Origin of the sequence: Streptomyces sp. NPDC050528 (assembly GCF_044457795.1) — a bacterium.
In the GTDB taxonomy this organism is placed as follows: Bacteria; Actinomycetota; Actinomycetes; order Streptomycetales; family Streptomycetaceae; genus Streptomyces.
This window is the reverse complement of sequence record NZ_JBITHH010000025.1, coordinates 1-56,956: the sequence shown is the minus strand read 5'-3', so window position 1 is coordinate 56,956 and position 56,956 is coordinate 1. Positions and strand designations below refer to the sequence as shown.

The 56,956-nt window shown below is 69.7% G+C and carries 48 protein-coding genes and 1 pseudogene (1 of these 49 cut by a window edge); 29 read left to right on the top strand and 20 right to left on the bottom strand.

Translation table 11 applies throughout. The features are described 5' to 3' along the window. The 3 genes in view from ACIBK4_RS49770 to ACIBK4_RS49760 are tightly spaced (at most 27 nt apart) and all read left to right on the top strand, a layout consistent with a single transcriptional unit that may run on beyond the window. A protein-coding gene (locus tag ACIBK4_RS49770; protein ID WP_399006702.1) for a carbohydrate ABC transporter permease crosses the window boundary here: on the top strand, positions 1–492 show its 3' portion. The gene continues 375 nt to the left of window position 1, outside the view; the window shows 492 of its 867 coding nt (coding positions 376–867); the start codon falls outside the window, past its left edge; the stop codon is at positions 490–492. 27 nt (positions 493–519) lie between these two features. After that, complete coding sequence (locus tag ACIBK4_RS49765) at positions 520–3,387, top strand: glycoside hydrolase family 2 TIM barrel-domain containing protein (protein ID WP_399006700.1); 2,868 nt, start codon at positions 520–522, stop codon at positions 3,385–3,387. Beyond that, positions 3,384–4,547 (top strand): MFS transporter, encoded by a 1,164-nt coding sequence (locus ACIBK4_RS49760; protein ID WP_399006698.1) that lies wholly within the window; start codon positions 3,384–3,386, stop codon positions 4,545–4,547. Before ACIBK4_RS49765 ends, ACIBK4_RS49760 begins: the two co-directional genes overlap by 4 nt. Here the strand turns inward: ACIBK4_RS49760 and ACIBK4_RS49755 are convergent, their stop codons facing one another. Beyond that, positions 4,548–5,255 (bottom strand): MBL fold metallo-hydrolase, encoded by a 708-nt coding sequence (locus tag ACIBK4_RS49755; protein ID WP_399006696.1) that lies wholly within the window; start codon positions 5,253–5,255, stop codon positions 4,548–4,550. A gap of 160 nt (positions 5,256–5,415) precedes the next feature. Between ACIBK4_RS49755 and ACIBK4_RS49750 the strand changes: the two genes are divergently transcribed. From ACIBK4_RS49750 to ACIBK4_RS49740, 3 genes are all read left to right on the top strand, one after another. Beyond that, positions 5,416–6,081, top strand: a complete 666-nt coding sequence (locus ACIBK4_RS49750; protein WP_399006694.1) for a TetR/AcrR family transcriptional regulator — start codon at positions 5,416–5,418, stop codon at positions 6,079–6,081. Between the two features lie 76 nt (positions 6,082–6,157). After that, positions 6,158–6,727 (top strand): SigE family RNA polymerase sigma factor, encoded by a 570-nt coding sequence (locus ACIBK4_RS49745; RefSeq protein WP_399006692.1) that lies wholly within the window; start codon positions 6,158–6,160, stop codon positions 6,725–6,727. Then, on the top strand, positions 6,724–7,248 hold the full coding sequence (locus tag ACIBK4_RS49740) for a PASTA domain-containing protein (protein ID WP_399006690.1): 525 nt from the start codon (positions 6,724–6,726) through the stop codon (positions 7,246–7,248). The genes ACIBK4_RS49745 and ACIBK4_RS49740 overlap by 4 nt, the downstream gene beginning before the upstream one ends. An 81-nt stretch (positions 7,249–7,329) precedes the next feature. Here the strand turns inward: ACIBK4_RS49740 and ACIBK4_RS49735 are convergent, their stop codons facing one another. The 3 genes from ACIBK4_RS49735 to ACIBK4_RS49725 all read right to left on the bottom strand — a co-directional run bounded on the left by ACIBK4_RS49735 (position 7,330) and on the right by ACIBK4_RS49725 (position 10,414). Continuing rightward, positions 7,330–8,643: an MFS transporter gene (locus tag ACIBK4_RS49735; RefSeq protein ID WP_399006688.1), complete on the bottom strand. Its 1,314-nt coding sequence runs from the start codon at positions 8,641–8,643 to the stop codon at positions 7,330–7,332. Beyond that, complete coding sequence (locus ACIBK4_RS49730) at positions 8,640–8,945, bottom strand: hypothetical protein (RefSeq protein ID WP_399006686.1); 306 nt, start codon at positions 8,943–8,945, stop codon at positions 8,640–8,642. The genes ACIBK4_RS49735 and ACIBK4_RS49730 overlap by 4 nt, the downstream gene beginning before the upstream one ends. Before the next feature lie 191 nt (positions 8,946–9,136). Beyond that, the gene (locus ACIBK4_RS49725; RefSeq protein ID WP_399006684.1) at positions 9,137–10,414 is read right to left on the bottom strand and encodes a YhgE/Pip domain-containing protein; all 1,278 of its coding nucleotides are present in this window, start codon (positions 10,412–10,414) and stop codon (positions 9,137–9,139) included. A gap of 123 nt (positions 10,415–10,537) precedes the next feature. Between ACIBK4_RS49725 and ACIBK4_RS49720 the strand changes: the two genes are divergently transcribed. The 3 genes from ACIBK4_RS49720 (at position 10,538) to ACIBK4_RS49710 (ending at position 13,396) form a co-directional block, all read left to right on the top strand. Beyond that, the gene (locus ACIBK4_RS49720; RefSeq protein WP_399006682.1) at positions 10,538–11,119 is read left to right on the top strand and encodes a TetR-like C-terminal domain-containing protein; all 582 of its coding nucleotides are present in this window, start codon (positions 10,538–10,540) and stop codon (positions 11,117–11,119) included. Positions 11,120–11,220: 101 nt separating this feature from the next. Further along, positions 11,221–12,648 carry a hypothetical protein gene (locus ACIBK4_RS49715; RefSeq protein ID WP_399006680.1) on the top strand — a complete coding sequence of 476 codons (1,428 nt, stop codon included), beginning with the start codon at positions 11,221–11,223 and terminating at the stop codon, positions 12,646–12,648. A gap of 22 nt (positions 12,649–12,670) precedes the next feature. Then, positions 12,671–13,396 (top strand): hypothetical protein, encoded by a 726-nt coding sequence (locus tag ACIBK4_RS49710; protein WP_399006678.1) that lies wholly within the window; start codon positions 12,671–12,673, stop codon positions 13,394–13,396. On the opposite strand, the gene ACIBK4_RS49705 is transcribed toward ACIBK4_RS49710, so the two are convergent. Next, positions 13,383–13,805 carry an NUDIX hydrolase gene (locus ACIBK4_RS49705; protein ID WP_399006726.1) on the bottom strand — a complete coding sequence of 141 codons (423 nt, stop codon included), beginning with the start codon at positions 13,803–13,805 and terminating at the stop codon, positions 13,383–13,385. The genes ACIBK4_RS49710 and ACIBK4_RS49705 overlap by 14 nt on opposite strands. Positions 13,806–14,002: 197 nt before the next feature. Here ACIBK4_RS49705 and ACIBK4_RS49700 point away from each other — a divergent pair, with 197 nt between their 5' ends. Continuing rightward, the gene (locus tag ACIBK4_RS49700; RefSeq protein WP_399006676.1) at positions 14,003–15,577 is read left to right on the top strand and encodes a hypothetical protein; all 1,575 of its coding nucleotides are present in this window, start codon (positions 14,003–14,005) and stop codon (positions 15,575–15,577) included. Here the strand turns inward: ACIBK4_RS49700 and ACIBK4_RS49695 are convergent. After that, the gene (locus tag ACIBK4_RS49695) at positions 15,522–17,228 is read right to left on the bottom strand and encodes a DUF2264 domain-containing protein (RefSeq protein ID WP_399006674.1); all 1,707 of its coding nucleotides are present in this window, start codon (positions 17,226–17,228) and stop codon (positions 15,522–15,524) included. The genes ACIBK4_RS49700 and ACIBK4_RS49695 overlap by 56 nt on opposite strands. An 84-nt stretch (positions 17,229–17,312) precedes the next feature. Then, positions 17,313–18,356 carry a rhamnogalacturonan acetylesterase gene (locus ACIBK4_RS49690; RefSeq protein ID WP_399006672.1) on the bottom strand — a complete coding sequence of 348 codons (1,044 nt, stop codon included), beginning with the start codon at positions 18,354–18,356 and terminating at the stop codon, positions 17,313–17,315. A gap of 186 nt (positions 18,357–18,542) precedes the next feature. On the opposite strand from ACIBK4_RS49690, the gene ACIBK4_RS49685 reads away from it, so the two are divergent. Then, the gene (locus tag ACIBK4_RS49685) at positions 18,543–20,222 is read left to right on the top strand and encodes a rhamnogalacturonan lyase B N-terminal domain-containing protein (protein ID WP_399006670.1); all 1,680 of its coding nucleotides are present in this window, start codon (positions 18,543–18,545) and stop codon (positions 20,220–20,222) included. A gap of 39 nt (positions 20,223–20,261) precedes the next feature. Continuing rightward, positions 20,262–21,335, top strand: coding sequence for a pectinesterase family protein (locus ACIBK4_RS49680; protein ID WP_399006668.1), 1,074 nt, complete (start codon positions 20,262–20,264; stop codon positions 21,333–21,335). A gap of 8 nt (positions 21,336–21,343) precedes the next feature. Here ACIBK4_RS49680 and ACIBK4_RS49675 read toward each other — a convergent pair whose 3' ends face one another. Beyond that, positions 21,344–22,756, bottom strand: a complete 1,413-nt coding sequence (locus tag ACIBK4_RS49675) for an RICIN domain-containing protein (protein WP_399006666.1) — start codon at positions 22,754–22,756, stop codon at positions 21,344–21,346. Between the two features lie 208 nt (positions 22,757–22,964). Between ACIBK4_RS49675 and ACIBK4_RS49670 the strand changes: the two genes are divergently transcribed. Next, on the top strand, positions 22,965–25,067 hold the full coding sequence (locus ACIBK4_RS49670; RefSeq protein ID WP_399006664.1) for an autotransporter: 2,103 nt from the start codon (positions 22,965–22,967) through the stop codon (positions 25,065–25,067). A gap of 102 nt (positions 25,068–25,169) precedes the next feature. On the opposite strand, the gene ACIBK4_RS49665 is transcribed toward ACIBK4_RS49670, so the two are convergent. Continuing rightward, the gene (locus ACIBK4_RS49665; protein ID WP_399006662.1) at positions 25,170–26,282 is read right to left on the bottom strand and encodes an aminoglycoside phosphotransferase; all 1,113 of its coding nucleotides are present in this window, start codon (positions 26,280–26,282) and stop codon (positions 25,170–25,172) included. Positions 26,283–26,394: 112 nt separating this feature from the next. Between ACIBK4_RS49665 and mmuM the strand changes: the two genes are divergently transcribed. Beyond that, on the top strand, positions 26,395–27,318 hold the full coding sequence (gene mmuM / locus ACIBK4_RS49660; protein ID WP_399006660.1) for a homocysteine S-methyltransferase: 924 nt from the start codon (positions 26,395–26,397) through the stop codon (positions 27,316–27,318). Here the strand turns inward: mmuM and ACIBK4_RS49655 are convergent. Continuing rightward, the gene (locus ACIBK4_RS49655) at positions 27,308–28,363 is read right to left on the bottom strand and encodes a LacI family DNA-binding transcriptional regulator (RefSeq protein ID WP_399006658.1); all 1,056 of its coding nucleotides are present in this window, start codon (positions 28,361–28,363) and stop codon (positions 27,308–27,310) included. The genes mmuM and ACIBK4_RS49655 overlap by 11 nt on opposite strands. A gap of 209 nt (positions 28,364–28,572) precedes the next feature. Then, complete coding sequence (locus ACIBK4_RS49650; RefSeq protein ID WP_399006656.1) at positions 28,573–30,171, bottom strand: carboxylesterase/lipase family protein; 1,599 nt, start codon at positions 30,169–30,171, stop codon at positions 28,573–28,575. 247 nt (positions 30,172–30,418) lie between these two features. Here ACIBK4_RS49650 and ACIBK4_RS49645 point away from each other — a divergent pair, with 247 nt between their 5' ends. The 7 genes from ACIBK4_RS49645 (at position 30,419) to ACIBK4_RS49615 (ending at position 38,804) form a co-directional block, all read left to right on the top strand. Then, complete coding sequence (locus tag ACIBK4_RS49645) at positions 30,419–31,432, top strand: hydroxyacid dehydrogenase (RefSeq protein ID WP_399006654.1); 1,014 nt, start codon at positions 30,419–30,421, stop codon at positions 31,430–31,432. A 120-nt stretch (positions 31,433–31,552) separates the two neighbouring features. Further along, positions 31,553–32,644, top strand: coding sequence for a LacI family DNA-binding transcriptional regulator (locus ACIBK4_RS49640; RefSeq protein WP_399006652.1), 1,092 nt, complete (start codon positions 31,553–31,555; stop codon positions 32,642–32,644). A 188-nt stretch (positions 32,645–32,832) separates the two neighbouring features. Next, a complete protein-coding gene (locus ACIBK4_RS49635; protein WP_399006650.1) occupies positions 32,833–34,164 on the top strand; it encodes an ABC transporter substrate-binding protein in 1,332 nt (443 codons plus the stop codon). A 10-nt stretch (positions 34,165–34,174) separates the two neighbouring features. Then, positions 34,175–35,059: a carbohydrate ABC transporter permease gene (locus tag ACIBK4_RS49630; RefSeq protein ID WP_399006648.1), complete on the top strand. Its 885-nt coding sequence runs from the start codon at positions 34,175–34,177 to the stop codon at positions 35,057–35,059. Next, positions 35,059–35,964: a carbohydrate ABC transporter permease gene (locus tag ACIBK4_RS49625; RefSeq protein ID WP_399006646.1), complete on the top strand. Its 906-nt coding sequence runs from the start codon at positions 35,059–35,061 to the stop codon at positions 35,962–35,964. The genes ACIBK4_RS49630 and ACIBK4_RS49625 overlap by 1 nt, the downstream gene beginning before the upstream one ends. Beyond that, positions 35,961–37,559, top strand: a complete 1,599-nt coding sequence (locus tag ACIBK4_RS49620; RefSeq protein WP_399006644.1) for a family 43 glycosylhydrolase — start codon at positions 35,961–35,963, stop codon at positions 37,557–37,559. Before ACIBK4_RS49625 ends, ACIBK4_RS49620 begins: the two co-directional genes overlap by 4 nt. Positions 37,560–37,739: 180 nt before the next feature. Then, a complete protein-coding gene (locus ACIBK4_RS49615; RefSeq protein WP_399006642.1) occupies positions 37,740–38,804 on the top strand; it encodes a LacI family DNA-binding transcriptional regulator in 1,065 nt (354 codons plus the stop codon). 76 nt (positions 38,805–38,880) lie between these two features. On the opposite strand, the gene ACIBK4_RS49610 is transcribed toward ACIBK4_RS49615, so the two are convergent. From ACIBK4_RS49610 to ACIBK4_RS49590, 5 genes are all read right to left on the bottom strand, one after another. Beyond that, positions 38,881–40,377, bottom strand: coding sequence for a class I adenylate-forming enzyme family protein (locus tag ACIBK4_RS49610; protein WP_399006640.1), 1,497 nt, complete (start codon positions 40,375–40,377; stop codon positions 38,881–38,883). 2 nt (positions 40,378–40,379) lie between these two features. Continuing rightward, the gene (locus ACIBK4_RS49605) at positions 40,380–41,195 is read right to left on the bottom strand and encodes an arylamine N-acetyltransferase (RefSeq protein WP_399006638.1); all 816 of its coding nucleotides are present in this window, start codon (positions 41,193–41,195) and stop codon (positions 40,380–40,382) included. A 7-nt stretch (positions 41,196–41,202) separates the two neighbouring features. Continuing rightward, positions 41,203–42,312, bottom strand: coding sequence for a 3-dehydroquinate synthase II family protein (locus ACIBK4_RS49600; protein ID WP_399006636.1), 1,110 nt, complete (start codon positions 42,310–42,312; stop codon positions 41,203–41,205). Beyond that, positions 42,293–43,150: a 2-amino-3,7-dideoxy-D-threo-hept-6-ulosonate synthase gene (locus tag ACIBK4_RS49595; RefSeq protein ID WP_399006634.1), complete on the bottom strand. Its 858-nt coding sequence runs from the start codon at positions 43,148–43,150 to the stop codon at positions 42,293–42,295. The genes ACIBK4_RS49600 and ACIBK4_RS49595 overlap by 20 nt, the downstream gene beginning before the upstream one ends. A 203-nt stretch (positions 43,151–43,353) precedes the next feature. Beyond that, on the bottom strand, positions 43,354–44,007 hold the full coding sequence (locus ACIBK4_RS49590) for a ThuA domain-containing protein (RefSeq protein WP_399006632.1): 654 nt from the start codon (positions 44,005–44,007) through the stop codon (positions 43,354–43,356). 45 nt (positions 44,008–44,052) lie between these two features. Between ACIBK4_RS49590 and ACIBK4_RS49585 the strand changes: the two genes are divergently transcribed. Both ACIBK4_RS49585 and ACIBK4_RS49580 read left to right on the top strand, forming a co-directional pair. Next, the gene (locus ACIBK4_RS49585) at positions 44,053–44,685 is read left to right on the top strand and encodes a VOC family protein (RefSeq protein ID WP_399006630.1); all 633 of its coding nucleotides are present in this window, start codon (positions 44,053–44,055) and stop codon (positions 44,683–44,685) included. 119 nt (positions 44,686–44,804) lie between these two features. Next, positions 44,805–45,206: a VOC family protein gene (locus ACIBK4_RS49580; RefSeq protein ID WP_399006628.1), complete on the top strand. Its 402-nt coding sequence runs from the start codon at positions 44,805–44,807 to the stop codon at positions 45,204–45,206. A gap of 40 nt (positions 45,207–45,246) precedes the next feature. Here ACIBK4_RS49580 and ACIBK4_RS49575 read toward each other — a convergent pair whose 3' ends face one another. The 4 genes from ACIBK4_RS49575 to ACIBK4_RS49560 all read right to left on the bottom strand — a co-directional run bounded on the left by ACIBK4_RS49575 (position 45,247) and on the right by ACIBK4_RS49560 (position 48,342). Next, positions 45,247–45,603 carry a hypothetical protein gene (locus ACIBK4_RS49575; RefSeq protein WP_399006626.1) on the bottom strand — a complete coding sequence of 119 codons (357 nt, stop codon included), beginning with the start codon at positions 45,601–45,603 and terminating at the stop codon, positions 45,247–45,249. Continuing rightward, on the bottom strand, positions 45,600–46,205 hold the full coding sequence (locus ACIBK4_RS49570) for a DUF6232 family protein (protein ID WP_399006624.1): 606 nt from the start codon (positions 46,203–46,205) through the stop codon (positions 45,600–45,602). Before ACIBK4_RS49570 ends, ACIBK4_RS49575 begins: the two co-directional genes overlap by 4 nt. Before the next feature lie 144 nt (positions 46,206–46,349). Beyond that, positions 46,350–47,048 (bottom strand): helix-turn-helix domain-containing protein, encoded by a 699-nt coding sequence (locus ACIBK4_RS49565; RefSeq protein ID WP_399006622.1) that lies wholly within the window; start codon positions 47,046–47,048, stop codon positions 46,350–46,352. Between the two features lie 121 nt (positions 47,049–47,169). Further along, positions 47,170–48,342, bottom strand: a complete 1,173-nt coding sequence (locus tag ACIBK4_RS49560) for a YihY/virulence factor BrkB family protein (RefSeq protein ID WP_399006620.1) — start codon at positions 48,340–48,342, stop codon at positions 47,170–47,172. Between the two features lie 526 nt (positions 48,343–48,868). On the opposite strand from ACIBK4_RS49560, the gene ACIBK4_RS49555 reads away from it, so the two are divergent. The 6 genes and pseudogenes from ACIBK4_RS49555 to ACIBK4_RS49530 form a co-directional block, all read left to right on the top strand. After that, positions 48,869–51,322 (top strand): Pls/PosA family non-ribosomal peptide synthetase, encoded by a 2,454-nt coding sequence (locus tag ACIBK4_RS49555; RefSeq protein ID WP_399006618.1) that lies wholly within the window; start codon positions 48,869–48,871, stop codon positions 51,320–51,322. 42 nt (positions 51,323–51,364) lie between these two features. Continuing rightward, on the top strand, positions 51,365–53,452 hold the full coding sequence (locus tag ACIBK4_RS49550; protein WP_399006616.1) for an amino acid adenylation domain-containing protein: 2,088 nt from the start codon (positions 51,365–51,367) through the stop codon (positions 53,450–53,452). Between the two features lie 55 nt (positions 53,453–53,507). Continuing rightward, positions 53,508–54,512 carry a TauD/TfdA family dioxygenase gene (locus tag ACIBK4_RS49545; protein ID WP_399006614.1) on the top strand — a complete coding sequence of 335 codons (1,005 nt, stop codon included), beginning with the start codon at positions 53,508–53,510 and terminating at the stop codon, positions 54,510–54,512. Then, positions 54,509–55,537 (top strand): 2,3-diaminopropionate biosynthesis protein SbnB, encoded by a 1,029-nt coding sequence (gene sbnB / locus ACIBK4_RS49540; protein WP_399006612.1) that lies wholly within the window; start codon positions 54,509–54,511, stop codon positions 55,535–55,537. Before ACIBK4_RS49545 ends, sbnB begins: the two co-directional genes overlap by 4 nt. A gap of 33 nt (positions 55,538–55,570) precedes the next feature. Continuing rightward, entirely contained in the window at positions 55,571–56,545 is a 975-nt protein-coding gene (gene sbnA / locus ACIBK4_RS49535) for a 2,3-diaminopropionate biosynthesis protein SbnA (RefSeq protein WP_366429512.1), read from the top strand. Between the two features lie 92 nt (positions 56,546–56,637). After that, positions 56,638–56,956: pseudogene (locus tag ACIBK4_RS49530) on the top strand (DNA alkylation response protein); the annotation flags it as partial.

Sequence of the window (56,956 nt, the reverse complement as noted above, 5' to 3'; positions counted from 1 at the left end):
GCGACCCTGATGGTCCCCACAGCCGTGACCTTCGTGCCGAGTTTCGTGCTCGTCTCGTCGCTCGGCTGGGTCGACACCTACCGGGGCCTCATCATCCCGGGCCTCTTCAGTGGTTTCACCTGCTTCCTCTTCCGGCAGTACTTCCTGGGGTTCCCCAAGGAGTTGGAGGAGGCGGCGCGCGTGGACGGGCTCGGTTACTGGGGCGCGTACTGGCGGATCGTCGTGCCCAACTCGCTGAACTTCTTCGCGGCGATCGCCACGATCACCTTCATCAGCGGCTGGAACGCGTTCCTCTGGCCGCTGGTCATCGGCCAGGACCCGGACTCCTGGACGGTCCAGATCGCGCTGTCGTCGTTCATGACGAACCAGACCGTCAACTTCCACCTCATCTTCATGGCCACCGCGATTTCCATCCTGCCCCTGATCTTCGTGTTCCTCTTCCTCCAGCGCTGGCTGGTCCAGGGGATCGCCCAGACCGGCATCAAGGGCTGACACCCGCATCTCACGACCTGGAGACCGATGACTTCCAGCACCGCCGCCGACTACCTCGAAGACGTCTCCCCGGGCAGCGGAGCCCTCCCACCCCGCGCCCGTTACGCGTCCTCGGACGCCAAGTCACTGTCACTGAAAGGCAGTTGGCGTCTCCGTGTGTCGGCGACGGCCGACGCCGAGGACGACTCGTTCGCCGAGGAGGGCTACGACGCCGGGGACTGGGCCGAGGTCACGGTCCCCGGCCACTGGGTCCTGCAAGGGCACGGCTCCCCCATCTACACCAACCACCTCTACCCCTTCCCGGTCGACCCGCCCCGCGTCCCGACCGAGAACCCGACCGGCGACCACCTCCGCACGTTCGACCTGCCGTCCGAGTGGCCCTCGGACGGCGGGGCCGTGCTGCGCTTCGACGGGGTCGAGTCCTGCGCCCGCGTCTGGCTGAACGGCACGGACATCGGCGAGTTCAAGGGGTCGAGGCTGCCGCACGAGTTCGCGGTCGGGCATCTGCTCAAGTCCACCGGCAACGTCCTCGCCGTCCGCGTCCACCAGTGGTCGGCGGGCTCCTACCTGGAGGACCAGGACCAGTGGTGGCTGCCCGGCATCTTCCGTGACGTCACCCTGCTGCACCGCCCGCCGGGCAGCGCCCTCGACTTCTTCGTGCACGCCTCCTACGACCACCTCGGCGGCGCGGGCACCCTCCGCGTCGACTCCGACGTCGACGGCCGCGTCACCGTGCCCGCCCTGGACATCGATGTCGCGACGGGCGAATCGGTCACCGTGCCGGTGCAGCCGTGGACGGCCGAACTCCCTTCCCTGTACGAGGGGTTGCTCACCACCGAAGGCGAACGCGTCCCCCTCCGCATCGGCTTCCGGACCGTCGAACTCTCCGACGGCCTGATCAAGGTCAACGGCAAGGCGATCCTCTTCAAGGGCGTCAACCGCCACGAATGGCACCCGGAGAAGGGCCGAGCCCTCGACCTGGACACCATGCGCGAGGACGTGCTGCTAATGAAGCGGCACAACATCAACGCCGTCCGCACCTCGCACTACCCGCCGCACCCCGACTTCCTGGACCTGTGCGACGAGTACGGCCTCTGGGTCATCGACGAATGCGACCTGGAGACCCACGGTTTCACCGAACAGGCCTGGCGCGACAACCCCGTTGACGACGACCGCTGGACCCCGGCCCTCCTGGACCGCGCGGCCCGCATGGTGGAGCGCGACAAGAACCACCCGTCGATCGTCATCTGGTCCCTGGGCAACGAGGCCGGCACCGGGCGCGGCCTGACAGCCATGTCCGAGTGGATCCACGCCCGCGACGACTCCCGCCTCGTGCACTACGAGGGCGACATCAACTGCCGTGACACGGACGTCTATTCACGGATGTACGCCGACCACGCCGAGGTCGAGCACATCGGCCGGGGCCTGGACGGCGGCACCCACAAGCGCCGCCAACTCCCCTTCATCCTCTGCGAGTACGCCCACGCCATGGGCAACGGCCCGGGCGGACTGGCCGACTACCAGCGTCTCTTCGAGTCGTACGACCGGCTCCAGGGCGGTTTCGTCTGGGAGTGGATCGACCACGGCATCAAGGACGAACGCTTCGGCTTCGCGTACGGCGGTGACTTCGGCGAGGAGCTGCACGACGGGAACTTCGTCTGCGACGGCCTGATCTTCCCGGACCGCACGCCCTCCCCCGGCCTGATCGAGTACAAGAAGGTCATCGAGCCGGTCCGGATCACGGGCGACGGCGCGGACGGCACCGTACGCGTCACCAACACGTACGACTTCGCCGACCTCTCCGCCCTGTCCTTCACCTGGTCCTACCAAGTGGACGGCGAGACAGTCGAGTCGGGCACCCTCGCCGTACCGTCACTCGCCCCCGGCGAGTCCGCCGACGTGAAGCTCCCCGCACCGCCCACGGGGTCCGACGGCGCCGAATCCCAGTGGACCGTACGGGCGTTGCTCGCGGCCGACACCGCATGGGGTCCCGCCGGGCATGTCGTCGGCTGGGGCCAATTCCCGGTCACGGCACGTCCGTTGCCGTCCGTTTCGGCGGTCTCCGGACCCGTGCTCGGGGAGCGGCTGATCACCCTCGGCCCGGCTACCTTCGACGCCCGCACCGGCGCATTGAAGTCCATCGGCGCGGTCGACGTCACCGGACTCCGTCTCGACGTATGGCGGGCGCCCACCGACAACGACGACGGCGCGTCCTGGCAGACGGACACCCGATTCGGCCTGCTCTGGCGCAAGTTCGGCCTGCACCGCATGCGACACCGCCTGGACGGCGTGGAGTTGGGCGAGGACGCGCTGACCGTCCGCACCCGGGTGGCCCCCGCCGCCTGGGAGATCGGGCTCGCCACGGTGTACCGCTGGACCTCGGACGGTTCGCGGCTGCGGCTGACGGTGTCCGTGGGACCCGAGGGCAACTGGACCTTCCCGCTACCCAGGTTGGGTATCCGCTTCGGCATCGACGCGAGCGCCGACCGGGTACGGTGGTTCGGTGGCGGTCCCGGTGAGGGATACCCCGACACCAAGTCGGCCTCGCTGCTGGGCCGTTGGGAATCCACGGTCGACGACCTCCAGACCCCTTACCTCCGCCCGCAGGAGAACGGCGCCCGCGCGGACGTCCGTTGGGCGGAGATCGGCGGGCTGCGCATCGACGGCGACCCGGAGTTCTGGTTCACGGCCCGCCGCTGGACGACGGAAGAACTGGACGCGGCCACTCACCGCACCGATCTGGTCCCCGGCGACACTGTCTGGGTGAACCTCGACCACGGACAGCACGGCATCGGCTCGCAGTCCTGCGGCCCGGGCCCGCTCCCGCAGTACTTCCTGAACGCCCAACCCACCGAGTTCTCCTTCGTGTTCACGGAAAACCCGGAGACCAGTTGAGTGACACAGTCACCACATCGCCTGCGGCCGACCGGCTCTTCGCCCGGTCGGCCGCGGTCGCGTCCTGCGTCGGCTTCATCCTCATCGGCATGCTCCAGGCCCTCTACGGCCCGGCGGTCCCGGGCCTGCGCCACGAGTTCGGACTCTCCCCGTCCGGCGCCGGCCTCGGCCTGAGCCTGCACTTCACGGGCGGGGTCGCCGGTGTCCTCGCCTTCAACGCGATCCACTCCCGGATCAGCAACAGGGCACTGCTGGCGTGGGGTTACGGCCTGATGGCGGCCGGCGGCACGGGTTTCGCGCTGGCCCCGAACTGGCCCCTCGCACTCGCCGCCGCGTTCCTCGGCGGCCTCGGCTTCGGCGGGGTCGACTACGGCCTCAACCAGCTCTTCGCCGTCGGCTTCGGCGACCGTTCCACCGCCATGCTGAACGTGCTCAACGCGCACTTCGGCATCGGCGCGGTGCTCGGCCCGGCGGTCATCGCGTGGCTCGGCCCGGACGACTACCCGTACGCGTTCGGCGCGTGCGCGGTGCTGGCGGCGGTACTGGTGTTCGCGGGCTCAACCGGCGTACTTACACACGTATCTGACGCTCCACCAGCAACGGCGAAGACCGGGCCCCTTGGGCTGTCCCGTGTCCTCGTCGGCTTCCTCGTCCTCTACATCCTCAACGTGGCCGTGGAGGCGGGCGTCGGCGGCTGGGAGCCAACACACCTGGAGACGGTCGGTTACACCGCCACCGTGGCCGCCTCCGCGACCTCGGTCTACTGGCTGATGATGACGGCGGGCCGCTTCCTCGTCGTACCGATCACGATGCGCTACGCCCCCGAGCGCATCCTCGCGGTGTGCGCGGCCGGGATGACGGTGTGCCTGCTGCTGACGCTGGTCGAAGGAGTGGCACCGGTGGCGTACGCCGGTGTCGGCCTGTTCATCGCGCCGGTTTTCCCGACGGGCCTTTCGTGGCTCAACTCGGCGCTCCCCCAGGCCAGACGCGCCGGGGCGTGGGTGATCGCGGCCTCGAATGTCGGCGGGGTGGCGGCTCCGCCGCTGATCGGCGTCGGGATCGAAGCTTCCGGGATCCACGCGGTGCCCTGGCTGTTGACCCTGTTGTCGGGCGCGTCACTGCTGGCGACCGTTCACCTCATCAGACTGACCCGAGGCTGATCACGCGCTCGGCCCGGTTGCCGCCGACCCGCTGGGTACCGGAGCGACCTTGTCGAGGCGTCGTCGGGTCTCGTCCGCGTCGAGGGGGCCGCCGTGGCCGGGGAGCAGGCGTTGCGGACGGCGGTCGAGTTCGGTCGTGAGCGCCCTGCGCACTCCGGCGGCGTCCTCGGTGAAGAAATGGCGCTTCGGGCTCCGGGGGCGCAGCACGCCACCGCGGACCAGGTCGCCGACGAGTGTGTCGTCGCCGACGCGGACGACGAGCGAGCCGGGGGTGTGGCCGCCGAACCGCTCGGCGTGCGCGTCGACGCCGTAGGGACTCAGGTCGAACTTGTCCTCCACCAGGATGTCGGCCTCGACCGGCCGGGCCTTGGCGCGGAGGACCATGGGCTTGAGCAGCGCGCCGGCCGGATGACTGATCGAGAGTGCGCCGATGCGTCCGGTCCGCAGGAGCCCTTCGTCGCCCAGGCCGACCGCGATCGGAACGCCGGCGTCCGCGAACGACGCCGCTGTGCCGCCGTGGTCGTTGTGGCCGTGGGTCAGCAGGACCAGGGCGATGTCGCGGAGCTGAAGGCCCCGCGCGGAGAGCGCGTCGCGCATGCGGTCGCCGTCCTCCGGTCCGCCCGCGTCCACGAGGACCGCCTGTTCGCCCCGCAGGAGGTAGGCGTTGCTGTTGCCCATGGAAAGCGGGGTGACGGTCGTGGCGCTCATGCCGCGCACCGCGATGCCTCGGCGCCGACACCGACGTTCGTGCGGCCGTCGGCTGTGGATATACGAACGGAAACGTCCATGACCATCCTCTTTCGCGTTACGCCTGTAACCTTACGGCCGTAAGTAGAGCATGGGAACTTACGGCTGTAAAGTCATCGCCATGGCTCCACCGGCAGCACGGCGACGCAATCCCCGAGGTCAGGGAGGACAACTCCGCGACGAGATCGTGACCGCAGCCCGCGAGCTGCTGATCGAGACCGGATCGGACAGCGCGGTGACCTTGCGGGCGATCGCCCGCAAGGTCGGCATCGCGCCGCCGTCGATCTACGCGCACTTCGACACGCCCGACCAGATCGTGGAGGCCGTGGTCACGGAGACCCGCTCACTGCTGGTGCGTCGTCTTGAGGCCGCCCGGGAGGGGGCGGAAAGCGCGCGCGAACGACTTCTGGCCGACTGCCGCGCCTATCTCGTCTTCGGTGCCGAGCGGCCCGAGCTCTACGCCCTGCTGTTCTCCCGGCCGCGCCCCAGGGGCAGCAGCACCACGGAAGAACGCGTCGACCAGGCGGTACGCCAACTCGCGCCCATTGTCGGCGAGACCGTCGCGACGCAGCTCGCGCCCGCCGAGGCATTCTCGATACTGCTGCGCGACGTCGCCGACGCGATGCGGGACGGCTCGTCCCGTGCGAAGGACGCCCTCTCCACGGCGACCTCTCTTTGGGCGGCCCTGCACGGCCTCATTCTGCTCCGCGCCCAGATTCCCCGATTCCCGTGGCCGCCACCCGGTCCGCTGGAGGACGAGATCATCACTCGCCTCGGGGAGTTGTGACCCAGGTCTCAGCAGAGCCGTGCAGCAGATCCGCCTGTTTCCCCGTCGAGGAGGGGTGACAGGAAGGGAGGGGCGTGTGGATCTGGCAGCCAAGTGGGCAACGGACGCCGGGCACAACGGAGTTGGAACCACGGAAGGTGACTTTCATGGATTCGTCGCCGCCCGGTCGGCCGCGCTGTTCCGGGGCGCACTCGTCCTCACGGGCAGCCGCGACGCGGCGGAGGATCTGGTCCAGGAGACCCTGGAACGGACCTGCCGCAAGTGGCGCACCATCAGCACCAAGGACGCCCCGGACGCGTACGTACGGCGGATCATGGTCAACCTCGCCAACGACCGCTGGCGAAGATTCCGCCGTACGGCTCAGCACCCGGTGGACGGCGAGCCGGCCGCGCCGGGTGACGAGTACGGACGGATCGACAGCCGGGACCAGTTGGTGCGCGCTCTTCAGCAACTGCCCATGCGGATGCGGACGGTGGTGGTGCTGCGGTACTTCCACGATCTGTCCGACGCCGAGATAGCGGCCGACCTGAAGATCTCGCAGAGCACCGTCCGTTCCCAACTGGCCCGAGGAATCGACCGGTTGAGAAGCCAGTTTCCGGCACTCCCCACCCCTTCGGCGCAGCGGCTCACGGAAGGCAAGCGATGAGTTCGTACGACCCGCGGTCCTCCGGCCGCACACCTTTCGAAGAGGAACTGATCAACGCCATGAACGACTTCGCGCACTCCACCCCCACTCCGGCCTTCGACACGACCGGCATGGTCCACCGCACCCGACGCAGGCGGGCCACACTCATCGCCGGTGTCGCCACCGCCCTGATCGTGGCGGGCGGCGGCACGGCCCTGGCCTCCATGACCGGCGGCACCTCGCACACGGAGCCGGCGAAACCCGACACCACGGCCACCGCCCCCGGTTCGGGCTACAAGAAGGCCATCCTGCTGCTGTCCTACAGCAAGGAGGGCCCCGTGGCGATCGACCTCACAGGCATGGACCTCGCCACCGCCAAGGGCCAGTTCCTCAAGGCCGGCGTCAAGCTCGGCGCGGTGACGAGGGTGAACAGCCCGGGCTGCGAGCCGGATTCGGTGGTCGAGGTGACTCCCCACGCCCCGAAGGTCGTGGAGACGGGGGACACGATCGAACTGAAGCTCTGCGCAAGCCCGTCGAACTGACCGAGGCCGACCGGACCGGTCGTCAAAGCGGCCCACCATCTCTCCAACTCGGGTTCTTCTCGATCCATCCCGGAACCTCGATCACTCCTGCCCTGATTCCACCGGCGTCCGCGCCAACTCCCGTATCCCCGGTATCGGCGAAGCCAGCAACCACAGCACCGCCATCGCACCCCCGACCGCCGCGACAATCAGCGTCGCCCTCAGGCCCGCCAGCGTCGCCAACTCGCCCCCGATCAGCGCCCCCAGTGGACGTACCCCGTAATTGACCGTGCTGTACGCGCCCGCCACGCGGCTGCGGAGGCCGTCCGGGACCACCGACGTCTGGAGGGAGTTGAGGTTGACGTCGAGAAGCATGACACCGAAGGCGGAGAGGAACTGGGCCGCGCCGAGAACCCCAAGGCGGGTCCAGACAGGGCCGGTTGCCGCCGCGATGAGGGCGTAGGGGGCCGGGAAGAGCACGGCCCCGGCGACGATGCTGCGGCCGACGCCGATCCGGCGGGCGATCGCGGGAGACACCACCGCGCTCAGGAGAGCGCCGGTCGCACCCATCCCGAACGCCAACCCGATGGCGCCGGGCGACAGGTGGAGGACCCGGTCGGCGAACAGGACGAGCAGGCCGGCGCTCGACAGGAACGTGAAGAAGTTGAGGGTCGTGGCGCAGAGGAGGCCCGCGCGCATGACGGGCTCGTGGATCACGAAGGTCAGGCCCTCTCGGGCGCGTCGTAACAGCGAGGGGCCGGATGAGGTCGTAGGAACTGATGGTTCGTCAATTCGTATACGTCCGACCAGAATTGCCGACGCCACGAACGACAGCGCGTCCGCGATCACCGCGACCGGTGCCGTCAGCGCCTGGACCAGGCCGCCGCCGACCGCCGGGCCGGCGATGAAGGACACCGATCTGCTCGCGCTGAGCTTGCTGTTCGCCTCGATGTACGACTCGGGCGGTACGAGGTGGGCGAAGAAGGACGAGTACGCCGTGTTGAAGACGACCGCCGCCGTGCCGGTCAGCAGGGCCACCGTGTACAGCTGGCCGAGCGTCACCGTGTCGAGGGCGTAGGCGATCGGGAGCGACAGCAGGACGGCGGCCCGGAACACGTCCGCGAGCAGCATGAGCCGCCGTTTGGCGGGGCGGTGGTCCACCCAGGCGCCCAGGAACAGGCCCAGGAGATTCGGCGTCCAGACCAGGGCGGTCAGCAGGGCGACCTGGTTCGCGGAGGCGTGCAGCGCGCCAACCGCCATGAGGGGCAAGGCCAGTTCGGAGATCCGGTCGCCGAACTGCGAGACGGATTGGCCGCACCAGAACCGTACGAAGCGCCGGTCCCGCCACAGCGAGTCCCGTGCGGGCGCGGAGAGTTCGGGACGCGGAGAGTGCCGAGTGATCCATCGACCCTTCACTCCGGTATGCCCGTGTCTGTGCCCGTGCCCGTGCCCGTCGCGACGTCCGCGCTCCCGGGGCACTCCGGCAGCGTGTACATCAGCAGGCGGACTTCCCTGCCCTTGGGCGGTCGGCAGTCCGGTTCGCGGACGACGTACGGCGCCATCAGTTCCTCCAACGCGTCGTTCAGCGCGGCGAGTTCACCCGCCGTCACCACGATCCGCGTGTTGTTCGCCCGGGCGAGCCTGATCCACTCCGGTTCCGGTCCGGGTGCCGTGTCCATGAGCCGGCGCAGGGGCAGTTCAGCGTTGCGCGCGAACATCTCACCGGTCAGCACCTGCGCCGCCGACCGCCGCTCCCGCCGGTCCGTCCCGCCCTCGGCATCGCGGACCAGACCGAGACCGGCGAGATGACGCAGATGCTAGCCGGTCACCTGCGGTGAGAGGCGGGAGGCGGTGGCGGCGGTCAAAGCCTGAGAGTCAACTCACAGACTTCCCGCACCCGTTGATCGACTCAGGCCGGCTGCGGCGTCAGGCGCTTGTGGCCCTTCCTGTCGTAGTACCGGACCATCGCGAAACCGAAGAGCAGACCGATCGCCGCGCCGATCACGATCATCGTCCACGCGCGCGTGAGGCCCGCGTCGCCGCGGGCGTCGAAGTAGAGGATCGCCCTTACGCCGTCGCTGAGTTGGCGCATGGGCTCGAAGTGGGAGAGGAAGCGGTAGAAGCCGGGGACGGCCTGGAGGGGAACGGTCGCGCCGGAGGACGGCAGGCCCAGGACGATGAACACGAACATGGAGATGAGCTGGCCGATCCCGCCGAACGCGGCGTTGATGGCCTGGACGCCGAGGCCGACGGCGAGGGCCGCGCAGTAGGAGTAGATCCACAGGAGCGGGATGTGGGTCGCGTCCATACCGAGGATGCTGACGCTGGCGAGCATGATCAGGGAGACGCTGAGGAGGGTGATTCCGGCCGTCATGGCCATCTTCAGGAGCAGCGTCTGGGTGCGGTTGATCGGGACGGTGGGGCGGCGGGTGTGCCAGGGGCCGATCTCGTTGTCCGCGTAACCGAGGGCGGTGTCGACGCCGTTGCTGATGACATTGCCGCCCATGAAACCGGCCAGGACCAGCAGCAGGGTGTAGTAGAACGCGGTCAGGCCGATGCCGCTGTTGCCGCCGATGGGGTGGCCGACCTGGGTGGCGATCCGCACCGGGTCCGCGAGAAACAGTTTCTGCGTGGCGTCCGCCTTCGTGGCCGCCGCGCCGAGCTGCTTGCCGATGGTGAGCGAGGCCTGCTGGGCCGCCGTGGTGGAGATCTTGCTGGCGAGGGAGGAGCCGAGGCTGCCCTTGCCGGGGTTGGTCAGCACGGTGATGGTCGGGCGGGCGGTGGCGTTCGTGGTCGTGAGCGCGGCGACGGAGTTCGTGAAGTCGGCGGGGATGACCAGGGCGCCGTAGACCTTGCCGGCGTCCAGTTCGTTCTGGGCCTCGGCCCTGCTCAGTTGGCGCCAACCGGCCGCGCGGCTGCTGGAGTTGGTCACGATGGCGTGGGCGATCTGGGTGCCCAGGTTCTGCTGCTGGCCGGTGAGCGGTTTGCCGGTGTCGCTGTTGACGAGGGCGATGGGGAGGTCGTGGAGTTCGCGGTTGGGGTTGACGATGCCGCCCATGTAGAGGAGGGACAGCAGGAATGCGAGCAGGCCGGTGAGCACGGTGGGGATGAGCCACAGTTTGGGGCGGCCGAGGAGTGCGGTGGCGCGGAGGCCGGTGGGGGCGGGGGTGCCGGAGTCGTCGTCCATGGTGGGAAGTCTGCTGCCGGAGTCCGGTGTCGGCCGTGGTGAAACACGCCGAGTGCCCCTCTTGTTATTGGCTATTGTCCTAGGGGTTCCGGTCGTCGCAGGTCAGAGGAGAGGTGGTGGGCCGTGGCGCGTGCGGGACTCACCGCCGACCGGGTCGTGGCGGCCGCCGCCGATCTCGCCGACGAGGTCGGCTTCGAGAACGTCAGCCTGTCCGCGCTGGCCCGCGGCTTCGGCGTGAAGGACGCGAGCCTGTACTCGCACGTCCGGAACCTCCAGGACCTGCGCACCCGGGTCGCGTTCCTCGCGGGCGGTGAGATGGTCGACCGGATCGCCGTCGCGGTCGCCGGCCGCACGGGCCGGGCCGCGCTGGGCGCGTTCGCGGACGCGTACCGGGCGTACGCCCTGGAGCACCCGGGCCGGTACGCGGCGACCCAGATCCGCATCGACCAGTCCCTGCTCGCCGGCTCCCCCGCGCTGCGCCGCACCGCCGAGATCACCTACGGCATGCTGCGCGCGTACGGCCTGGAGGAACCCGATCTCACCGACGCCGTACGGCTGTTGAGGAGTACGTTCCACGGTTTCTGCGCGCTGGAGTCGAGCGGTGGGTTCGGTGCGCCGAGGGATGTGGAGCGGTCGTGGGAGCGTGCGGTGGACGCGCTGCATGTGGCGCTGACGCACTGGCCGCGCGAGGCTGAAGTGGGGTGACGGAGACGGCGGTTCCGGTCCGCGCCCCAGGTGTATCGCTGACCACTTAGACTGGAAACTTCGCGAACGTCACGTGCCACCCAGGGGGAAGGGAGCGCGCCTTGTCTCAACAGCAGCTGGGACGCGGTCCCTTGAGAGCGCCGGGGGCGCCCGGTCCGGCGGCTCCCGGCGGGAGCACTCCGACCCGCTTCGTGAGCTGGCTCGGCCGGTTCGGGTGTGTGGCCGCCGGATACGCGGTGTTCCAGTTCCTGTTCGGCGTGCTGCCCGACTCGATCGACGGAGAACCGGCCAAGTATCTGATCTCCGGGCTGAGCGGGGTCGCCACGGTCGGGATGACCTGGCTGGCGGCGGCCCTGCTCCGCGCCCGCACGGCCGGACCCGCGCAGCTCACCGCGCCCGCTCCCCTCTCGTCGAACGCTCCCGGCCCGCTGCCGCAGGTGTTCACTTCGGCCTACGACACGCTCGCCGCCCAGGTCGCCGTGGTGGACGACCCGGTGCGCGGCCGGCTCGTCGGATGGCCGCACTCCCTCCGGGAGTTGGACGGCCCGGCCCGCCCGACCTCGCTGGCCACGGCGTACGGCCTGCACATCGTGCTGGACCTCGGCGTACCGGACGGACGCCTGCACACCGCCGATCTCGTCGACACCCTGTGGCGGCTACGGCTGCAGGGCGGCGGCTGGTCGGCCCGTTCGCAGGGGTCGGTGGCCCGTCCGGAGGTCACCGCGATGGTGTTGGGCGCCCTGGCCCGGGCGGGGGCCTCGCGGGAGCGGCTGGCGGACGAGGTGGCGCGCTGCGAGGCGGGCTTCACCCGTGAACTCGACGGTACGGGGCGGGCGTTGACCCATGTCGTCACCACGGTGATGCGGGGGCTGCTGCGCGCGGCACCGGACGCGCCGACGCTGCCCGTGCTGCGCGGCGCCCTGATCGACGGCGCGCTCTCCGATCCGCAGCGCCAGCACCGCCGTTGCTGGAGCCACCGGCTCTCCCCGCTGCCCTGGGTCGGGCACCCCGCCCAGCCCTCCGCGCTGCATACCGCACAGGCCGTGGTCGCCCTGGACCGGGCGGCCCGGGTGCTGGGCGAGGGGCCCGTGGAGCGTTCGGCGCGCGAGGACGGGGTGCGCTGGCTGCTGGCCTGCCCGGCGACCGCGCACGACAGCTGCGCCGACCTGGCGAACCTGCGGGAGGAGGTGCGCCGACGCCACCCGGACGACTCCTCGCACCACGAGGTGCTCAACGTCCGCCATTTCACCGCGAGTTGGATCGTGCGCGCGCTGCTGACCCCGGGCGCCCAGGAGATCGCGCGCGAGGACGGCATCGAGGACGCGTGGCGCGAGCGGCTGAACGGCGCGGCGGCCGCGGTGTGGGCGGCGCAGACCGACGGCATCTGGTCCTGGAGCCGGGACGGGTCGGCGTTCACGACGACGGAGGAACTGCGCCAGCCGATCTGGATGACCTATCAAGGCCTTTCGGCGCTGCGCGCACATGCCGTATGGATGTATCAGCCGGATCCTCGAACGAGGCCGGTGTGAGCCCGAGTCGGGGAGTGAGTGCATGGGTGGTCGGCAGATCCTGGCGGCGCGGCGGCTGCTGACCGAGGCGCTGGACGGCGACCTGTCCGACCACGAGACGGTGACCGCCGCCCGTACGGTCGTCGCCGAACTGGGCTCCCCCGACCGCCTGTTGGAGCTGATCGCCGAACTCGCCTCCGGCGAGGGCGATCCGGAGGCCTGCGCCGAGCTGTCGTACCGTCATGTCCTGGGCTTCGACAAGCTGTTGCTGATCGACGGCGGTCCCCGTCACATGCTGCGCGCCCACTTCTGGCACCCGGGCGCGACGGCGGTCGGCGCGGACGACATCCACAACCACCGTTCCCCGCTTGCCTCTTACGTGGTCCGGGGCCGGCTCGCCATGGAGTTGTACGAGGCGCGTGGCGACGGCGGCATCACGGCGGACCGGTACGAGGAGTCACTGGCCGACCGCAGCTCCGACTGGCGCCTGCGGCCGACGGGACCGGCGCGGCTGCGGCTGACCCACACGGGCCAGTACGCGGCGGGCAGCGCCTACGCCCTGCCCGCGCACACCCTGCACCGGGCCTGGTGCGACACGGACGGACCGACCGTGACCCTGTTCCTGGAGACGGGTGCCGAACGGCGGCGCCACACCGATGTGTTCACGGCGGCGGGCCCGCATCCGGGAGCGGTGGCGAAGGTACCGCTCGAAGTGCGGGAGTATCTGGGGGCGTTGAACGGTCTGGCGGAGTCGCTCAGAAGCTCGTGAGGGCCTGTCGTACGACGTCCAGGTTGTACGCGTCGATGTCGATGCCGGCGCTCGTGATGTCGGACGGCGGGAGCCACAGATAGGCCTGGTCGGGCTCGGGGAGGGTGATCTCCAGGGACAGCGGCCTGACCAGGAAGTTGTCCTGCCAGTTCTTGATCTCGCGGCCCCGGTACTCGCTCACGAAGGACGACTCACCGATCCTGCGGACGATCTCACCGCGAAGCCCGGTCTCTTCCTTCAGCTCCCGCAGCGCCCCGTCCTCGGACCGCTCGTCCGGCTCCAGTTTCCCGCACGGCACACCCCACACACGCGGCAGAAACCGCTCGGTCGCGCTGCGGCGCACCAGAAGCACACGCCCGTCGTCGTCCATGACGACGGCCGCCGCCAGTCGCTTGTCGCCGGGGTCCATGGCCATGGTTCCTCGGTCCCTCGCCGGTGATGAGTCCAAAGGGTGTGATACCCAGGAAAGCCTCCAACGTACCAGGATCGGCCTACTCCGGCTGTGGAGCCGGTCTCACCTCCGGACGCCTCCGAATCCTTCCCCCCACCGAAATATTTCGCGCGGTGCGACGGCAACCTCCCCCGCCCGGGCGGCGACTTGGGGACATGACCAACGCAAGACGCACCACGACGCACCGTCGCCGCTCCCCGCGCCGTATCGCCCGTAAGCCGCTCGCGGGCTCGCTCGCCGTCGCGGCCCTGCTCGGCGGTGCCTGGTACGCGACCGCGGCGACGAACGGCTCCGGGAGCGGCGACTCGGCCGCCGGGACGTCCACGACCGCCGCCGCGTCCGCATCCACCGGCGCCGGCGCGAAGGCCGCCGCGAACGGCACTCCGTCGGCTACGACGGCCACCTCTCCGACCGCCTCCGCGAAGACGTCCCCGAAGGCCGCCGCGAAGACCTCGACGGCCGCCAAGGCCGCGACCGGCACACTCACCCCGACCAGCACCACGGTGGCGCTCGCCGCCAAGTTCCCTTATTTGACGGCCGGTTACAACAACACCCGGCAGTGGACGCGTACGACCACGGCCGTTGCCCCCGACGGCACCCTGCGCGTGGCCTGGCCCGCCGCCGACGGCGTGCACGTGACCCCGCTCAACGCCGCCGGACTGCGCTCGGGCGCCGACACAATCGTCAAGGGCGCCAAGGAAGTCGGCGGTCTCGTCTCGCACAACGACGGCTTCGCGCTGCTCACCCGAGTCGCCGACACGAACAAGTGGAAGGAGACGGCCGCCGCGATCGTCCGCTACACCAACGGCAAGCAGACCTTCCTGACCAAGCTCACCGGCACCGCCTCCAACGACACCTCCCCCGGGCTCGACGGCCAATTCACCTGGAACGGCACCAAGTACGGCGCGTACTTCGTCGTGCACGGCGCGGGCGGCTTCGCGGACGGCCATTTCGGCGACAAGTTGGCGTACATCAGCGCCAAGGGCGCCAAGCTGAGCGGTGGTTGGAGCTGGGGCTGCAGCCACAACGAGGGCATCGCGCTGCACGCGGAGACCTCCGGCGCCTTCACCTCGCTGTGCTTCGACGACTGGCGCTCGGGCCTGTTCGTCTCCACCGGGATCGGCGCCCCGGACGTCGCGCCGGTCGTGCAGCGCGAACAGTGCTGGGCAGGGTACTGCGGTGGTACCTTCCCCGGCCGCACCGGTGACCTGGTGAAGTCGGCGACCGGCCGCTACGCCACCGCCTTCGCCTCCCGGGGTGCCGCCTCGGCCAAGAAGAACGCCGCCGACTCCAGCGGACGCGGCTGGACCGTCACCCCCAAGACGAGCACGCACCAGGTCGCCGTCGCCTTCATGGCGAACCGCAACTCCGGCCCCGGCAAGGCGATTTACCTCACCAGCGCGACCGGCACCGAGAACGTCAACGTGCACGTCGCCCCGTACGGCAAGGACCGCCTCCTCGTCTCCTGGGAGTCCCTGAAGGGCGCCAAGTGCGCCGCCGGCACCTGCACCGGCACCTTCACGGGCACCCACCTGCGTCTCATCGACTGGAACGGCAAGGCCCAGGGCGCGGACAAGGTGGTGACCGCCCGGATCAGCGGCGACATAGCGGTCCTGAAGAACGGCACCCTGACCTGGGCCTACGCCCCGGTGACCCCGACCTACGCGACCCCGCTCAACGGGGCGTCACCGACCACGACGACTCTCCGGATCGCCCGGCTGACTCCGTGAACCGGAACCCCACCCGCTTGCCGCCGGTCCACTGAACGGAGATGCCGTGATCCCCGTCGACCTCCACGGACACCAGTTCCGCGAGGGGACGGGGGTCCGGCTCCGCCGTGAGCCGGACCAGGGCGACGAACAGGGTGGGCCCGTCACCGACGACACCCTCGCCGTCCAACAGGCCGTGCAGGGAGGCGAGTTCGGCGGACGTCGACTCCTCCGCCTGCCACCCCGTGACCCGCACGGGCGTCCCCGCATTCGCGCCCACCACCAGATGGGCCCGCACCTCCACCGCCCCCTCGACCACCACCAGGCTGACCACGTGGGCGCCGTCAGCAGCCGTGTGCCGCGAAGCAGCCCACCCCTCCCCCACCCCCAACGGCACGATCCCCGTACGGCCCGGATCTCCGCCGACGATCACACTGTTGTCGTACGACGACGAGGGCGCCGTAACCGTCGAGTAGCCGAGACGCGTGTAGTACGGGTCGTAGCGGACGTCCTCGCTGCCGTGGTTGTGGAGGCGGACCAGACCGTCCGAACTGGTCGACTGGAGAAGCCAGTTGGCGGGAGCGATCGCAGTGACCGCGTCCTCGCGTTCCGCCGGGCCCGGTTCCTCCGCCGCCGTCCACACCTCGTGGTCCGGCGGGAGGAGCAGGCCGAGGAAGCCCTTGCTGGCCCAGTACGGGGACGCGGGGCCCGAATAGCCTTGCAGGAGCGCCTCGTTGGAGCCGTGCCAGCCCAGACTCAGCAGCCCCCGGTCGTCCACCGCGCCCCGGTCGAGGAAGTACTTCAGCGCCCCGGAGGCCAGTCGTCGCGTCTCCCCTGCCGCCAGCGGCGTACGACCCGTCAGCGCACCCAGCCACAGCGGAGTCGTCGTCGCGAAGCGATACGTCAACGACCGGCCCTGGAGCATCGGCGCGCCGTCGGCGCCGAACAGGCGGGCGTAGTCGGTGAGATGGCGTTCCAGGCGGCCGCCGTAGAGGTCGAGGAGTCGGGGGTCGTCGGCGAGCCAGGCGTGCAGGACCGGGTAGAGGTGCATCGCCCAGCCGTTGTAGTAGTCGAACTTGCGGCCGTCGCCGTCGGTGTACCAGCCGTCGCCGACATACCAGTCCTCGATGCGCGACAGGCCCCGGTCGACGGCCTTGCGGGACGTGTCGGGCTCGTGGCCGATCTCCTGGAGGAAGCCGCCCACGGTGACGGGGAACAACTCCCAGTTGCAGGGCCAGGGTTCGGCGGTGAGGGCGTCGGCGAGCCAGGCCGCCGCGCGTTGCCGTACGGGTTCGTCGAGGCGGTCCCAGAGGAGGGGGCGGGTCAGGCGCAGGGCGAGGGCGATGGAGGCCGACTCGACCAACGGCTGGCTGCGGTCCTCGATGCTCGGCCAGACGCCCGCGACTCCTGCCGCCAGGCCCTCCGCGTAGCGCTCCAGGGCCGTCTCGTCGCGGCGGAAGGCGGCCAGCAGCAGGGTGCGGGCGTAGCCCTCCAGGCCGTCGGAGAGCCTGCCGGACCAGCTGGTGTGGCTGCCGGGGAGGTGGTAGAGCGCACGATCCTCGGTCGCGTACGGCTCCACCGCCGCGAGGAGGGCGTCGGCGGCCGTCTCCCAGTGGGCCCGGGTGTAGCCGGTGCGGGGGCTCAACGCGCGGTCGTCGGCAGGGAGTTGCATCGGCTCGCTTTCACACGCACGGCGGGAGAGTGGAACCTGGGGCGCCCCGGTTCCGGTCGGAACGCCCCAGGGGTCTTTCGGGTCTCACCCCACTCGTACCCGGTCCTCCGGCAGCAGATGCCGGGCGACGAGTGCGTCGCGGACCAGGCCCGCGTACACGGTGGCCCCGTGCGCGGAAGTATGCGTGTTGTCCTTCTTCTCGTTGTAGAGGTAGAGGGCCTTGGAGCCTTCCACTCCCAGCGATTCCACCAGCGCCTTGGTCTGCGCCGTGAGGTCGATCAGCGTTACCCCCTCGGTCGCGGCGACCGAGCGGATGACACCCGGCAGGTCCACGCCGAGCCCGTTCACCAGCAGCGCGATGTCGTTGTTCAGTGTGCCGTCGGCATTGAACCAGCGTCGGACGATCGGTGTCACGAGCACCGGACGTCCTCCTCTGTCACGGATACCCGCAACGAGCGTTTCCAAATTCGCGCGATACGTGGCCTCGTCGGTCGTCTTGTCGTTGTGGGCGAGCTGGACGAGGACGAGGTCGCCGGGGTGGATCAGCGGCTGAACCGTCCCCCACAGCAAGGGATTCTCCAGGTAGGTGACCGTACTCTCCCCGGAATCCGCGTAGTTGGCGACGGACACGCCCTTCCGCAGGAACTGCGGGAGCTGTTGACCCCAACCCGAGTACGGGTCGCCCGGTTGGTCGCAGACCGTCGAGTCGCCGATCAGGAAGATCTGGCGGGCGTGGTGAGCGGGCTTGACGCTGATGTCCGCGAGGGCTGGGGCACTGCCGCCGAGCGTGAGGTCGAGGCCGGGGGTGCCGTCGGGGCCGGTCGGTTCGCCCTCCGGCGTACGGACGTTGACCGTGAAGCTGCGGATCACCGTTCGACCGGCGGCAGTTGCCGTCTCCGGGAGCAGGGAGCGCCGGGTCTCGCCCGTGACGGCCGTACTCGCGGCCGACTCTCCGCCGAGGCGGACCGTCACGTCGTAGGTGCCGGGCGGGACGTCGAAGTGGCAGGCGGTGGCGGTGCAGTTGGCGAGGCCGAGCGGGGGTGTGCGGTCGTGCGCCTGGGCGGGTGCGGTCGACAGGGCGGTGCTCAGGGTCAGTGCGGCCAGCAGGGCGATGTTGAAACGTCTCATGCGTGGCTCCTCCGTCCGACGACAAGGCCTGGCGGTGGACCGTACCGCTATGGACAAGCGCTTTCTAGACCTGCGTCAGATTTCGCTTCATCACCAACTCCAAGGCTGCGAAAGCCCTTTCGCGAAATCGATTCAACTGCCACCCTCCAAGCACCCGCACCCCCACCTCCCGAAGGAGGCACCCCCATGTCCGGCTCTGTGAACAGACCGGTTCGCCGCCGCACCTTCGTCCTCGGCGCAGCGGCCACGGCCGGTTCGGCGGCGCTCGCCGGGCCGCTCGCCGAGAGCGCGTCCGCCGCGAGCTTCGGCTACACCGACGACGGCTCGAACTACGTCGTCGACACCGGCGCCAGCCTGGTCTTCAAGGTCAGCAAGACGAACGGCGACCTGACCTCGCTGCTCTACAAGGGCACCGAGTACCAGGGCTACGGCGGCATGAACTCCCATGTCGAGTCCGGGCTCGGCGCGTCCACAGTGACGATCGCGCAGTCCGGTACGACGATCCTGATCTCCGTCACGCACGGCACGCTGAAGCACTACTACGCGGCCCGCAGCGGCGAGAACAACGTCTACCTGTGGACCAACAAGGCCGACACCTCGGTCAGCGCGACCCGCTACATCGTGCGCGTCAAGGCCGGCATGTTCCTCAACGACGAGCCGGATTCCTACACTTACGCGCCGACCACCATCGAGTCCGCCGACGTCTTCGAGAAGTCCGACGGCCAGACCCGCTCCAAGCACTACTCCAAGAAGCGGGTCATCGACTACGACTACATCGGCTGGACCACCGGCAGCGTCGGCCTGTGGGTCGTGCGCAGCAACCACGAAAAGGCGTCCGGCGGCCCGTTCTACCGCTCCCTGCTGCGCCACCAGAGCGCGGACGGCGGCGGGTTGTACGAGATCCTGTACTACGGCGAGAACCAGACGGAGGCACAGCGGTTCGGTCTCCAGGGCCCGTACGTCATCGCGCTCACGGACGGCGGCGCGCCCTCCTCGTCGCTCTACCACGCCAACCTCACGACCTCGTGGGCCGACGCGCTCGGCATCTCCGGTTATACGGCGGCGAGTTCGCGGGGCCGGGTCGCGGGCGTGGGCATCACCGGGCGGGACACGGCGTACGCGTACACGGTCGGGCTCGCCAACTCGGCCGCGCAGTACTGGGGTTCGGCGCGGGCCTCGGACGGCTACTTCTCCATCGCCGGAGTCCTGCCGGGGACGTACACGCTGACCGTCTTCAAGGGTGAACTCGCCGTCTACACCGGCTCGGTGGCGGTCACGGCGGGCGGCACGACGACGCTGAACAGCATCGCGATCCCGTCCTCGAACGACCCGTCCAACGCGAGCGCGATCTGGCGCATCGGCAACTGGGACGGTTCGCCGAGCGGGTTCAAGAACGCGGACCTGATGACGTACGCGCACCCCTCGGACGTACGGGCCGCGTCCTGGACCGGCAACGTCGTCATCGGCAGCGGGACCGAGACCTCGGCGTTCCCCTGCTATCTGTGGAAGGACGTCAACAGCGGCATCATCGTCTACTTCAAGCTGACGGCCGCCCAGTTGGCCGCCGCGCACACCCTGCGCATCGGGGTGACGACGGCGTACGCGAACGGCCGGCCGCAGGTCGTCGTCAACGACACCTGGACCTCGGCCGTCCCCTCGCCGCCGACCCAGCCGAGCACCCGGTCGCTGACCGTGGGCTCGTACCGGGGCAACAACAACACGTTCACGTACAGCGTTCCGGCGTCGGCCTGGCTCACTGACGCCAGTGCGTACAACACGCTGAAGATCTATGTGGCGAGCGGCTCGGGGACGACGTCGTTCCTGAGCGCGGGCACGTCGATCGACGCGATCGATCTGCTGGCCTAGAGGCGGCAACTCCCGGGCGGGGCGCGGCGACTTGAAGGCATGACAGAGCCGAACACGCACCGCCGCTCCCCCGCCCGGCGTCGAGCCGCCGCCGTGGCGACCGGTACCGCGGCCGCCCTCGGGCTGGTCGCGGTGTCGCTGGCGACCCAGGCGCGGGCCGCCACCGTCATCACCGTCGCCAAGGACGGTTCGGGCCGCTTCACCACCGTGCAGGCCGCCGTGAACGCGGCCGCCGCCGGTGACACCATCTCCGTCGCGAAGGGCACGTACACCGAGATCGTCAACGTGCCTGTGAGCAAAGCGGGGTTGACCATCCAGGGCGCCACCGGCAACGCCGAGGACGTCGTCATCACCTATGACCGGGCCGCCGGTTACACCGATGCCAGTGGCAACAAGTACGGGACGCTGGGCAGTTCGGTCGCGACGTTCTCGGCGACCGGGCTGACCGTCACCGGGATCACCGTCCAGAACACCTTCGACAAGTCGGCGCACCCCGACATCACGGACACGCAGGCCGTCGCGATCACCGCGCAGGGCGACCGGCAGACGTTCACCAACGACCGGTTCATCAGCCGCCAGGACACCGTCCTCAACTGGTCGCCGGCGTCGACCGGCCAGTACCGGCAGTACTTCTACTCGTCGTTCGTCTCCGGCGACGTCGACTTCATCTTCGGCAACGCCACCGCCGTTTACGACCGGGTCAACATCCAGCTGCGCAACTCGGGCGCGGCGGCGGGCGGCCTCAACGGCTTCCTCTCCGCGCCCAACACCAGCTCCGCGAAGACCTACGGCATCCTCGTCACCGGCAGCTCGATCAGCAGTTCTGCCGCTGCCAACACGTACTACCTGGGCCGCCCTTGGCACCCGTCGGCGGACGCGGTGGGTCAACTGGTCGTCCGGCAGACCTCGTTGCCCGCCGCCGTGAAGATCGCCGGTCCCTGGACGGACATGAGCGGCTACTCCTGGAAGAACGCCCGCTTCTTCGAGTACAAGAACACGGGCGCGGGCGCGACGGTGAACTCCAACCGCCCGCAGCTCACCGACTCCCAGGCCGCGAGCTACACGGCCCAGAAGTACCTGGCGGGCACGGACGGTTGGAACCCGGTCCGGTAACCGTGCGCTCAACTACCGCGCGTCCACTGCTGGTTGGTAGCCCCGCTGCACGTGTACGTGATGATCGCGGCGGAGTTGGCGGTGGACGCGCCCGACACGTCCAGGCACTCGCCGCTCGTCCTGGCCTTGACGAGGACGTAACTGCCGGACGTGGTCAGGCTCCACTGCTGGGCGGTGGCGCCGGTGCAGTTCTCCTGGGTGACGTTCGTCGCGTTCTCCTGGAGGCACAACGAGCTGCCCCGGCCCATGAGTTCGTAGTAGCCGGTGCCGAGGTCCTTGAACCACCACTTCTGGTTGGTGCCGCTGTTGCAGGTGTACTGGCTGATCGCGACGCCCTGCCACAGCGACTGGTTGGCAACGTCCGCGCACTTGGCGCTGTTCCTGGCGATGAGCGTGTTGTACGTCGCGCTGGTGCCGCTGATCGTGCCGGCCGCCGTGTCGATCGACACCTCCGGGTACCAGGACGCCATGGACATCGAGGTGGTGGTCGGGAAGGTCAACGGCAGCCAGACGTAACGGGAGTCGTTGACGGTACCGCCGAAGGAGTTGCCCCAGCGGTCGCCCATGTAGAGGTACGAGGTGCCCGAAGTCCCGCTGATCGGGAGGACGTAGGCGGTCTGCGAGTTGTATGCGGTCGAGTCGCCGACGTTGGTGAACGCCGTCCACGGGCCGGTGATGCTGGTCGCGGTGGCGTACTGCTGCTGGTTGGCGCTCCAGCCGGTGGCGGCCGAAGTCAGCATGAAGTAGACGCCGTTGCGCTTGAAGAGGGCGGGTGCCTCGCGGTGTCCGCCGACCCACGGGTTGGCGACCAGGCTGTCGATGGCGGTGTAGTCGGCGGTGAGTTTGTAGATGTGCAGGTCGTAGTTCTCGTTGGCGGCGGAGACCATGTAGGCGGTGCCGTCGGTGTCGACGAACGTCGTGATGTCCCGGGACATGTTGTCGCCGAGCGGCTGGAAGCTGCCCTGGTAGGTGTAACTCCCGTCCACGGTCGAGGAGACGGCGACGGCGGCCTTGGCCTCGCTGTAGTCGACGCCGTTCTCCTTGTGCATCCACATCACGAACTTGCCGGTGGACGCGTTGTAGATGACCTTCGGCCGCTCGATGTAGGCGGTGCCCAGCTCGGAGGCGCTGGACTGGGTCAGGACGTGGTTGCGGAACTCCCAGTTCTTCAGGTCGGTGGAGCGGTAGGCGTCCACGTACTTGAAGGTGTTGTCTGCGTTGCGGTCCTCGCCGAACCAGTAGTAGTAGCTGCCGACCTTGATCACCCCGCCGCCGTGCGCGTGCACGGCGTTGCCCGAAGTGTCCGTGAACTGAACGCCGTTGGTGATGGTCTGGGCGGCGGCCTGGGCCGGTCCGGCGGTCACCAGGGCCGCGGCGAGCGCGCAGCACAGGGCGACGAGGATTGCGTACACACGTCTCATCTGACGCCTCTCGGAGGTGGGGGGAGAGCGGGAAACAGTGGGGGGTTCGAGGTACGACTCAGGGATTGGTTCGGGATTTCGTACGTCATCTGTAATCACGAACGCCGAAAAGGTAAGGGTGTGTTACGGGAAGGTCAACGGGTCGCGCGTGACAAAGACGGCCGCGAAATTTCTGTTATCGCCGCCGCCGGCGCCCGTCTCCAGTGACGTGCGCAGCCATACCCACAAGACCTCAGCCGCCGTAGGCGCCCTCGCGACCGTCGCCCTCCTGGTCGGCGCTCCCCCCGCCTCGGCCGCCGGCACCCGTGACGCGACCGCCGACGTCCTCGCGGACCGCGACGTCACGCTCACCGGCGACACGGTGGTCACCGTGCCGTCCGGGACGACGACGTACGACGGTGTGTTCCGCGGCCAGGGCACGCTGACCATTCGCGGCGGCGGCACGCTGATCCTCACCAAGGACAGCGACTTCACGCTCCCCGCGTCCCGGCAGCGGCAGAAGGTGACCACCCAGGGCGGCAACCACCCGTACACCACGGTCAGCAACCCGGACCCGCCCGCGATCACGGTCGCCGGCGGCACAACTCTCCAGTACGGCACGGGTGGTGGGACCGGTCTGATCGGCCACTTCCCGTACAGCACGCCTGGCTACCAGCTGAATCAGCTCAACGTCCGGGTCGACGGCACCCTGCGCCTCTCCCTGACCCGCACCTTCAACATCGGCACGATCAGCGGCTCGGGCCTGGTCACCCAGCCGCGCAACATGTGGGGCACCCTCGACCTAGCCGGAACTCACCCTTTTTCAGGGGTGATTGACAACGGCACCGGCACGGCGGCGGGCCGCCCCGAGTACCCGGTCGCGCTCCCCAACGCCCGCGCGATCCTCAACCAGGGCTCCTGGATCATCGACACCCCGCTGTACCAGACGATCACCCTGCGCCAGAACTTCTACCAGCGCGAGTACGGCAGCGACGTCAACGTCCACTCGCGCCCCGGCAGCAAGGTGGTCCTCACGGGCCAGTACAGCTACAGCGACCAGGGCGGCGACACCAACCCCTCACTCAGCAACTCCGACCTCAACTGGCGCGCGATAGCCCACCAGTTGAACAAGCGCGGCACCAACATCGAGGGCGCGAATGTCCAGTGGGGCGACGGCACCACCCACCGGATCTTCATGCCGGGCACCAAGGACACCGTCTACATCAACCTCCACGCGGCGAGCGGGGTCCGGTCCAAACTGACCTTCGACTACGACGGTCCGGTCACCCTGGGTGCGCCGATCGGCGGCGGCAGGTACCACGACACGCTGGCCGCGCCCGGCGCCGGGGACATCGTGATCGCGGGGACGCGCGGGAACGACGTGACGTTCGCGGCGCCGCAGTACTACGACGGTTCCACGACCGTGGAGAAGGGGGCGGTGCTGCGGCTGGGGTCCGGGAAGCCGGGCGGCGACGGCGGGCTGCTGACCGGCACGGAGCAGCGGCGGATCGTCGACGACGGCACCCTCGTGCTGCGCAATACGGCACTCGCCGTCCAGTTGTCGCATCTCGGCGGCAAGGGGTCCCTCGTCCAGTCCGGCGCCGCGACGACCACGCTGACGGGCGCGGCGGTGACGTACACGGGGACGACGACGGTCTCGAAGGGCACGCTGGCGTTGAGGTCGGGCGCAACTCTCGCCCGCAGCAAGGCGATTCGGCTCACGGCGGCGGGTGCGCGGCTGGACGCGGGCACGGCGGGCCTGCGTGTGTCGACGGAACTAACCGGTGTGGGCACGGTGAAGGGTTCGGTGACGAACCACAGCGTGGTGACCACCGGGCTCACCGTGACCGGCGCCTACACGCAGAGCGCGAAGGGCGAACTGGTCCTGCGCGACAAGCCGTTGAAGGTGGGGGGCAAAGTCGGCCTGGCGGGCGACCTGGACCTCTCGGCCGCCGGCACGCACCCCGCCCGGACCATCACGATCCTCAACCACACGGGCAAGGCCTCAACGACGGGCACATTCAAGGGACTTCGCGAGGGCACCAAGCTGAAGCTCGCCAGCACGACGTACCGCATCACCTACCGAGGCGGCGACGGCAACGACGTAGTCCTGACCACCGTCACCGCGACCAGCCCCTCCCCCAACTCCCACCCCACGTCCTCACCGGGGACGACGATCACCGAGGCCCGCACAACGAACACCGCCCGCACCGACGGCTTCGGCTGGTGGCCCTACGCCCTCGGACTCGGCCTACTGGGCGGCCTGTTGGTCCCGGCGACGAAGCGCACGCGGGGTGGCGGCAGGCGCGGGGGCGGAAGGCACGCGGCTTAGACGCCGGTTCGGCAACCCCCTAGGGGCGCGGGGAACTGCGCGACCAGCCACGACGGCGCCGCACCAAAACGACAACACATCGCGGCACAACCACCGTCGTACCTACCGACCACTAGGCGCCTCCGGAAACCCCACCTGCGGGGCCAACGCCCGCGCCTCAGCAGCCCACCCCGCGAGAAAGCCAAGGGCCAACCCCCGCTCCCGGTACCGAAGTTCCGCAGAGACCGCACGCTCACCGCCATAGTCCCGCTGTATCTCGCCCGCACGGGCAAGCATCGCGGCGGTGAGCCAGTCGTACTTCACGACAGAGGCACACACCCCAAGCCGTACGAGCCGTTCGTCGACCCGGCTGCCCGACTCCCGCAAACCATGCAGATACGCGTCGTAGGCCCGCGCCGCGTACCCCGGCAGGTCGCCGGCCGGGACGAACAGGTCGAAGACGGAGTCGGGAAGGTAGTTGCCGAGGTCCTCACCGAGCGCACCGTCACCGGCGAAGGCCCAGTCGAACAGGACGCTGCCCCGGCCCTGAGAACGGACATTCGCGGGCCACTGGTCGAGATGGCTGAAGACGCGCGGCAGCGCCTCCATGACGTCCAGAAACCACTCCCGGTCGTGGTGCAGCCGAACCATCTCGTGGCGCAGCCCGGTGGGGAAATGGTCCCGGACCAGGGGCTGTTGCCAGGCCTCGTCGTCATCGAGGAGTTCCTCGCCGAGCGTGTTGCTGCCGACGTACTGGCGCAGAAAGCGGCGAGTGAACCACGGTTCGTCGGGGACGGATACAGCCGCCTGCGCCGCACCGAGGCGGCGGGCGTGCTCGACGTGCCGGGCCAGCGGCCAGCCCGTGCCCGGCTCGCCCCGCACATGCTCCAGCCACAACGCCACGTCCCCGTCGGCCCGTTGAACCCGGGCGAGCAGCCGAGGCGCGCGGATCCCGTACGGCTGCCAGCTCTGCGCGAGCCCGGAGTCGTAGACATGCGCCTCACGCAGCCAGTAGTTCCAGTGGCGGGGGTCGTCGGAGGCGGCCCAGCGGGCGGTGGTGTCCTTGCTGCGGGTGAGGACCTTGAGGACGGCCAAACGGTCGCCCGCGGTGATGACCCAGACGCCCGCGGTTACGCCGTTCTTGGCATTGTGGGTGAGCGTCGCCGCGCCGACCGATCCGGCGGAGTGACCCAGGACGTCGCGCGCTTCGGCCCCCGTGGCCACGATGTCGAGCATGCGGGCAAGGCTAGCGCCCCTCAGAAATCCCCTAGGCGTCCAGATTCCGGGCATACCGTTCGCCAGCTGGACGCGGCCCCGGCTCCACCGCCGTATCGACTAGCGTCGAGACATGACCAGCGACACCGCTCCCCTCCTCGCCGATGCCCTCGCCGCCGGGACCCTCGTCCTCGACGGCGGGCTGTCCAACCAGCTCGGGGCGGCCGGGCACGACCTGAGCGACGAGCTGTGGTCGGCGCGGCTGCTCGCCGACCAGCCCGAGGCGATCACCGAAGCCCACCTCGCGTACTACGAGGCGGGCGCCGACGTGGCGATCACCTCCAGTTACCAGGCCACCTTCGAGGGCTTCGCGAAGCGCGGGATCAAGCACGACCGGGCGGCCGAACTCATCGCCCTGAGCGTGGAGTTGGCCATCGACGCGGCGGTCGAGGCGGGACGGCGCGGCATCGAGCGGCCGCTCTACGTGGCGGCCTCGGTCGGACCGTACGGCGCGATGCTCGCGGACGGCTCCGAGTACCGGGGCCGGTACGGGCTGAGCGTGGCCGAGCTGGAGGCCTTCCACCGGCCCCGCCTGGAGGTGCTGGATGTCGTCGGGCCCGACGTGCTGGCCTTCGAGACGATCCCCGACACCGACGAGGCCGAGGCGCTGTTGCGGGCGGTGCGCGGACTGCGGACGCCCGCCTGGCTGTCGTACTCGATCGCGGGTGACCGCACCCGCGCCGGGCAGCCGCTGGAGGAGGCGTTCGCGCCGGCCGCCGAAGCGGACGAGATCATCGCGGTCGGCGTCAATTGCAGCGCCCCGGAGGATGTCGAGGGCGCGGTCGAGATCGCGGCCCGTGTCACCGGCAAGCCCGTCGTCGTCTACCCCAACAGCGGTGAGACCTGGGACGCCAACGCCCGTGCGTGGACGGGCAGTTCCACCTTCACCGCCGAGCAGGTCGAGGGCTGGCGGGCGTCCGGCGCGCGGCTGATCGGGGGGTGCTGCCGGGTGGGGCCGGAAGCCATCGCGTCCATCTCGCGAACGCTCACACACTGACCGCCGCGATCGAGTCCCGCACCACCACATGCGTGCCCAGCAACAGGTGCTCGTCCGGTGACTCCGGTGTGCGGCCCAGCGCGGTGCGTACGGCGAGGCGGCCCAGTTCCTCGTAGGGGACATGGACCGTGGTCAGGGCCGGGTGCAGGTCTCGGGCGAAGGGGATGTCGTCGTAACCGGCCAGGGACACGTCACCGGGGACGTCCAGGCCCGCCTCGTGCAGCGCGGTGAGCGCGCCCGCGGCGACCATGTCGGTGGCGGCGACCACGGCCGTGAACTCCAGTTTCCGGCTCAGCGCGTGGCGCATCAGGCGGTGGCCCGAGTCGCGGGTGAAGTCGCCGTGGAGGAGGAGGTCCGGGTCGGGTTCGAGACCTCGGGCGCGGTGCGCGGCGAGGTAACCGCGTTCACGGCCCTGCGCGGTCGCGTGGTCCGGCTTGCCGCCGAGGAACAGGACGCGCTGGTGGCCCTGGGCCAGGACGTGCGCGACGAGGGCGTAGGCGCCGCCTTCGTTGTCGTACTCGATGACCGTGACCGGTGCGCCCGGGCCGAGCGGCGGCCGCCCGCAGAGCACGAGCCGCGAGCCCGCCGCGGCCAGTGAGTCGGCGATACGGCGGGTGCGCTCGCGGTACTCGGGGGTGTCCGCGGTGCCGCCGACGAGGATCACGGCGGCGGTGCGCTGGGCGCGCATGGTCTCGATGAAGTCCAGTTCGCGCTGGATGTCGCCCTCGGTGCTGCACACCAGGCACAGGTGGCCGAGCCGGGTCGCCTCGCGTTCCACGCCGTGTGCCATCAGCGCGAACGACGGTCCCGTGATGTCCTCCAGGACGAACGCGAGGGTCGGCGTCCCGACGCCGGCGACGGCCTTGGCGCGCGCGTCGGCGACGTAGTCCAGTTCGCGTACGGCCCGCAGCACGCGCGTGCGGGTCGCCGTGCTCACCGGGTACTCGCCGCCGAGCACCCGCGACACCGTGGATGCGGACACCCCGGCACGGGCCGCCACGTCCCGGATGGTGCTCCCGCTCGCGTCCTGGCTCTTCCTGGTCATGTACCGCCTCGCCCCTCCCCTGGGCCGCCGCGTACCCCCTCGGGGCCTGTGGCAACACTCCGGCAACCGGTTCCCTGCGCGGAGAGTAGCAGTGGGCGAGGGGCTGGAGGAGGGGCGTGCGTCGGCCAATTCACCTACGTCAGCACGGCAGTTGTCGGCAGTTGTCCGCGGTCGCCGTTGGGCAACCGGTTTCTGTCCCCTACGCCCCCTCACGACGACCGCCGCACATCCCCCGTCCGCCGCAGCCGCCGCACGACCGACCGCAGCTCGGTGGCGCTCCGCACGGGCGGAGCACCCGCACCCTCCCCCTCGACCGGAGCCACCGCTTCCTTCGCCTTCGCCACGGCGTCGGCCGCCCACAGGGCGAACTCGGGGTCGCGCGGCCCGTGCGCGACATACGGCTCGCCTTCTCCGAAGATCCGTACCGGATGCGTGTCGTCCCAGGCCTGCCACCCGGGGTCGCCGTCCACCGCGAACCGCACCCACGCCCCGTGCATCGCGTCGGCCAGGTCCTGCGGCGCACCCTGGCCGGCGAGTTTGGCGGACTCGGGGATCTCGCCCGTGTCGAAGACGAAGCCGAGTTCGAGGGCGTGGCAGGAGCCGAGGTCGGGGCGGTTGGAGGGCCAGGCGAACTCGTAGACGTGGGCGGTGCCGGGGCGGGCGTCGGCGAGGCGGTGCAGGGGGTAGCGCAGGAGGTGGTCGGTGACGAGCTGGCCGACGGTCTCGGCGGTGCCGGCGCCGGGGTGCAGGGCGCGGTAGCCGCGCGGGACCTCGACCCCGCAGTGGCAGCGGGCCATCGCACCGGCCAGGGCGACCGCGCCGAGCCGGTCGACACGTTCGTGGAGGCCGCCTGGGACCAGCCACAGCCGGTACTCGTCGCGGGTCCAGCCGAGCATCAGGTCGACGCCCCGCGCCACCTCGCCGTCCACCAGCGCTTCCAGCGGATCGCGGGGCACGAGGTCGCCGTCGATGACGATCCCGAACGTAGGCCCGCCGAGCACCGGACTGCTGAGTTTGCCCACGTCGGCCTGGGTGCGGAGCAGCACCTCGCGGTCTACGGCCGCGAAGGCCTCGGCGGTGGCGGGGATCTTCAGCCGGGTCGCCATCCGGCGCACCATCCGCCGTACCTTGTCGCGGTCGAAGGCCTCCGGGGGCCCGCTCTGCAGCACGGCCCGACGGACCAGCCCCTGGGCCTGCGGGGCGGCGAGCAGTGCGCCGATGCTGATCGCGCCGGCGGACTGTCCGAAGAGGGTGATCCGGTCGGGGTCGCCGCCGAACGCCGCGATCGACTCGTGCACCCAGCGCAGCGCGGCGAGCTGGTCGCGCAGGCCGGGGTTGGCGGGGGCGTCCGGGAAGAGGCCGTAACCCTCCACGCCCAGGCGGTAGTTGACGGAGACCATGACGACGCCGTCGCGGGCGAAGGAGTGTCCGTCGTAGACGGGGACGGCCGACGAACCCCGGGTGAGCGCGCCGCCGTGCAGCCACACCATGACCGGCAGCCGGGCGCCGGGGCCGGGTTCCGGGGTCCAGACGTTGAGGTTGAGGCAGTCGTCGCCGGGGACGATGGGGTCGGAGAGCAGTTTCGCGAAAGCTTCGGAGTACGGCGGTTTCGGCGCGGTCGGGCCGAAGTCGAGCGCGTCGCGGACCCCGGTCCAGGGCTCGGGCGGGACGGGCGGGCGGAAGCGCCGGGGTCCGATGGGGGGTGCCGCGTAGGGGATGCCCCGGAAGACCGCGATCCCGTTCTCGTACCGGCCGCGCACCAACCCGTAGGGGGTGGCGACCACGGGGTTCAGTTGCTCTGCCCTCATCTGCCCACCAGCTCCTCGTCGCGCTCGTGAACCATGTTCATCAGAGCATCACATCGCGCCCGGCTATTCCGGCGGACGAACTCCGCTGGACGGGTCATGCCGCGCGGAATCACCTGCTTCCGGTCCCGGAACCGATCGAAATATTTCCGCGCTCGGGGTCCCTTCTCACCGATTGACCCCCGCTCCACGGCAGATCTACGGTAGAAGACGTTTTCAGAAAACGTTTCCTACTCCGTACGGGAGGGTCATGCTCAGCGCCCAGCCGCCGAGGGCCGTGTTCGCCATGGATCCGGTGCACCTGCCCCTGCTCTTCCCCTCCCCCCTGATGGACCGGCTCCGGCAGACGGCCGTGATCGAACCAGGGCTCGTCGTACGGGACTTCGGCGCACCCGAGGCCGCCCGGGCCCTGGCCGAAGCCGAGGTCCTGATCACCGGGTGGGGCTGTCCGCACCTCGACGCCGACGCGCTGGCGGCGGCACCCCGGCTGCGCACCGTGCTGCACGCGGCGGGTTCGGTCCGTTCGCTGGTCGGCGAGGCCCTGTGGGAACGCGGGGTAACCGTCTCCAGCGCGGTCACCGGCAACGCGCTCCCGGTCGCCGAGTACACCCTCGCGATGATCCTGCTGGCCGGGAAGGACACCTTCGCCCAGCGGGACCGCTTCCGGCACACGCACACGTACCCGACGCCCGCCGAGACCGCGCCGATCGGCAACCTCGGCCGCCGGATCGGCGTCATCGGCGCCTCCCGGGTGGGCCGCCGACTGCTGGAGCTGCTGCGGCCGTACGACTTCGAGGTCCTGCTGCACGACCCCTACGTCAGCGTCTCCGAGGCCGCCGCGCTCGGGGCCGAACTCCTGCCGCTGGACGACCTGTTGAGCCGTAGCGACATCGTGAGTCTGCACGCCCCGGACATCCCCGAGACCCAGCGCATGCTGGACCGGGGGCGGCTCGCGCTCATCCGGGACGGCGGGGTGCTGATCAACACCTCACGGGGCGCCCTGATCGACCACGAGGCCCTGACCGACGAGCTGTTGTCGGGCCGGCTGACCGCGATCCTCGACGTCACCGAACCCGAGCCGTTGCCTCCCTCTTCCCCGCTGTACCAGTTGCCGAACGTCTTCCTCACCCCGCACATCGCGGGCTCCCTCGGCAACGAGCTGGCGCGCCTCGGCGGCATCGTCGTCGACGAGCTGGAACGCCTGGCCGCGGGCCTGCCACCGGCCCACGAGGTACGGCACGCGGACCTGGCCCGTGTCGCCTGATCCGCGCCGTCCACAGGCCTCCGCACCGGGAACGACCTTGGGATACGGTTTCCGGACCGGCGCCGGAGCGGGCCCCAGGGCGCCCGGTGGAAACACGGTCATGGTGAAGGAGTCGCTACGGTGAGTCAGCGCAAGGCGTCGGGCGACATCGGCCGGGCGACGATCCGGGACGTGGCGGAGCGCGCCGGGGTCTCCGTGGCGAGCGTCTCGCGCGTGCTGTCCGGCAACTACCCGGTGTCGGAGGAGCTGCGCCGCCGGGTGATGAAGGTCGTCGGCGACCTGGACTACGTCACCAACGCGCACGCCCGCTCCCTGGCCGGCGGCGGCACGCCCACGGTGGCGATCCTGATCAACAACATCACCGGCGCGGCATTCGCCCACGTGGCCAAGGGAGTTGAGGGCGCGGCCACACTGCGCGGCTGGCTCTCCCTCGTCGGCACGACCGGCGACGACCCGGAGCGCGAGCTCGCGTTGGTCAACCTCATGCGCCAACAGGGCGTCGCCGCCGTGGTGTTGCTCGGCGGGGCGTACGACGTCGACGAGTACCAGTTGCGAATGGCCCGCTTCGCCCGCTCCCTGGACGCGGCGGGCTCGCACCTCGTGCTCGTCGGCCGCCCGCCGCTGGAGGGCGACGTCCCGGCGACGACGGTCGACTACGACAACGAGGGCGGCGCCTACGCCATGGCCAGCCACCTCCTCTCGGCCGGCCACCGCCGAGTCCTTGTCCTCCCCGGGCACGCCGAACTCACCACCGCCCAGGGCAGGTTGAGGGGTGCGCAACGGGCCTTCGAGGCGTACGGCGTCCCGTTCGACCCGGGGATGGTGCGGCACGGGCCGTACGACTACGAGCACGGGTACGAGGCGGTGGAGGACACCCTGAAGGAGGGCGTGGACTTCACCGCGGTGCTCGCGGGGACCGACGTGGTCGCCGCGGGCGCCATGCAGGCGCTGCGCGCGGCGGGGCTGCGGGTGCCGGAGGACGTGTCGATCGTCGGCTACGACGACATCCCGCTGGCCTCCCAGCTGACCCCGCAGCTCACCACCGTGCACGTCCCGTACGAGGAGATGGGCCGGGTCGCGCTGCGCGCGGTGGCGGACCGGCGCGAGGGCGGCGGCACGGGCCGGCGCAGGAGCGGCGACGGCGACCATCTGGTCCTGGGCACGCATGTCGTCGTACGGAACTCGGTGCGACCGCCCGCGCGACGCGACTGAGCACACCGCAAGATCTCCGCAAGATCCATCGTTACGTAACCGGTTTCCCTTCAAGTTCCCTGGCCAGACGCGGTCTGTTCAGGGCCGCCGAAACAAGTTGCTGCACACCTCTTGCTCCGAACAGGGCTCGGTGCCTACCTTCCCAGCAACCGGTTTCTACCTCTTCTCTTCCGAAGGAACACGGTCTGATGAACTTCACCAGCCCCCGGAGAAGGTTCGCTCGTGCAGCCGTCGCGGGTCTCGCGCTGACGGGTCTGCTCTCCGCCTGTGGCGGATCCGGCTCGGGAGACAAGACGTCTTCCGGTCCGGTCACCCTCCCCTTCTGGGGCTGGGCCAACGGGCAGGACGCGGTCGTGAAGGCGTTCAACGCCGCGCACAAGGACGTCCAGCTCAAGTACACCAAGGTCACCGACCAGTTGACGATGCAGAAGCAGCTGACCAACGCGGTCAAGGCCGGCAACGCGCCCTGCCTGGTGCAGAACACGGCGGAGTACGTGACCACCTGGGTCTCGCAGGGCGCGCTCGCCGACATCTCGCAGTACGTCTCGGCCGACAAGGTCAAGTTCAACGCGGGCTCGTGGGCCAGCGCACAGGTGCAGGGCAAGTCCTATGGCGTGCCGACGAGTTCGGCCCCCGCGTTCACGATCTACCGCACCGACGTCTTCAAGAAGTACGGCCTCAAGGCGCCGACGACCTGGGACGAGTTCATCGCCGCCGGCAAGGTCCTGAAGAAGCACGGCATCAAGATCACCAACTACGCCGGTGAGGACCCCAGCACCCTGGAGGTGCTCGCGATGCAGGCGGGCGCCCACTGGTACGCCATCGACGGCAACTCTTGGAAGGTCGACTTCCAGGACGCGGGCAGCCTCAAGGCCGCCCAGGTGATCCAGGACATCATCGACAACGACCTCAACTCCAAGCTCTCCTTCGCGGATTACGCGGCCGTCCAGCGCAACTACGACAACGGCGGCACCGCGACCCGGCAGATCTCGACCTGGCAGATGGCGGGCATGGTGCAGAACTTCACCAAGTCCGACGGCAAGTGGGCGCTCTCACCCTGGCCGACGTTCGCGGGCGAGGCCGCCAAGACGCCCGCCGGGACCAACCAGAGCGGTGGCGTCACGCTGGTGACCAAGCAGTGCGCGCACCAACAGCAGGCCGCCGAGGCCGCGTTGTGGATGTCGACGAACACCGGTGCGGTGAAGACGATGGCGAGCCCGACCACCGGCAACGGTGTGATGCCGGCCCTGGCCGACAGCGACGCGTACGTCGCCGAGTCGATCTCGGACAAGCTGCTGGGGACGAACTACGAGCCCGCGAAGAAGGTCGTCACCGACAGCCTGAACACCGTCACCTCGGACTGGGTGTTCGGCCCGGACTGGACCGCGATGTTCACCGAGTTGCAGACCGGCTGGGCGAAGGTGATGAACAAGCAGGAGAAGGTCACCGATCTGCTGGCGCACATGCAGGAGTGGACGGTCAAAGACCTGAAGTCCCGCGGTATCAGCGTCAAGGGCTGAGGCAGCGCCGATGATCCGTTCCCAGCGCTGGAAGGGTGCCGCGTTCACGGTGCCCTTCCAACTCGGTTTCGTCTTCCTGTACTTGATACCGATCGGGTACGCCGTCTACGAGTCGCTGTTCGTGGAGCACCAGTCCGGGCTCGGTCTCGGCGGTTCCACGCAGCGGTTCTCCGGCCTGGACAACTACCAACAGGGCCTGACCGACTCGGCGTTCATGAACTCGGTGCTGCGCGTGGTGTTGTTCGCGTGCGTGCAGATCCCGGTGATGCTGCTCGTCAGCCTGCTGCTGGCGCTGTTCCTGGACGCGCTGTCCTCGAAGGTCGCGGGCCGCTTCCGGATCTTCCTCCTCGTGCCGTACATGATCCCCGGGGTGGTCGCGGCGATCGTGTGGATCAACCTGTACAGCCCGGACGTAGGGCCGTTGACGTCGCTGGGCAAGGTGTTCGGGCTGTCCTGGAACTTCTTCGCGCCCTCGATGGTCTGGCCGTCCATCGGCAACCTGCTGACCTGGCACGGCATCGGCTACAACATGGTGATCATCTACGCGGCGCTCCAGGGCGTGCCCCGCGACCTCTTCGAGGCGGCCCGGCTGGACGGCGCCTCCGAGTTCCGGGTCGCCACGAGCATCAAAATCCCTTACGTGCGCGGGGCGTTGGTGCTGACCGGCATGCTCTCGATCATCCAGATGCTGCAGATCTTCAACGAGCCGGCACTGTTCCGGAACGTCACCCCGCAGACGGTGAACGACAGCTTCACGCCCATCATGATCATCTACAACCAGGCGTTCAACGCGGGCAACTACCACTACGCGGCGGCCCTTTCGGTCCTCCTCGCCCTCATCCTGGGCGTCGCCTCCTTCCTCTTCTACCGGCTCACCGCGAAGGAGGCCGACTGATGACCCTCACCGAAGAACGCCGGAACGCCCATCAGGTCCGCCGCCTCAACAAGCCTGACCCTGCGACCCGTTCACGCGGCGGCCAGCGCTTCCTGCTCGTCGGCCTGGTCCTGGCCAGCGCCTACAGCCTGTTCCCGGTGTGGTGGCTGATCGTCGCCGCGACCAAGGACCGCACGGGCCTGTACCAGAGCAACGGCCTCTGGTTCTCCGGCATGCACCTGTGGGCGAACGTGCGTCAGGTCTTCACCTACGAGAACGGCATCTTCCTGCGCTGGACCGCGAACTCCTTCCTGTACGCGGGAGTCGGCTCCCTGGGCGGCACGCTCATCGCCCTCGCGACGGGCTACGGCCTCGCGCGCTTCGCATTCCCGGGCCGCAACGCGGTGTTCGCGTGCGTGGTGGGCTCGTTCCTGATCCCGATCGCGCTGCTCACGCTCCCGCTGTACCTGATGTTCTCGAAGATCGGCCTGGTGGACACTCCCTGGGCGATGCTGATCCCCTGTCTGATCAACCCGTTCAGCGTCTACCTCGCCAAGGTGTACACGGAGGCCACGGTCCCCTTCGAACTCCTGGAGGCGGCACGGCTGGACGGCGCGGGCGAGCTGCGCATCTTCTTCAGCATCGTGCTGCGGATGATGACGACGGGCGGCGCGACCGTCTTCCTCCTGGCCTTCGTCAACACCTGGAACGCCTTCTTCCTCCCGCTGACCGTCCTGCGCGGCGAGGAGAACTGGACGCTCAACCTCGGCCTCTACAACTGGTCGGGAAAACGCATGGAGTCGGGCGTCGACCTCACGAGCCTGGTCCTCACCGGCGCGCTCCTGTCGATCGTCCCGATGGCCGTGATGATGGTCGCGATGCGCCGCTACTGGCGCACCGGGGTCACCCTGGGAGCCCTCAAGTGACCTTGCTGCACAACCCTGTTGTCCGCGGCTTCGCCCCCGACCCCTCGATGGTCAGGGTCGGCGACTGGTACTACGTGGCGACGAGTTCCTTCGAGTGGTTCCCCACGATCCCGATCCACCGCTCCCGCGATCTGGCCGACTGGCAGTACGCGGGCCACGTCCGGGGCGCGGTGCCCGGCGACTCCCTCGCCGGGGTCCCCGACTCGGGCGGCATCTGGGCACCCTCGCTGAGCTGGGACGGCGAGCGCTTCTGGCTGACGTACACGGTGGTCCGCTCGGTCGGTACGCCGTACTTCGACCTGGACACCTACGTCACGACGGCGACGGACGCGGCCGGCACGTGGACGACCCCGCGCCGGGTCGCGAGCCACGGCTTCGACCCGGCGCTGTTCCACGACGAGGGCCGGCTGTGGCTGCTCAACCTCCAGAACGACTGCCGCCCCGGCGGCCGCCGCTTCGCGGGCATCGTCGCGACCGAGCTGGACCGCGACACACTCACCCCGATCGGCCCGACCCACCTGCTGCTCCAGCACGAACGGCTCGTAGAGGGACCGAAGTTGGTGCGCCGGGGCGACTGGTACTACCTGCTGCTCGCGGAGGGCGGCACAGGGTACGAGCATGGCGTGCTGGTGGCGCGCAGCCGTACGATCACCGGTCCGTACGAGGTCGACGACCGGCCCTTGTTGACGTCCCGGGACGATCCGTCGGTGCCGCTGCAGAAGGCGGGGCACGGCGAACTGGTCGAACTACCCGGCGGGGACTGGGTGTTGAGCCATCTCGCGGCACGCCCGGTACAGACACCGGATGGGCCGCGCTGCACCTTGGGCCGGGAGACGGCGATCCAGGCCGTGACGTGGGATGAAGACGGCTGGCCGAGGCTACGGCAAGGCGGCTGGCATCCGGCGGTGGAAGTCACCGTACCGACGCGCCCCGCAACCCCACCGGCCCAAGTCCCGGACTCCGACGAGCCGTTGGGCTGGCCGTGGAGCAGTCCTCGCGCCTACCCGGACCCGTCCTGGGCCGACACGACCACCCGCCCCGGCTGGATCCGGCTGCGTGGACGGCACGGGCCGGAGTCGCGGTGGGCGCACAGTCTGCTGGCCCAGCGGATCACTGAGCATCGCGCGGAGGCCGAAGTCACGGTCGACGCAAGGCCGTTGACGTTCACGCAGGCGGCGGGGCTGGTGCTCTGGTACGGCGCCGAGGCGTATCTGAGCCTGCATCTGACCTGGGCGGAGCCCGAGGGTGAGGGGCAGCGGGGGCAGCAGTGGCAGGACGGTGGCGGGCGTTCGGTGCTGAGCCTGGTGGAGCGGTACGAGGGCGGCACCCGGCAGGTGGCCGTCGTAGGAGTCGATGGTGGTGCGCCCCTGACGTTGGGGGTGACGGTCGAGGGGGCCGGGGCGCGGTTCTGGTGGCTGTGTGACCATCAACGGACGCCGATTGGGCCGGAGTTGGACTTCAGTCGCCTGTCCGACGACTACGGGTCGCGGCTGCGGTTCACGGGGGCGATGGCGGGCATCCATGCCTGGGATCTCGTCGACGCCGACTTCACCGCCGATTTCACCCGCTTCCGCCTCGACTGCCCGCCCGGCTGACCTGTTCGGGGTTTCGAAAGTCCGGGTCGGCGGCATCAGGTGAATTCCCTGGTCTTCCCGCCGTGTTGACGCGCACCTATCGTAGGAAGCGCTTTCTGAACGGTGGGTGGTCGGGCCGGGGAAGCAGCGCTGGTCGGAAACTTTCGAGGGCCCTCGGGCGGGCTGGAGAGGCGGTACCCGATGGTCCGTACGGGGAGCGCGAGCGTGACGGCGGGGCCCACGTTGGCGGTCGTGGCCCGAGAGGCGGGGGTGTCCGTGCCGACGGCGTCCAAGGTGGTCAACGGCCGGGAGGACGTGGCGCCGGAGACGCGGCGGCGGGTGACGGAGGCGCTGGAGCGGCTCGGGTATGTGCGCAGGCCCCGGTTCGACGCGAACAAGGCGCCGGGGATGGTCGACCTGGTGGTGCACTCGCTGGAGAGTTCGTGGTCGGGGGCGGTGCTGCACGGGGTGGAGGAAGCGGCGTACGAGGCCGGACTTGAGGTGGTGGTCTCGGCCGGGCTGACCCGGACGCGCGCCGAGCGGCCCGAACGGGGCTGGCTGGACAAGCTGGTTGGCCGGGGTTCGTCCGGAGTCCTGTTCAATCTGGCCGAGTTGACGCCCTCCCAGTACGCGTGGCTCGACCAGCACCGCATCCCGTTCGTGATGATCGACCCCGTGCACGAACCGCCGCCGGGCGTGGTGTCGGTCGGCGCGGCCAACTGGCAGGGCGGGGTGACGGCGACCGAGCACCTGCTCTCCCTGGGCCACGAACGCATCGCCGTCATCGCCGGCCACCGCCACAAGATGTGCAGCAGCGCCCGCGTGGCCGGCTACCGCTCCGCGCTCGCCTCGGCGGGGGTTCCGGTCCGCCCCGAGTACATCCGCCACGGCGGCTTCGACCAGGCCATGGCCCGCACCCGGATGCGCGAACTCCTCGACCTGCCCGAGCCGCCCACGGCGGTCTTCGTCTGCTCCGACCGGATGGCGCTCGGCGTCTACGAGGCCCTGGCGGAACGGGAGTTGAGCGTCCCGGACGACATCAGCGTGGTCGGTTTCGACGACCTTCCCGAGGCGCGCTGGGTGACTCCGGCGCTCACCACGATCCGGCAGCCGCTGTCGGAGATGGCGGCCACGGCGCTGCGGCTACTGCTCCGGCTGATGGACGGGGACCGGCCCGAGGGGACGCGGACGGAGTTGTCGACGCGGTTGGTGGAGCGGGCGAGTACGGGGGCGCCGGGCGGCCGGTACGCCGAGCGTAGATCGTGACCATGACTGCGGGGGCCGCCGTGACGGGGCAGCGGATCGGTCGTCCGCTGCCCCGTCACGGCGTGCTGTCGCGATGTCAGACGTACTGGTCGCCCACCGCGCGAAGGTGTCTGCGGAGGAGCTTGCCGTTCGCGTTGCGGGGCAGCGTGTCCAGTCGGACGACGTCCTGCGGGACCTTGTACCAGGAGAGCCGGGACCGGGCCAGGGCGATCAACTCGGCGTCCAGGGCGGCGTCTTGGGCTCCGTCGGCCGCTTCGTCGTCGCCGGGGACGGTCACGACGTAGGCGCGCAGGCTTGTGTCCCCGGCCGGGCGGCGGACCGAGCTGACCGCCGCTTCGAGCACGCGCGGATGGCGCTCAAGGAGCCGTTCGACCTCGCCCGGCACCACGTTCTGGCCGCCGATCACCTCCACGTCGTCCAGTCGGCCGTGCACATGGAGGACGCCGTCGTCGTCGATCGACGCCAGGTCCCCGGTCGGCCACCAGGTGTCCGTCACCTGATCGGGGCCCAGACTCCCCCGCGCTACGCCCCGGGACGCGAAGTCGGCGTAGACGTGCAGCTCGCCCTGGCGGCCCGCGGGCATCGGGCGGCCGTCCGCGTCGACGATGCGCACCGGTCGGCCGGGGACGGCGGGGCCGACCGCCGACGGAGTGCGGTACGCGGCGGGCCGGCCCAGGGAGATCAGGCCGATCTCGGTGGCGCCGTAGTTGTTGACCAGCCGGTCCCCCAGGATCGGTACCAGTCGCTCGCGCAGCCGGGGCGAGAGGACCTCCCCCGCGCTCGACACCTCCCGCAGGCGGGCGAACGCCTCCTCGTGGCCGGGCTCAAGAAGCATGCGGGCCAGGAAACTTGGCTGTGCGAAGAGGTTCGTGACCTGGTGGCGGTCGATGAGGTCGATCGCGGCGGCCGGGGTCGCCCGGGTGCGTGACAGGACGGCGGTCCGGCCCGTGGCGAGGGTGGTGAGCACCGAGAAGTGCAGTCCGCCCAGGAAGTACATGCGGGACACCGACAGCCCAACTGTCGTACGGCCACCGCCGTTTGGGCCGGACGGGCCGGGAGGTGCGGCGAAGTTGCCGTGCAGGAAGAAGCAGAGTTTCGGGGCGCCCGTCGTGCCGGACGTGAAGACCGCGAGCGCCGGGGCGTCGCCGCCCTCGGCGAAATCCGGGTCCGGTTCGCCGGCGACCAGTGTCGTGACCTTCATGGCGGGGGCGAAGCCCGGCAGCTCCAACTGCCCTGCCGTGTCAGGGTCGATGACGGCCAGCGCGGGTTCCACCGTCTCCACGGCCCTCAGCAGATCCTGCGGGCTCATCTGGACGTTGACCGGGACGGCGACGAGACCGGCCTGCCAGGCGCCGAGCACGGACCAGACCATCTCGACGCCGTCGGGCAGTGCCAGCAGGACGCGGTCGCCGCGGCGAAGTCCCGCGGCCCGGTATCCCCTCGCGGCCCGTGCCGCGCCGTCGAACACCTCGGCGTACGTCCAGGCGCGGTCGTCGGCGAGGAAGGCGATCCGCTCCAACCACCCTCTGGCGCGGGCGAGTTGGGTCAGATCCTGGGTTACGTTCCCGGGCATGGCTACGGACGCCCCTTTCCGGCGGCGGACGGCGTCGCGGTCCGTTCCGGGATCTTCGGCACCTCGTCGAGATGGATCCCGAACCAGGTCCCGAGCGCCTCCTTCAGTCCCTCTTCGGTGACGATCCGCTCCCTGGTCCGCTCCCCGCCCTGTTCCCTGATCAGGACCCTGTTCGCGAGAGTGACCCTTCCGTCCTCGCGGGGCTGGACACAGATCAGCCGGTTCCTGAAGGGCGATTCGGGCGCGGTCTGGTACCACCACATGGAGGGAAGGCCGAATTCGATTTTCCGGGGCTTCAATTCCATCCGGTACCGCGGTGAGCCGTCACGGAATACGTCGATGTCCCCGTCGGGGGTCTCGACGACAAGGTATGCGCCGTGCGGGTCGTCCTGCGGTGTGCGGAGATCCAGCCGCAGGGGCCAACGGCTGTGACTTCCCTGCCCGACGTCGACCAGCCAGGAATGTCCGTCCGGTTCATCGGTCTCCACCCGAAGCGCCAGATGACCGATGGGACTGTCCAGGACTTCACCGCGATAGATGCACCCGGCGAGCAGGGTGACCTGGAATCCGAGCACTTCGAGCAGCATCGCGAAAGCCGAGTTCAGCTCGAAGCACCCGCCGCCGCGTCGTTCGCGCACGATCTTCTTGACCGCGTCCAGGGAGTACGGGATCGGTTCCCCGAGAAGGAAGAACAGGTTCTCGAACGGAACGGACAGCACATGGCGTTCGTGGAGATGTCGCAGGGCGGCCGCGTCCACCCGCTCCGGCCGTTTGGCGCCTATGCGTTCCAGATAGGCGTCGATGAGTTCGTCGTCCATGGCGCTCTCACTTCTCCAGGCAGAACTCGTTGATGGGATAGCCGACATGGCGGTCCTCGGCGGGCAGATAACCCAATACACGGTCGCCGGGCTTGAGTTCGGTGCTGTTCAACACCGCCCCGCCCGGGCCGAGCACGCGCACGTGCCAGTCGTCCTGAAGAATGAGATTGACGGCGCGTCCGTCCTCCGACTTCGCGTCGATGGAAATGAGGGGACGGCTCTCGATCTTGACGCGCCCGACGGTGACGATTCGGGTCTGCCCCTTGACGTCGACGGCCATGACCTTGCTGCCGGACTTCAGCTCGCTGAGGTAATGGGTACGCCCGTCGCGGGACAGCGTGTAGGAGTGAATGGCCCCCGCGTTCACCCGGAACGGCCGGGTCGGCATATAGGGAAGGGGATGCGTCTCGCTCACGCAGAGAATCATTCCCTTGGAATGCGAGCCGACCAGGATTCCCTCGTCCTCACGGAAATGGCTGCACGTGTCGACGCAGGCCCGCTCCCCCATGCCCACATGTTCGGTGGCGACAATCGTGAGCTCGACCAGATCGAGCGGCTCGGTGACGACGGCGGAGGCCTGCTTGAGCGCGGTGGCGTCGCCCACGGCGTCGGGCGCCATCATCACGCCGTCGGAGCCGTGTTCGAGCACCCCGAAGATGATCTCCGCCTCCTCCACATCCCCGGCGACGGTGATCAGGCTGCCCTCGGCGCCGGCGGCGGCCGCGATGACGATCTCCAGCGGGATCTTGGTGGGGTCGCGGAACAGCAGCAGGCTCCACTCCTCCGTACGGGCCGACCGACAGGCGTCCTCCAGGGTCTCCGCGTCGACGATCTCCACGAAGCGCCCGAACTCGACTCCGGGGTAGACCGACGAGAGTTCCGCAGGCGTCCCGTGCACGCGCGGATCGACGATCACCACGTCGGCCGCGCCGAGATCGTCGGGAAGCTCCTTGAGCTCCGTGCCGTGCGGGAAGAAGACCTTCTTCACCGTGGGAGGCAGGCCGTCCAGGTCCACCAGGCTGTCCGAGACAATGCCGTCCAACCGCTGGTGCAGGGCTTCTTCAAGTACCGCCTGCTTATGGGCGCTACCGCGAATGTCAAGCCACGTGAGCTTCATGGTTCCTTGTCTCTTTCCTGGAGAACTCGATCGGAGCGGGCGGCGGCACATCGCCGTGCACAAGGCGGGCCAGTTCACGTGTCGTGGCGGCCGGGTTGTCGGATTCGAAGATGTTCCGGCCCATGGCGACACCGGCCGCGCCGCCCCGGAGTGCGGAATCGACGAATTCCAGCAGCGCTTTCCCATTGCCGACCCGCGGACCGCCGGCCACCAGAATGGGTACGGGACAGGACGCCGTCAGGCGCAGCATGTCCACATCCGATTCGAGGGCGTACGTCTTGATCAGGTCGGCCCCGATTTCGGCCGCGACCGTCACGGCGGCGGAGACCAGCGCCGGGTCACGCGGGTCGGTGACGCGCGGTCCTCGCGGATACATCATCGCCATCAGCGGAAGGTTCCAGCGGTCGCAGGCCTCCGCCACCACCGCCATATCGGCTATCTGCCGGGCCTCTTCCCGGGAACCGACATTCACGTGCACGCTCACCGCGTCGGCGCCGAGACGCAATGCCTCTTCGACGGTCGCGACCAGGCATTTCGCATCGGGGTCGGGGGCGTGGGCGGTGCTCGCGCTCAAATGCACGATGAGCGACGTCTGAGTGAACCAGGCCGGATCCACCCGGCGGACACTTCCCTTGTGCAGCACCACGGCGTCCGCACCGTTCGTCGCCAACTGACCGACCAGCCGATTGAGTCCCGAGCCGCCCCCCGCGATCGGCCCGTCCGTCAAGGGATGGTCGAGCGGAACGACCAGCATGCGTCGCGGATTGCGTCGGCAGAGCCGCAGCATTCTCATTTTGCGGGCGCTCGAAACGCCGTCGAACATCTGCATCCAGTCCATTCCCATTCCGTGCCTGGCCGGCTGTCCGGTCTCCGGAAGGGGCCTCATCGGGCCGCCCTCTGTGCCGGTCTACGGCCGCCACCCGGGAGAGGTTCACTCGGAGATCCCGGAAATGGACGCACGGCCGCCCGGGCCGTGGGACGAGCATGGTTTCCGCCTGCGAACAGCGCGGACCGGGCGGCTGGTTCAGCCCCGCGAGGCCGCTAGTCCAGCCCCGCCGCCCAGTTGATCCCGCCCAGCAGATGCGCGCGGAAGTCCGGGTCCTCGTAGGCCTCCGAGGCGTGACCGAGGGCCGTGTAGAAGACCCGGCCGGCGCCCTTCCCGTGGCACCACGCGAGGGGGTGGTCGGCGCCCATCCGGCCGCCCTCGTACGAGGATTCGTCGGCCGAGACGAGGACGTGGACCGAACTCCGGGGACTGGTGCGGAAGTCGTACCACTCGTCCGTGAACCGCCATACGGCCGGGAGGTGTTGGGTGGCCGGGTGGGTGCGGTCCTCGACGAGCGCGGTGCCGGGCTGGTAGGCGGGGTGCCGGTCGAAGCGGGCGCCCAGGAGGTCGCCGTAGTACGGCCAGTCGTACTCGGTGCAGGCCGCCGCGTGGACTCCGACGAAGCCGCCGCCCGACTCGACGTGGGCGGCGAGGTGTTCGCGTCCCGTCGGGGTCAGTATCTCGCCGCTGGTGGAGAGGAAGACGACGGCCGCGTAGTCGTGCAGGGGGCGTTCGAAGGCGGCCGGGTCCTCGGTCGCGTCCACCTCGAAGGGGCCGAGGGTGCGTACGGCGGTGACCGCGGCCGGGATGGAGTCGTGGCGGTAGTCGGTGGTGCGGGTGCAGACGAGGAGGCGGGGCGTAACAGCCATGCGGCGCAGCCTATTTCACGGACCCGCCGCGTAGCCTGGGTGAGGATGAATGCCATTCCCGCACTCCTGGATCACCTCGTCCTCGCGACCCCCGATCTGGCGGCCACGGTCGCCGGGTTCACCGAGCGCACGGGTGTCGCGCCGGTCGCGGGCGGAGCGCATGTCGGGCTCGGCACCCGCAACTGCCTTGTCTCCCTGGGTGGTTCCCGGTATCTGGAAATCATCGGTCCCGACCCGGAGCAGTCCGAGCCGTCGGGTCCGCGCCCGTTCGGTGTCGACGGGCTGGCCGTCGCCCGGACGGTGACCTGGGCGGTCTCCCCGATCGACCTGGACGCGGCGGTCGTGGCGGCCCGTGCGCGGGGGTACGACCCCGGGCCCGTGCGGGCGATGAGCCGGCGCCGGCCCGACGGCACGCTGCTGGAGTGGCGGCTCACCGACGGGGACACGGCGCATCCCTCCGGTCTGGTGCCGTTCCTCATCGACTGGAGTTCCTCGCCCCATCCGACCGCCTCGGACCTGCCCGTCGCGCCCCTGCTGGAGCTGACCGCGACGGCGCCGGTCCCGGACGAGATCCGGCCGCTGCTGACGGCGGTGGGCGCGGAACTCCCGCTGACCGAGGGCCCGGTGGGCCTCACCTTCACGGTGGACACTCCGCGCGGACCGGTGACCTTCCGCTGAGCACCGGTGAGCTTCCGCCGAGCACCGGTGACGTTCCGCCGAGCCGCCGCCCCGACACGACCACCGCCCTGTCCGATTCCTTCAAGACCAGCCCCTCGGCGCCTGCCTACGGTGGCCCCATGACTCCACGATTCGACGCGATCGGCCTGGTCGTCTCCGACATGGCCGCCTCTGTCAGCTTCTACCGTCGGCTCGGGTTCGGTTTCCCGGAGGGTGCCGAGAGCCGGCCGCATGCCGAGGCCCAACTTCCCGGCGGGCTGAGGCTGTTGCTGGACACCGAGGACACGGTCCGCTCGTTCCACGCGGGTTGGCGGCCGCCCACCGGTGGCAGTGGGCGGGCCGCGCTCGCCCTGCTCTGCGACGACCCCGCCGAAGTCGACCGGGTCTACGAGGAGTTGGTCGGTGCCGGGCACCACGGCGAGCTGAAGCCGTGGGACGCCTTCTGGGGCCAGCGGTACGCCGTCGTGCACGACCCCGACGGCAACGGCGTGGACCTGTTCGCGCCGCTGAAGACCACCTGACGCACTAGGCGGCTAGACGTACCGGGAGTTGTCCGGCCGTCTACTGACCGCCGAGCAGCCCCAGGATCCGGTTCACCGCCTCCAGCGCCGGCTGGCCCACCGCGCCGACCGTCGCCGCGATTCCCGCGACGGCCATCAGCGCGCGGTGCCGCTCCTGCGGGGCGGTGCCCGAATCCGTGGTGAGGGCCGGCAGGGAGTCGTCGATGGCCTGCGCGCTCGCGGGCGGTACCTGCTCGCGCAGCGTCCCGACCAGTCGGCGCAGTTCCTCGACGGCGGCCTGGAGGGCGGGGTCCACGGAGTTCGGCCCGGCCGGTGTCTGGTGCTTGACGATGCCGGTGTTCCCGGTGCCGCCGTACATGGTGACGTTGTCCCCGAAGTGGAAATTGTCGCCGCTCATCCGTGTGCCACTCCCACGTTGCCCGTACCGCCGTACATGTTGACGTTGTCTCCGAAGTGGTAGTTGTTCGGGTTGATCATGAGGCGGTCCACCGTGACGTGGAACTCCGTCTCCGGGTTCTCGATCGCGTACACGATGGAGCCCACCAGGTGATCGAGCCGGCGCGGGTCCTCGCTCGTCACCACGGCCATGGACGGGCCGGACGTCTCCACGGCCAGGACGTACAGCGGCGTCGCCGACAACACCTGCAGCCACTCGACCCCGCAGAAGATCAGCGCGGCCACCGAGCCCAGCCACACCCACCCGATGAGCGTGCCCGCCGTGTCCCGGCTGGCGATCCCGGTGATGCCGCCGAGGATGGTCAGTGCGAACGCCATCGCCAGGATGATCGCGAGGCGCTTCAGGAAGAGCCGCGTGGCCTCCCAGCGCCTCGGCGTGAGCATGTACGTGTGCACCCTGGCGATGTTCTCCAGCGGGTACACGGCCCTGCCGACCCACAACAGCCGCTTGCTGACCCGCAGATCGATCGCGCGGTACGTCTGCGGCGGGACGGCGGGCGGCGGCGGGATGTCCGGGACGCCGGACGCTTCGGTTCTCTCCACGAGTCCCCCTGAGATCACTGACAGGCGAACATTAACTACGCCAAGTGGCCACCTGTGCAAGTCGATACAGGGGATCAACTGTGCGGCTGTCGTGGAGGGTTGGCCGAATGACGACGGAGCCGGACGACAACTACGGAACAGACCTCAGCCGCCCCGGCCGAGCAGTTCCCCCAGCGGCATTCCCGCGAACTCCTTGACGTCCCGGGCGAGATGGGCCTGGTCGGCGTAGCCGGACCGGGCCGCCGTCTGTGCGAACGGGACTCCGGTGCGGGCCAGCGCGAGGGCCCGTTGGAGGCGCAGCACCCGGGCGAGCGTCTTGGGGCCGTAGCCGAACGCGGTCAGTGAGCGGCGGTGCAACTGGCGGGCGCCGAGGCCGAGTTCGTCGGCGGTGGCGGCGACGGGGCGGCCGGTGTCGAGGGCCGCCACGAGGTGTCGTAGGAGCGGATCCAGTGGGGGTGTCCCGGTCGCGCGTCGCAGTGCCAGTTCCTCCAGCGCGGTGGCCGGGTGGGGGGACTTGGCGACGCCGGCGGTCAGGCGGCGTACCGTCGCGGCGGGCCAGAGGTCGGTGAGGTCGACCCGGCGGTCGCGGAGTTCGTGTGCGGGGACGCCCAGGTAGGTGGGTGCCGTGCCGGGGGCGAAGCGGAGGCCCGCCCACTGGGCGGGGGCGGTCCCGGGGACGTACGCGCGCGTGTCGGGGCCCGCGACCAGAAGGCGGCCCTCGTTCCAGAGGAGGTCCATGCAGCCGTCGGGCAGGACGGGGTGGACCGGGGCTGCGGTGGCGGCCTCGATCGTCCGGGTCCAGAGCACCGCGCCCGGCAGCCGGGACGCCCTCTCCGCGTACACGGTCAAAGGCTACGCCCGGCGGCGTTCCCGCCCCGACCGCGTATCGACGCAGCCCCGCGCCCCTTTCAGGAGCACCTGACTTGTCCGGCGATCAGGAGCCCCGGCCCCTTTGGTGCGCGCTTCACTTCTCCGGTGTTTGAGAAGAGTCCCCGGTTCCCTTGTGGTGGTGGGTGCTCTTCGCGTGCGTACGCAGGCGGGACGTCACGTCCTCCGGAGGGAGGAAGCGGGACCAGCGTTCCGGGAATTCCGAGGGCATGTAGGAGTCGTCGGGGTCGTCGTCGTCCTCGCCGTCCCGGGCGCGGACCGCGGCCATGCGGGCGACGTACTCGGCGACCTGTTCGTCCTGGCGGCGTTCGTTGGCGGCGCGGGCGGCGGCGGTCGCGGCGGCCGGCCAGACGCGGTCGATGGCCGCGTTGACGGCGGCTCCCACGAGGACCGCGAACGCGGAGACGCCGATCCACAGGAGGACGGCGACGGGGGCGGCGAGGGAGCCGTAGATGGTGGGGCCCTCGACCGTGCTGGTGAGGTAGATGCGGAGCAGGTAGCTGCCCAGGACCCACATCGCGAGGGCGACCAGGGCGCCGGGGACGTCCTCGATCCACGGGGAGCGGACGGGGACGGACACGTGGTACAGCGTCGTCAGGAAGACGACGGACAGGACGATGACAACCGGCCAGTACAGGACCTGTACGACCGTCTCCGACCACGGCACCACGTTCACCACGGCGTCCGGTCCCGCGACCATGAGCGGCAGCGCGATCGAGCCGATCAGCAGGGCCGCGACGAACAGGGCGAAGGACACGATCCGGGTCTTGACGATGCCGCGCACGCCGTCGAGGCCGTACATGACGGTGATGGTGTCGATGAAGACGTTGACCGCGCGGGAGCCCGACCAGAGGGCGAACAGGAAGCCGATGGAGATGACGTCGGGCCGGCCGCCCTTCATCACGTCGTGCAGGATCGGCTGGGCAATCTCGTGCACGCCCTTGTCGGAGAGGACCGTGCGGGACGCCTCCAGGATGTTGTTCTCCAGGCCGGCGATGCTGTCGGCGCCGGTCCAGCTGTCGACGTAGCCGAGCAGGCCGATGAGGCTCAGCAGCAGCGGCGGCACGGACAGCAGCGTGAAGAACGCGGCCTCGGCCGCGAGGCCCAGGATGCGGTACTCCATGCAGGAGTTGACGGTGTCCTTGACCAGCAGCCAGGCGGTCCTGCGCTTGGAGACGTTCCGGTAGAGGGCACGCGCCCGGTGGAACCGGCTGGTGGGCCGCTCGGTGGGTTCACTTGCTGACTGCACGCCCTAAAGGTATCCGCCGCGCCGGGATGCACTCGTCCCCCGGGGTCTTCGGCCGCGCGGGACGCCCTCGGGGGCGGTCATGTCATGCTCGCGATGGCCGAAAATAATCCACCCGGGAATCGAAGCCGCATTCGATATTTTGTCGGATGTTTCGGAGAGTCTCCCGGTGAGGACTTCGCCCGTCAATTCATGTTGACCTGTACCTCCGTCGACGAAGACGAAAAAGCGCCATTGACCCAAACAGCCTTGACCCGTTCCAGAATGTCCAGAAATAATCCGGACTGCATTCGTTGCGCGCGTTGGGACGACGTCAGCGCACACGACTCGGGGGAATCACTTGGCCCAGGACCAGGGCCGCGTCCATTGGAAAACTCAGCACACAATAGGGAACTTCAATCCCACGAATTCCCATTCACCCCACCCGTTTCGCGTGCTTTTTAATATGCCCCTGCCGTGAACAACGGGCGCGACTCCACCGTATTCGTCTTTGACAATTCAAAGACGACGATCAGCACCAAGGAGCCACGTGGGTGGAACACCCGGCACCGTCACCGAGACCGTCCTAGCGGAGGTCCTGGCCGGTGTCGTACGCAAGGAAGTCATACCCCTCGACAGTCACTTCTTCGACGACCTGGGCGCCAACTCGTTGGTGATGGCACATTTCTGTGCCCGGGTCAGGAAACGCGAAGATCTGCCGTCGGTGTCGATGCGGGACGTCTACGGATATCCGACGATCCGCAGTCTGGCGGCGGCGCTCGCCGACACACCCGAGCCCGCCGCACCGGTCGTGGCGGAGCCGCCGCCAACCGGAAGCACGGCCCGCTATCTACTGTGCGGACTACTGCAGTTCCTGGTTTTCGCGATGTATTGCGTGCTCGCCGGAATGGTCACGGGACAGGGATACGAATGGGTTGCCTCCGGTACCGGAGTGGTCCAGGTGTATCTGCGGTCCGCGATATTCGGCGGCGCGGTGTTCGTCGGTGTGTGCACGGTGCCGGTGGTGGCCAAGTGGATTCTGGTGGGCCGCTGGAAAGAGACCGAGTTCCCGGTCTGGGGCCTCGCCTACGTCCGGTTCTGGACGGTCAAGGCACTGCTGCACGCCAACCCGATGATCCTGTTCGCCGGCAACCCGCTGTACGTCCTGTATCTGCGCGCCCTGGGCGCCCGGATCGGCAAGGGCGTCACGATCCTGTCCCATTCCGTACCGGTCTGCACCGACCTGCTGACCATCGGTGCCGGAACGGTCATCCGCAAGGACACCTTCTTCCTCTGCTACCAGGCGCGGGCCGGCCGCATCCGCACCGGCCGGGTCACCCTCGGCAGCGAGGTCTACGTCGGTGAGAAGACCGTCCTCGACATCGGCACGGTCATGGGCGACGGGTCCCAACTCGGCCACTCCTCCGCCCTGTACGACGGCGCCGCCGTCCCGGCGGGGCAACGTGTGCACGGCTCTCCGGCCCAGCCCACGGACGTCGACTACGTCCGCATCCCGCACGCGGACTGCTCGACCTGGCGCCGCTTCGGCTACGGCCTCGGCGCGATCCTGCAGATGCTGCTGGTCTACGTCCCGCTCGCGGTCGGCGGCACCTACATGGCGCTGACCGTGGTCCCGGCCCTCGACCACCTGCTGGACCCGAACACCAAGGACCTCAACTCCGCCCGGTTCTACGGCGAGGCGCTGGGTCTGTCGCTCGTGGCGTTCGTCGGATTCGTCGTGCTCGGCTTCGCCGCCGTGTCCCTGCTGCCGAGGCTGCTGCGTCCGCTGCTGCGCCCCGACAAGGTGTATCCGCTGTACGGCTTCCACTACTCGGTGCAGCGCGCGGTGGCCCGGATGACCAACCTGAAGTTCTTCAAGTGGCTGTGCGGGGACAGCTCGTTCATCGTCGGCTACCTGAAGGCGATCGGCTACGACCTCGGGGTGGTGGAGCAGACCGGCTCCAACTTCGGTACGGAGGTGCAGCACGAGACGCCGTATCTGGCCACGGTGGGCAGCGGCACGATGGTCGCGGACGGGCTGTCGATCGTGAACGCGGACTTCTCCAGTACGTCGTTCCGGCTGTCGCGCGCCGTGATCGGGCCGCGCAACTTCCTGGGCAACAACATCGCCTACCCCTCGGGGGGCCGTACCGGCGACAACTGTCTGCTGGCCACCAAGGTGATGGTGCCGATCGACGGTGAACTCCGCGAGGGCGTGGGCCTGTTGGGCTCGCCGTGCTTCGAGATCCCGCGTTCGGTGGAGCGCGACAGCCGCTTCGACCATCTGCGCGAGGGCGACGAGCTGAAGCGCCGGCTGGCCGCGAAGAACCGGTCCAACCTGCGCTCGATGGGCCTGTACCTGTTCGTGCGCTGGCTGCACTGGTTCGTGCTCACCGTGCTCGGCTTCGCCGCCATCGACCTGTACGGGGGCGAGGGCGTCGGCGGGGGGCTGCTGATCGGCGCGTCCCTGATGCTGGGGCTCGGTTTCACCGCCGGGTACTACGTGCTGGTGGAGCGGCTGGTCGGTGGATTCCGGCCGCTGGAGCCGAAGTTGTGCTCGATCTACGACCCGTACTTCTGGTGGCACGAGCGGCTGTGGAAGGTGCCGGACACCTACATCCAGGTGTTCAACGGCACGCCGTTCAAGAGCCTGATCTGGCGGCTGCTGGGCGTGCGGATGGGACGCCGGGTCTTCGACGACGGCGCCTACATCACCGAGCGCACGCTGACCGCGATCGGCGACGACTGCACGCTGGCGGCGCACACCAAGGTGCAGTCGCACTCGCAGGAGGACGGCACCTTCAAGTCAGAAATGATCACCATCGGCGCCGGCTGCACCCTCGGGGTGGGTGCGCTCGTCCACTACGGCGTGTCGATGGGTGACGGGGCCGAACTCGCCGCCGACTCCTTCCTGATGAAGGGCGAGGAGATGCCGGCACGGTCCCGGTGGGGCGGGAATCCGGCAGTGGCGCCACGGCGCGCCGGACAGCACATGACTCCCTGACGGCTCGTGCCGTGGGGGGAAGGAAACAGGGGGAAGAGAACGATGGAGATCATTCCGCGGTGGACGCTCGCTCCGGTGCCCGGTGTGGCGGAGTACGAAGTGTCCCTGCCCGACGGGCTGTTGATCGAGCCCGCCGCATTGAAAGTCGCCCATGCCAAGGTCCTCGGGGCACTGTCGGGTGAACCCGCCGAGGAGGACCCGGCGGTGGAGGTGCGCGTCACCGGCCGCACGCTGCGGCTGCGCTACCGCACCGACGTCCTGGACGCCGAGGCCGCCGCCCGCATCGCGGGCTATCACGTGACCGCCCTCACCGAGCCGGACCGGCCGGTGCTGCTGTCGGACGCCGAACTCCGCTTCCAGCTCGACGAGTTGGCGGGCCCGTACCGCGAACTGCCGGACCGGCGGGTGCACGAGCTGTTCGAGGACATGGTGGCGGTGTGCCCGGACGCGGTCGCCGCCGTCCAGGGGGACCGGCAGTGGACGTACCGGGAGCTCAACTCCCGGGCGAATCAGCTCAGTCGGGCGCTGCTCTCCCGGGGACTGACCCGCGAGGGTGTCGTCGCCGTGGTGCTGGAGCGGAACCTGGACTGGATGGCCGCCGTGCTCGCCGTGTTCAAGGCGGGCGGCGTGTATCTGCCGGTCGAGCCGCACTTCCCGGCCGACCGGGTCGCCCGAGTGCTCGAACGTGCCGGGTGCGAGCTGGTGTTGACCGAGCGCGGCAGCGACGGCGCGCTGGACCCGACGTCCGAGGGCACGCTCTACGTCGACGAGGCGTACGCCGAGGGCCACTCGGACGGTGATCTCGGGATCGAGGTCACGCCGGGCCAACTCGCCTACATCTACTTCACGTCGGGCTCCACGGGTGAGCCCAAGGGCGCGATGTGCGAGCACGCGGGTTTCCTCAACCACGTGTTCGCGAAACTCGACGACCTGGGGATCGGCGCCGGGCAGGTGGTGGCGCAGACCGCGCCGCAGTGCTTCGACATCTCGCTGTGGCAGCTGGTCTGCGCGCCGCTCGTGGGCGGGCGGACGCTGCTGGTGGAGCAGGACGTGATCCTGGACGTGGCGCGGTTCGTCGACACGGTCGAGGCGGGGCGTGTGAACGTGCTCCAGGTCGTGCCGTCGTATCTGGAGGCCGTGCTCGCCGAGTTGGAGCGGCAGCCGCGTGAACTCCCCGATCTGCGCTGTGTGTCGGTCACCGGGGAGGCCGTGAAGAAGGAGCTCGTGGAGCGCTGGTTCACCGCCCGGCCCGGGGTGCGGCTCGTCAACGCCTATGGCCTGACGGAGACTTCGGACGACACCAACCACGAGGTCATGGACCGGGCACCGGACGGCGACCGCGTCCCGCTCGGCCGGCCCGTCTCCAATGTCCGCGTGTACGTGGTGGACGAGGATCTGGTGCCCGTGCCGCTGGGCGCGCCCGGCGAGATCGTCTTCTCCGGTGTGTGCGTGGGCCGGGGGTACGTCAACGACCCCGAGCGGACGAAGGCGGCGTTCACCGACGACCCGTACCGGCCCGGTGAGCGGCTGTACCGCAGTGGTGACCACGGGCGCTGGCGTCCCGACGGCAAGCTGGAGTTCCTGGGGCGCCGGGACAGCCAGGTGAAGATCCGCGGCTTCCGCATCGAGATCGGCGAGATCGAGAACGCGCTGCTGCGGGTGGACGGGGTGCGCGACGGCGCGGTGGTCGTCGTGCGCGGGACGCAGCTGGTGGCGTTCTGCACCGGCCCGCGGCCCGTCGAGGCAAGCGCCGTGCGGGCCCGGCTCGCCGAGTCGCTGCCCGCGTACATGGTGCCGTCGGTCGTGCACTGGCGGGCGTCGCTGCCGTTGACCGCCAACGGCAAGACCGACCGCAGGACGCTGACCGCGCTCGCCGGTGACCTGGACGCCGTCGGCGACGGGCCGGACACGCCCGCCGAGCGCCGGCTGGCCGCCGCCTGGGCGGTGGTGCTGGGCATTCCGGCCGAACGGATCGGCCGCCAGGACCACTTCTTCGACCGCGGGGGCACCTCGCTGGCCGCGGTGAAGCTGGCGGTCGCCCTCGACCGGGCGATCAGCCTCAAGGACGTCACCCGTCACCCGGTCCTCGCGGACCTGGCCGGACTGCTGGACCCGCCGGTCTCCTCCTGAGCCCAGCCGCACCCCCGGTCGAACGCTCAACAGCATCACCGAAAGGAACACCGAGATGTCGCTCTCTTCCGCGACTCTGCTCAACTCCGTTGCTCTCAGCCCGGACAGTCCGCCTTTGCTGCACGCCGACGTCGGCGCGGACCCGGTCGGCTGGGCCGCCGGGCACCGTGACGCGCTGCGGTCCGTCGTCGCCGAGCACGGCTGTGTCCTGGTCCGCGGGCTCGGCCTCGCCGACCCGGCCGGCGCCGAGACCGTCTTCCGGCGGCTCACGAACTCCCTGATGGCGGACCGGGAGCCGTTCGCGCCCCGCCGTACGTACGCGGAGGGCGTGTACTCCGCCACGAAGTGGCCGACCGACCAACCGATGTGCCAGCACCACGAGTTGAGCTATGCCCTGGACTTCCCGGGGCTGTTGCTCTTCGCCTGCCTGGAGGCACCGACGACGGGCGGCGCGACCCCGGTCGCCGACGCCGAGGCCGTGCTGCGGGAGCTGCCCGCGGCGCTGGTGGAGCGGTTCGAGCGCGAGGGCTGGATGCTGACGCGGACCTACCACGAGGAGATCGGGGCGTCGGTCGCCGAGGCCTTCGGCACCGACGACCGGGCCGTCGTGGAGCGCTACTGCCGCACCCAGGGCATCGAGTTCGCCTGGCAGCCCGACGGTTCGCTGCGCACCCGCCAGCACCGGGCCGCCGTGCTCCGCCACCCGGTCACCGGCCGCCGCTGCTGGTTCAACCAGATCGCGTTCCTGAACGAGTGGACGCTGGAGCCCGAGGTCCGCGAGTACATGGTCGACGAATACGGCGCCGACGGGCTGCCCTTCAACACCCGCTTCGGGAACGGCGATCCGCTCGACGCGGGCATCGTGACGACCATCAACGAGGCCTACGACCGGCACGTGCGGCGCGAGCCGTGGCGCTCGGGGGATCTGCTGCTGGTGGACAACATCCGTACCGCGCACGGCAGGGAGCCGTTCGAGGGGCCGCGCGAGGTACTGGCCGGGCTCGGCGATCCGGTGCGCCTGACGGACCTCGCCCCGACGGCCGGCGGGAGGGCGGCATGAGCATCGACACGCCCTCCTTCTCGGTCATCAGCGGCGAGCAGGTCCAACAGGCCCTGGCCGGGCGGGAGTCGGAGATCGGCACCCTCGTGGAGGCCACCTACCGGCTGCACGGCGCGGGCGACTCGGTGAACCCGCCGTCGTACTTCCTGCGCTTCCCGGACCGTCCGTCGTCCCGGATCATCGCGCTGCCCGCCTCGCTCGGGGGGCCGTTGCGGGTGGACGGGCTGAAGTGGATCTCCAGTTTCCCGGGGAACACCGGGTCGGGGCTGCCCAGGGCCTCGGCGGTGCTGATCCTCAACGACCCCGACACGGGCTATCCGTATGCCTGCCTGGAGAGTTCGGTGATCAGCGCGACCCGTACGGCGAGTTCGGCGGCGCTAGCGGCCGACAAGCTGAGCCAGGGCCGGACGCGTCCACTGCGGGTCGGGTTCGTGGGGACCGGGCTGATCGCCCGCTACATCCACACCCATCTCCGGGCCACCGGCTGGGAGTTCGAGGAGACGGGGGTGTACGACCTGTCCGCACAGAGCGCGGAGGGGTTCCGGGGGTATCTGGAGCGGTCGGGTGCGCCGGGGCGGATCACGGTGCACGACAAGGCCGAAGGGCTCGTCCGCTCCAGCGACTTGCTGGTGTTCGCGACGATCGCCGGCTCGCCGCATGTGCACGATCCGGCCTGGTTCGACCATCATCCGCTGGTCCTGCACGTGTCGTTGCGGGATCTCGACCCGGCGATCCTGCTCGCGTCCGCGAACTTCGTGGACGACGTCGAGCACTGTCTGAAGGCCGACACGTCACCGCATCTGGCCGAACAGGCCACCGGGGGGCGGGAGTTCATCGACGGCACGCTGGACGACGTACTGACGGGCCGGGTGAACGTACCGACCGACCGGACGGTGGTGTTCTCGCCGTTCGGGCTCGGGGTGCTCGACCTCGCGGTCGGCAGGTTCGTCCATGACGAAGTGGTTCGAAGGGGCGAACTCCACGTCGTCGACGGGTTCTTCCACGAGCTGCGCCGGTACGGCTGACGGCGATCGTGGCGCACCACTAGGGGGGAAAACATGGCTGTTATTTCCGATCCCGCGGAGTTCAACGAGGACGACCTCTACGTCGACCTGCGGGCAGCACTGGAACTGCCGCTCTATCTGAAGTGCGAGGGGTTCAACTTCGCCGGCTCGGTCAAGCTGAAGGCCGCCACCGAGATGGTGGACGCCGCCGAGCGGGCCGGCATCCTGCGGCCCGGCTCGGTGCTGGTCGAGTCGTCGTCCGGGAACCTGGGAGTGGCCCTGAGCGTGCTCGCGGCGAGCCGCGGTTACGGGTTTCTCTGCATCACCGACAGACGCTGCAACGTGCCCACGGTGCAGCTGATGGAGGCGCTCGGCAGCCGGGTCCACGTCATCGACCAACCCGACGTGCACGGCGGTTTCCTGGGCGCCAGGATCGCGTACGTGCGGGCGCTGTGCGCCTCCGACGAGCGGTACGTGTGGCTCAACCAGTACTCCAATCAAGGCAATTGGCGGGCGCACTACCGCACCACCGCACCCGCCATCGCCCGCCGGTTCCCGCAGTTGGACGTGCTGTTCGTCGGCGCGGGCACCACGGGGACGCTGATGGGCTGCGCGCGCTGGTTCTGGCAGTGGCGGCGCCGGGTGCGGATCGTCGCCGTGGACGCGGCCGGTTCGGTCACGTTCGGCGGGGAGTCCGGGCCGCGGATGATCCCGGGGCTCGGCACCAGCGTGGCGCCGCCCTTCCTCGACACGTCGTACATCGACGACGTGATCCATGTCGAGGAGCCGGAGACCGTGCAGACCTGCCGTCGGCTGGCCGCGCGGGGCTTCCTGTTCGGCGGGTCCACCGGCACGGTCGTCCGGGGCGCCGAGCAGTGGCTCGCGCGCAACGGACGGCACGGCACCACGGCGGTGGCGATCGCCCCCGACCTCGGCGAACGCTATCTCGACACCGTCTACCGCACCGGCTGGCTGGAGGAGGAGGCGCCCGAGACCGCGATGCTGGCGGCCATGTCCCGTTCGGCCTGACGTCCGAGGCGGCGGCTGTGTCAGGGTGGAGATCCAGAGCACCCGCAGGTGGAGATCCCGACCACCGCCGTCCCCACGGGTAGGTTCCAGCCATGGCACGCACCACCCACACCGTGACGAACCAGACTCCCCCACTGGTCGGCTACGACGTCTTCACCGCAGACCGCGTCCTGACGGAGGCGGTCGAGCGGCACATCCCGCCCGGACTGCTGGACGAGGTCCGGGACGACCTCTCCGCGCTGGGCCGCGCCGCCGGTTCGGCCCAGCTCCAGGAGTGGGGTGGGCCGGCCCACCCCCCACCCCCCCGCCCGCGCCCCCCCCCCCCGGGGGGCCCCCCGAAAGACCAGGTGGAGGTACATACCGCCCGGCACCCGCGGGGCGGCAAGGGCGGCGCCCCCCGCAGTAACCCCC

What these genes read in the sequence shown, in the direction of transcription:
- ACIBK4_RS49765 (WP_399006700.1), top strand. Translation starts at nt 520, where the DNA reads ATGACTTCCAGCACCGCCGCCGACTACCTCGAAGACGTCTCCCCGGGC.
- ACIBK4_RS49755 (WP_399006696.1), bottom strand. Translation starts at nt 5,255, where the DNA reads ATGAGCGCCACGACCGTCACCCCGCTTTCCATGGGCAACAGCAACGCC.
- ACIBK4_RS49750 (WP_399006694.1), top strand. Translation starts at nt 5,416, where the DNA reads ATGGCTCCACCGGCAGCACGGCGACGCAATCCCCGAGGTCAGGGAGGA.
- ACIBK4_RS49740 (WP_399006690.1), top strand. Translation starts at nt 6,724, where the DNA reads ATGAGTTCGTACGACCCGCGGTCCTCCGGCCGCACACCTTTCGAAGAG.
- ACIBK4_RS49730 (WP_399006686.1), bottom strand. Translation starts at nt 8,945, where the DNA reads ATGTTCGCGCGCAACGCTGAACTGCCCCTGCGCCGGCTCATGGACACG.
- ACIBK4_RS49725 (WP_399006684.1), bottom strand. Translation starts at nt 10,414, where the DNA reads ATGGACGACGACTCCGGCACCCCCGCCCCCACCGGCCTCCGCGCCACC.
- ACIBK4_RS49710 (WP_399006678.1), top strand. Translation starts at nt 12,671, where the DNA reads ATGGGTGGTCGGCAGATCCTGGCGGCGCGGCGGCTGCTGACCGAGGCG.
- ACIBK4_RS49705 (WP_399006726.1), bottom strand. Translation starts at nt 13,805, where the DNA reads ATGGACCCCGGCGACAAGCGACTGGCGGCGGCCGTCGTCATGGACGAC.
- ACIBK4_RS49700 (WP_399006676.1), top strand. Translation starts at nt 14,003, where the DNA reads ATGACCAACGCAAGACGCACCACGACGCACCGTCGCCGCTCCCCGCGC.
- ACIBK4_RS49695 (WP_399006674.1), bottom strand. Translation starts at nt 17,228, where the DNA reads ATGCAACTCCCTGCCGACGACCGCGCGTTGAGCCCCCGCACCGGCTAC.
- ACIBK4_RS49690 (WP_399006672.1), bottom strand. Translation starts at nt 18,356, where the DNA reads ATGAGACGTTTCAACATCGCCCTGCTGGCCGCACTGACCCTGAGCACC.
- ACIBK4_RS49685 (WP_399006670.1), top strand. Translation starts at nt 18,543, where the DNA reads ATGTCCGGCTCTGTGAACAGACCGGTTCGCCGCCGCACCTTCGTCCTC.
- ACIBK4_RS49680 (WP_399006668.1), top strand. Translation starts at nt 20,262, where the DNA reads ATGACAGAGCCGAACACGCACCGCCGCTCCCCCGCCCGGCGTCGAGCC.
- ACIBK4_RS49675 (WP_399006666.1), bottom strand. Translation starts at nt 22,756, where the DNA reads ATGAGACGTGTGTACGCAATCCTCGTCGCCCTGTGCTGCGCGCTCGCC.
- ACIBK4_RS49665 (WP_399006662.1), bottom strand. Translation starts at nt 26,282, where the DNA reads ATGCTCGACATCGTGGCCACGGGGGCCGAAGCGCGCGACGTCCTGGGT.
- mmuM (WP_399006660.1), top strand. Translation starts at nt 26,395, where the DNA reads ATGACCAGCGACACCGCTCCCCTCCTCGCCGATGCCCTCGCCGCCGGG.
- ACIBK4_RS49655 (WP_399006658.1), bottom strand. Translation starts at nt 28,363, where the DNA reads ATGACCAGGAAGAGCCAGGACGCGAGCGGGAGCACCATCCGGGACGTG.
- ACIBK4_RS49650 (WP_399006656.1), bottom strand. Translation starts at nt 30,171, where the DNA reads ATGAGGGCAGAGCAACTGAACCCCGTGGTCGCCACCCCCTACGGGTTG.
- ACIBK4_RS49645 (WP_399006654.1), top strand. Translation starts at nt 30,419, where the DNA reads ATGCTCAGCGCCCAGCCGCCGAGGGCCGTGTTCGCCATGGATCCGGTG.
- ACIBK4_RS49635 (WP_399006650.1), top strand. Translation starts at nt 32,833, where the DNA reads ATGAACTTCACCAGCCCCCGGAGAAGGTTCGCTCGTGCAGCCGTCGCG.
- ACIBK4_RS49630 (WP_399006648.1), top strand. Translation starts at nt 34,175, where the DNA reads ATGATCCGTTCCCAGCGCTGGAAGGGTGCCGCGTTCACGGTGCCCTTC.
- ACIBK4_RS49625 (WP_399006646.1), top strand. Translation starts at nt 35,059, where the DNA reads ATGACCCTCACCGAAGAACGCCGGAACGCCCATCAGGTCCGCCGCCTC.
- ACIBK4_RS49615 (WP_399006642.1), top strand. Translation starts at nt 37,740, where the DNA reads ATGGTCCGTACGGGGAGCGCGAGCGTGACGGCGGGGCCCACGTTGGCG.
- ACIBK4_RS49610 (WP_399006640.1), bottom strand. Translation starts at nt 40,377, where the DNA reads ATGCCCGGGAACGTAACCCAGGATCTGACCCAACTCGCCCGCGCCAGA.
- ACIBK4_RS49605 (WP_399006638.1), bottom strand. Translation starts at nt 41,195, where the DNA reads ATGGACGACGAACTCATCGACGCCTATCTGGAACGCATAGGCGCCAAA.
- ACIBK4_RS49600 (WP_399006636.1), bottom strand. Translation starts at nt 42,312, where the DNA reads ATGAAGCTCACGTGGCTTGACATTCGCGGTAGCGCCCATAAGCAGGCG.
- ACIBK4_RS49595 (WP_399006634.1), bottom strand. Translation starts at nt 43,150, where the DNA reads ATGGACTGGATGCAGATGTTCGACGGCGTTTCGAGCGCCCGCAAAATG.
- ACIBK4_RS49590 (WP_399006632.1), bottom strand. Translation starts at nt 44,007, where the DNA reads ATGGCTGTTACGCCCCGCCTCCTCGTCTGCACCCGCACCACCGACTAC.
- ACIBK4_RS49585 (WP_399006630.1), top strand. Translation starts at nt 44,053, where the DNA reads ATGAATGCCATTCCCGCACTCCTGGATCACCTCGTCCTCGCGACCCCC.
- ACIBK4_RS49580 (WP_399006628.1), top strand. Translation starts at nt 44,805, where the DNA reads ATGACTCCACGATTCGACGCGATCGGCCTGGTCGTCTCCGACATGGCC.
- ACIBK4_RS49575 (WP_399006626.1), bottom strand. Translation starts at nt 45,603, where the DNA reads ATGAGCGGCGACAATTTCCACTTCGGGGACAACGTCACCATGTACGGC.
- ACIBK4_RS49550 (WP_399006616.1), top strand. Translation starts at nt 51,365, where the DNA reads ATGGAGATCATTCCGCGGTGGACGCTCGCTCCGGTGCCCGGTGTGGCG.
- ACIBK4_RS49545 (WP_399006614.1), top strand. Translation starts at nt 53,508, where the DNA reads ATGTCGCTCTCTTCCGCGACTCTGCTCAACTCCGTTGCTCTCAGCCCG.
- sbnB (WP_399006612.1), top strand. Translation starts at nt 54,509, where the DNA reads ATGAGCATCGACACGCCCTCCTTCTCGGTCATCAGCGGCGAGCAGGTC.
- sbnA (WP_366429512.1), top strand. Translation starts at nt 55,571, where the DNA reads ATGGCTGTTATTTCCGATCCCGCGGAGTTCAACGAGGACGACCTCTAC.